The 53,527-nt window shown below is 69.5% G+C and carries 60 protein-coding genes and 1 pseudogene (2 of these 61 cut by a window edge); 23 read left to right on the top strand and 38 right to left on the bottom strand.

Annotated elements, in window-relative coordinates:
* The 4 genes from QZH52_RS05985 to QZH52_RS06000 all read right to left on the bottom strand — a co-directional run.
* Window positions 1–693, bottom strand: partial view of an ABC transporter ATP-binding protein gene (locus QZH52_RS05985; protein WP_301805385.1) — the 5' portion only. 108 nt of this gene lie to the left of the window's left edge; 693 of the gene's 801 nt are visible here — the first part of the coding sequence; the start codon lies at window positions 691–693; the stop codon falls past the left edge of the window.
* The gene (locus QZH52_RS05990) at window positions 690–1,553 is read right to left on the bottom strand and encodes a branched-chain amino acid ABC transporter permease (RefSeq protein WP_286526378.1); all 864 of its coding nucleotides are present in this window, start codon (window positions 1,551–1,553) and stop codon (window positions 690–692) included. The genes QZH52_RS05985 and QZH52_RS05990 overlap by 4 nt, the downstream gene beginning before the upstream one ends.
* A 2-nt stretch (window positions 1,554–1,555) precedes the next feature.
* Window positions 1,556–2,437: a branched-chain amino acid ABC transporter permease gene (locus QZH52_RS05995; protein WP_286508251.1), complete on the bottom strand. Its 882-nt coding sequence runs from the start codon at window positions 2,435–2,437 to the stop codon at window positions 1,556–1,558.
* A gap of 146 nt (window positions 2,438–2,583) precedes the next feature.
* A complete protein-coding gene (locus QZH52_RS06000) occupies window positions 2,584–3,735 on the bottom strand; it encodes an ABC transporter substrate-binding protein (protein WP_301805395.1) in 1,152 nt (383 codons plus the stop codon).
* A 127-nt stretch (window positions 3,736–3,862) separates the two neighbouring features.
* On the opposite strand from QZH52_RS06000, the gene QZH52_RS06005 reads away from it, so the two are divergent.
* Window positions 3,863–4,942, top strand: coding sequence for a TRAP transporter substrate-binding protein (locus tag QZH52_RS06005; RefSeq protein ID WP_301805396.1), 1,080 nt, complete (start codon window positions 3,863–3,865; stop codon window positions 4,940–4,942).
* 38 nt (window positions 4,943–4,980) lie between these two features.
* Entirely contained in the window at window positions 4,981–6,201 is a 1,221-nt protein-coding gene (locus QZH52_RS06010; protein ID WP_301805769.1) for an SUMF1/EgtB/PvdO family nonheme iron enzyme, read from the top strand.
* A gap of 6 nt (window positions 6,202–6,207) precedes the next feature.
* Here QZH52_RS06010 and QZH52_RS06015 read toward each other — a convergent pair whose 3' ends face one another.
* A complete protein-coding gene (locus QZH52_RS06015) occupies window positions 6,208–7,311 on the bottom strand; it encodes a substrate-binding domain-containing protein (RefSeq protein ID WP_301805398.1) in 1,104 nt (367 codons plus the stop codon).
* A 125-nt stretch (window positions 7,312–7,436) separates the two neighbouring features.
* On the opposite strand from QZH52_RS06015, the gene QZH52_RS06020 reads away from it, so the two are divergent.
* Genes QZH52_RS06020 through QZH52_RS06030 form a run of 3 tightly spaced genes read left to right on the top strand, consistent with a single transcriptional unit; the run spans window position 7,437 to window position 9,741 of the window.
* Window positions 7,437–8,186 carry an ABC transporter permease gene (locus tag QZH52_RS06020; RefSeq protein ID WP_301805400.1) on the top strand — a complete coding sequence of 250 codons (750 nt, stop codon included), beginning with the start codon at window positions 7,437–7,439 and terminating at the stop codon, window positions 8,184–8,186.
* Entirely contained in the window at window positions 8,183–8,899 is a 717-nt protein-coding gene (locus QZH52_RS06025) for an ATP-binding cassette domain-containing protein (protein WP_301805404.1), read from the top strand. The genes QZH52_RS06020 and QZH52_RS06025 overlap by 4 nt, the downstream gene beginning before the upstream one ends.
* A complete protein-coding gene (locus tag QZH52_RS06030; RefSeq protein ID WP_436411547.1) occupies window positions 8,896–9,741 on the top strand; it encodes an ABC transporter substrate-binding protein in 846 nt (281 codons plus the stop codon). Before QZH52_RS06025 ends, QZH52_RS06030 begins: the two co-directional genes overlap by 4 nt.
* Before the next feature lie 79 nt (window positions 9,742–9,820).
* Here the strand turns inward: QZH52_RS06030 and QZH52_RS06035 are convergent.
* From QZH52_RS06035 to QZH52_RS06080, 10 genes and pseudogenes are all read right to left on the bottom strand, one after another.
* Window positions 9,821–10,227, bottom strand: a pseudogene (locus QZH52_RS06035) (VOC family protein).
* The gene (locus QZH52_RS06040) at window positions 10,224–10,715 is read right to left on the bottom strand and encodes a helix-turn-helix transcriptional regulator (protein WP_301805405.1); all 492 of its coding nucleotides are present in this window, start codon (window positions 10,713–10,715) and stop codon (window positions 10,224–10,226) included. Before QZH52_RS06040 ends, QZH52_RS06035 begins: the two are co-directional and overlap by 4 nt.
* 55 nt (window positions 10,716–10,770) lie before the next feature.
* The gene (locus QZH52_RS06045; protein WP_301805406.1) at window positions 10,771–11,571 is read right to left on the bottom strand and encodes a ParB N-terminal domain-containing protein; all 801 of its coding nucleotides are present in this window, start codon (window positions 11,569–11,571) and stop codon (window positions 10,771–10,773) included.
* Window positions 11,572–11,632: 61 nt separating this feature from the next.
* Window positions 11,633–12,784 carry an acyl-CoA dehydrogenase family protein gene (locus QZH52_RS06050; RefSeq protein WP_301805408.1) on the bottom strand — a complete coding sequence of 384 codons (1,152 nt, stop codon included), beginning with the start codon at window positions 12,782–12,784 and terminating at the stop codon, window positions 11,633–11,635.
* 12 nt (window positions 12,785–12,796) lie between these two features.
* Entirely contained in the window at window positions 12,797–13,591 is a 795-nt protein-coding gene (locus tag QZH52_RS06055) for an enoyl-CoA hydratase/isomerase family protein (protein ID WP_301805411.1), read from the bottom strand.
* A gap of 2 nt (window positions 13,592–13,593) precedes the next feature.
* Window positions 13,594–14,424, bottom strand: coding sequence for an SDR family NAD(P)-dependent oxidoreductase (locus QZH52_RS06060; RefSeq protein ID WP_301805413.1), 831 nt, complete (start codon window positions 14,422–14,424; stop codon window positions 13,594–13,596).
* A 19-nt stretch (window positions 14,425–14,443) separates the two neighbouring features.
* The gene (locus QZH52_RS06065) at window positions 14,444–14,863 is read right to left on the bottom strand and encodes a MaoC family dehydratase (RefSeq protein WP_301805415.1); all 420 of its coding nucleotides are present in this window, start codon (window positions 14,861–14,863) and stop codon (window positions 14,444–14,446) included.
* 12 nt (window positions 14,864–14,875) lie between these two features.
* A complete protein-coding gene (locus tag QZH52_RS06070) occupies window positions 14,876–15,316 on the bottom strand; it encodes a MaoC family dehydratase N-terminal domain-containing protein (RefSeq protein WP_286535535.1) in 441 nt (146 codons plus the stop codon).
* A gap of 13 nt (window positions 15,317–15,329) precedes the next feature.
* A complete protein-coding gene (locus QZH52_RS06075) occupies window positions 15,330–16,514 on the bottom strand; it encodes a lipid-transfer protein (RefSeq protein WP_301805419.1) in 1,185 nt (394 codons plus the stop codon).
* A 27-nt stretch (window positions 16,515–16,541) separates the two neighbouring features.
* Window positions 16,542–18,101 carry a long-chain-fatty-acid--CoA ligase gene (locus QZH52_RS06080; protein ID WP_301805421.1) on the bottom strand — a complete coding sequence of 520 codons (1,560 nt, stop codon included), beginning with the start codon at window positions 18,099–18,101 and terminating at the stop codon, window positions 16,542–16,544.
* Window positions 18,102–18,246: 145 nt separating this feature from the next.
* Here QZH52_RS06080 and QZH52_RS06085 point away from each other — a divergent pair, with 145 nt between their 5' ends.
* A complete protein-coding gene (locus QZH52_RS06085; RefSeq protein WP_301805423.1) occupies window positions 18,247–19,251 on the top strand; it encodes an AraC family transcriptional regulator in 1,005 nt (334 codons plus the stop codon).
* A 7-nt stretch (window positions 19,252–19,258) separates the two neighbouring features.
* On the opposite strand, the gene QZH52_RS06090 is transcribed toward QZH52_RS06085, so the two are convergent.
* A complete protein-coding gene (locus QZH52_RS06090; protein WP_301805425.1) occupies window positions 19,259–19,726 on the bottom strand; it encodes an Lrp/AsnC ligand binding domain-containing protein in 468 nt (155 codons plus the stop codon).
* Between the two features lie 129 nt (window positions 19,727–19,855).
* Here QZH52_RS06090 and QZH52_RS06095 point away from each other — a divergent pair, with 129 nt between their 5' ends.
* From QZH52_RS06095 to QZH52_RS06105, 3 genes are all read left to right on the top strand, one after another.
* A complete protein-coding gene (locus QZH52_RS06095; protein ID WP_301805426.1) occupies window positions 19,856–21,166 on the top strand; it encodes a D-amino acid dehydrogenase in 1,311 nt (436 codons plus the stop codon).
* A gap of 112 nt (window positions 21,167–21,278) precedes the next feature.
* A complete protein-coding gene (locus QZH52_RS06100; protein WP_301805428.1) occupies window positions 21,279–21,656 on the top strand; it encodes a nuclear transport factor 2 family protein in 378 nt (125 codons plus the stop codon).
* Between the two features lie 41 nt (window positions 21,657–21,697).
* A complete protein-coding gene (locus tag QZH52_RS06105; protein WP_301805429.1) occupies window positions 21,698–22,483 on the top strand; it encodes a TOBE domain-containing protein in 786 nt (261 codons plus the stop codon).
* A 10-nt stretch (window positions 22,484–22,493) separates the two neighbouring features.
* Here the strand turns inward: QZH52_RS06105 and QZH52_RS06110 are convergent, their stop codons facing one another.
* The 3 genes from QZH52_RS06110 to QZH52_RS06120 all read right to left on the bottom strand — a co-directional run bounded on the left by QZH52_RS06110 (window position 22,494) and on the right by QZH52_RS06120 (window position 25,270).
* Complete coding sequence (locus tag QZH52_RS06110) at window positions 22,494–22,820, bottom strand: thioredoxin family protein (RefSeq protein WP_286535544.1); 327 nt, start codon at window positions 22,818–22,820, stop codon at window positions 22,494–22,496.
* A gap of 52 nt (window positions 22,821–22,872) precedes the next feature.
* Entirely contained in the window at window positions 22,873–24,042 is a 1,170-nt protein-coding gene (locus tag QZH52_RS06115; RefSeq protein ID WP_301805434.1) for an ABC transporter substrate-binding protein, read from the bottom strand.
* 109 nt (window positions 24,043–24,151) lie between these two features.
* A complete protein-coding gene (locus QZH52_RS06120; RefSeq protein ID WP_301805437.1) occupies window positions 24,152–25,270 on the bottom strand; it encodes a helix-turn-helix domain-containing protein in 1,119 nt (372 codons plus the stop codon).
* 181 nt (window positions 25,271–25,451) lie between these two features.
* On the opposite strand from QZH52_RS06120, the gene QZH52_RS06125 reads away from it, so the two are divergent.
* The 7 genes from QZH52_RS06125 to QZH52_RS06155 all read left to right on the top strand — a co-directional run bounded on the left by QZH52_RS06125 (window position 25,452) and on the right by QZH52_RS06155 (window position 33,057).
* A complete protein-coding gene (locus QZH52_RS06125; protein ID WP_286526348.1) occupies window positions 25,452–25,946 on the top strand; it encodes a (2Fe-2S)-binding protein in 495 nt (164 codons plus the stop codon).
* A 10-nt stretch (window positions 25,947–25,956) separates the two neighbouring features.
* Window positions 25,957–28,389, top strand: a complete 2,433-nt coding sequence (locus QZH52_RS06130) for a xanthine dehydrogenase family protein molybdopterin-binding subunit (RefSeq protein ID WP_301805444.1) — start codon at window positions 25,957–25,959, stop codon at window positions 28,387–28,389.
* A 20-nt stretch (window positions 28,390–28,409) separates the two neighbouring features.
* Window positions 28,410–29,201 carry an FAD binding domain-containing protein gene (locus tag QZH52_RS06135; protein WP_301805448.1) on the top strand — a complete coding sequence of 264 codons (792 nt, stop codon included), beginning with the start codon at window positions 28,410–28,412 and terminating at the stop codon, window positions 29,199–29,201.
* A 106-nt stretch (window positions 29,202–29,307) separates the two neighbouring features.
* The gene (locus QZH52_RS06140) at window positions 29,308–30,237 is read left to right on the top strand and encodes an AAA family ATPase (protein WP_286535550.1); all 930 of its coding nucleotides are present in this window, start codon (window positions 29,308–29,310) and stop codon (window positions 30,235–30,237) included.
* The gene (locus tag QZH52_RS06145; RefSeq protein ID WP_301805451.1) at window positions 30,234–31,439 is read left to right on the top strand and encodes a vWA domain-containing protein; all 1,206 of its coding nucleotides are present in this window, start codon (window positions 30,234–30,236) and stop codon (window positions 31,437–31,439) included. Before QZH52_RS06140 ends, QZH52_RS06145 begins: the two co-directional genes overlap by 4 nt.
* 37 nt (window positions 31,440–31,476) lie before the next feature.
* Window positions 31,477–32,049: an SRPBCC family protein gene (locus QZH52_RS06150; protein ID WP_286526342.1), complete on the top strand. Its 573-nt coding sequence runs from the start codon at window positions 31,477–31,479 to the stop codon at window positions 32,047–32,049.
* Window positions 32,050–32,052: 3 nt separating this feature from the next.
* The gene (locus QZH52_RS06155; RefSeq protein ID WP_301805456.1) at window positions 32,053–33,057 is read left to right on the top strand and encodes an XdhC family protein; all 1,005 of its coding nucleotides are present in this window, start codon (window positions 32,053–32,055) and stop codon (window positions 33,055–33,057) included.
* 5 nt (window positions 33,058–33,062) lie between these two features.
* On the opposite strand, the gene QZH52_RS06160 is transcribed toward QZH52_RS06155, so the two are convergent.
* Window positions 33,063–33,290 (bottom strand): hypothetical protein, encoded by a 228-nt coding sequence (locus QZH52_RS06160; protein ID WP_286535554.1) that lies wholly within the window; start codon window positions 33,288–33,290, stop codon window positions 33,063–33,065.
* 76 nt (window positions 33,291–33,366) lie between these two features.
* On the opposite strand from QZH52_RS06160, the gene QZH52_RS06165 reads away from it, so the two are divergent.
* From QZH52_RS06165 to QZH52_RS06180, 4 genes are read left to right on the top strand one after another with little or no spacing between them, the layout of a single operon-like run.
* A complete protein-coding gene (locus QZH52_RS06165) occupies window positions 33,367–34,365 on the top strand; it encodes a zinc-dependent alcohol dehydrogenase (protein WP_301805458.1) in 999 nt (332 codons plus the stop codon).
* 25 nt (window positions 34,366–34,390) lie between these two features.
* Window positions 34,391–34,804, top strand: a complete 414-nt coding sequence (locus tag QZH52_RS06170) for a 6-pyruvoyl trahydropterin synthase family protein (RefSeq protein ID WP_301805461.1) — start codon at window positions 34,391–34,393, stop codon at window positions 34,802–34,804.
* Window positions 34,801–35,874, top strand: coding sequence for a glycosyltransferase family 4 protein (locus QZH52_RS06175; protein WP_301805463.1), 1,074 nt, complete (start codon window positions 34,801–34,803; stop codon window positions 35,872–35,874). Before QZH52_RS06170 ends, QZH52_RS06175 begins: the two co-directional genes overlap by 4 nt.
* On the top strand, window positions 35,871–36,758 hold the full coding sequence (locus QZH52_RS06180) for a class I SAM-dependent methyltransferase (RefSeq protein WP_301805466.1): 888 nt from the start codon (window positions 35,871–35,873) through the stop codon (window positions 36,756–36,758). Before QZH52_RS06175 ends, QZH52_RS06180 begins: the two co-directional genes overlap by 4 nt.
* Here the strand turns inward: QZH52_RS06180 and QZH52_RS06185 are convergent.
* The 3 genes from QZH52_RS06185 to QZH52_RS06195 are packed head-to-tail and all read right to left on the bottom strand — an operon-like array spanning window position 36,755 to window position 39,248.
* Window positions 36,755–37,642 carry a RibD family protein gene (locus QZH52_RS06185; protein ID WP_301805470.1) on the bottom strand — a complete coding sequence of 296 codons (888 nt, stop codon included), beginning with the start codon at window positions 37,640–37,642 and terminating at the stop codon, window positions 36,755–36,757. The two genes, QZH52_RS06180 and QZH52_RS06185, sit on opposite strands and share 4 nt — an antisense overlap.
* A complete protein-coding gene (locus QZH52_RS06190; RefSeq protein WP_301805473.1) occupies window positions 37,639–38,502 on the bottom strand; it encodes a hypothetical protein in 864 nt (287 codons plus the stop codon). Before QZH52_RS06190 ends, QZH52_RS06185 begins: the two co-directional genes overlap by 4 nt.
* Before the next feature lie 56 nt (window positions 38,503–38,558).
* Window positions 38,559–39,248: a glutathione S-transferase family protein gene (locus QZH52_RS06195; protein ID WP_301805475.1), complete on the bottom strand. Its 690-nt coding sequence runs from the start codon at window positions 39,246–39,248 to the stop codon at window positions 38,559–38,561.
* Window positions 39,249–39,397: 149 nt separating this feature from the next.
* Between QZH52_RS06195 and QZH52_RS06200 the strand changes: the two genes are divergently transcribed.
* Window positions 39,398–40,621: an NAD(P)/FAD-dependent oxidoreductase gene (locus tag QZH52_RS06200; RefSeq protein ID WP_301805480.1), complete on the top strand. Its 1,224-nt coding sequence runs from the start codon at window positions 39,398–39,400 to the stop codon at window positions 40,619–40,621.
* 28 nt (window positions 40,622–40,649) lie between these two features.
* Here the strand turns inward: QZH52_RS06200 and QZH52_RS06205 are convergent, their stop codons facing one another.
* Window positions 40,650–40,865: a hypothetical protein gene (locus QZH52_RS06205; protein ID WP_301805484.1), complete on the bottom strand. Its 216-nt coding sequence runs from the start codon at window positions 40,863–40,865 to the stop codon at window positions 40,650–40,652.
* 289 nt (window positions 40,866–41,154) lie between these two features.
* Here QZH52_RS06205 and QZH52_RS06210 point away from each other — a divergent pair, with 289 nt between their 5' ends.
* The gene (locus QZH52_RS06210; protein ID WP_301805487.1) at window positions 41,155–41,349 is read left to right on the top strand and encodes a hypothetical protein; all 195 of its coding nucleotides are present in this window, start codon (window positions 41,155–41,157) and stop codon (window positions 41,347–41,349) included.
* A gap of 141 nt (window positions 41,350–41,490) precedes the next feature.
* On the opposite strand, the gene QZH52_RS06215 is transcribed toward QZH52_RS06210, so the two are convergent.
* From QZH52_RS06215 to cyoA, 7 genes are read right to left on the bottom strand one after another with little or no spacing between them, the layout of a single operon-like run.
* Window positions 41,491–42,027: a response regulator transcription factor gene (locus QZH52_RS06215; protein ID WP_286526325.1), complete on the bottom strand. Its 537-nt coding sequence runs from the start codon at window positions 42,025–42,027 to the stop codon at window positions 41,491–41,493.
* Window positions 42,017–43,321, bottom strand: a complete 1,305-nt coding sequence (locus QZH52_RS06220; protein WP_301805494.1) for an ATP-binding protein — start codon at window positions 43,319–43,321, stop codon at window positions 42,017–42,019. The genes QZH52_RS06215 and QZH52_RS06220 overlap by 11 nt, the downstream gene beginning before the upstream one ends.
* A complete protein-coding gene (locus QZH52_RS06225; protein ID WP_301805497.1) occupies window positions 43,305–44,063 on the bottom strand; it encodes an SURF1 family protein in 759 nt (252 codons plus the stop codon). The genes QZH52_RS06220 and QZH52_RS06225 overlap by 17 nt, the downstream gene beginning before the upstream one ends.
* A 23-nt stretch (window positions 44,064–44,086) precedes the next feature.
* Window positions 44,087–44,488, bottom strand: a complete 402-nt coding sequence (cyoD, locus tag QZH52_RS06230; RefSeq protein ID WP_301805500.1) for a cytochrome o ubiquinol oxidase subunit IV — start codon at window positions 44,486–44,488, stop codon at window positions 44,087–44,089.
* Complete coding sequence (gene cyoC / locus QZH52_RS06235) at window positions 44,485–45,126, bottom strand: cytochrome o ubiquinol oxidase subunit III (protein ID WP_301805503.1); 642 nt, start codon at window positions 45,124–45,126, stop codon at window positions 44,485–44,487. Before cyoC ends, cyoD begins: the two co-directional genes overlap by 4 nt.
* Complete coding sequence (gene cyoB, locus QZH52_RS06240) at window positions 45,119–47,122, bottom strand: cytochrome o ubiquinol oxidase subunit I (RefSeq protein ID WP_286508204.1); 2,004 nt, start codon at window positions 47,120–47,122, stop codon at window positions 45,119–45,121. Before cyoB ends, cyoC begins: the two co-directional genes overlap by 8 nt.
* A gap of 2 nt (window positions 47,123–47,124) precedes the next feature.
* Entirely contained in the window at window positions 47,125–48,186 is a 1,062-nt protein-coding gene (gene cyoA / locus QZH52_RS06245) for a ubiquinol oxidase subunit II (RefSeq protein ID WP_301805506.1), read from the bottom strand.
* Between the two features lie 146 nt (window positions 48,187–48,332).
* Here cyoA and QZH52_RS06250 point away from each other — a divergent pair, with 146 nt between their 5' ends.
* Window positions 48,333–49,673 (top strand): MFS transporter, encoded by a 1,341-nt coding sequence (locus QZH52_RS06250; RefSeq protein WP_286535575.1) that lies wholly within the window; start codon window positions 48,333–48,335, stop codon window positions 49,671–49,673.
* Window positions 49,674–49,692: 19 nt separating this feature from the next.
* Here QZH52_RS06250 and QZH52_RS06255 read toward each other — a convergent pair whose 3' ends face one another.
* The 7 genes from QZH52_RS06255 to QZH52_RS06285 form a co-directional block, all read right to left on the bottom strand.
* Entirely contained in the window at window positions 49,693–50,244 is a 552-nt protein-coding gene (locus tag QZH52_RS06255) for a DedA family protein (protein WP_301805509.1), read from the bottom strand.
* Window positions 50,245–50,256: 12 nt separating this feature from the next.
* Entirely contained in the window at window positions 50,257–50,592 is a 336-nt protein-coding gene (mnhG, locus tag QZH52_RS06260; RefSeq protein ID WP_286526313.1) for a monovalent cation/H(+) antiporter subunit G, read from the bottom strand.
* Between the two features lie 82 nt (window positions 50,593–50,674).
* Window positions 50,675–50,953 (bottom strand): K+/H+ antiporter subunit F, encoded by a 279-nt coding sequence (locus QZH52_RS06265; protein ID WP_286535577.1) that lies wholly within the window; start codon window positions 50,951–50,953, stop codon window positions 50,675–50,677.
* Complete coding sequence (locus QZH52_RS06270; RefSeq protein ID WP_436411548.1) at window positions 50,950–51,444, bottom strand: Na+/H+ antiporter subunit E; 495 nt, start codon at window positions 51,442–51,444, stop codon at window positions 50,950–50,952. Before QZH52_RS06270 ends, QZH52_RS06265 begins: the two co-directional genes overlap by 4 nt.
* The gene (locus QZH52_RS06275) at window positions 51,441–53,141 is read right to left on the bottom strand and encodes a monovalent cation/H+ antiporter subunit D (protein ID WP_301805512.1); all 1,701 of its coding nucleotides are present in this window, start codon (window positions 53,139–53,141) and stop codon (window positions 51,441–51,443) included. Before QZH52_RS06275 ends, QZH52_RS06270 begins: the two co-directional genes overlap by 4 nt.
* Entirely contained in the window at window positions 53,138–53,491 is a 354-nt protein-coding gene (locus QZH52_RS06280; RefSeq protein WP_301805514.1) for a Na+/H+ antiporter subunit C, read from the bottom strand. Before QZH52_RS06280 ends, QZH52_RS06275 begins: the two co-directional genes overlap by 4 nt.
* Window positions 53,491–53,527, bottom strand: partial view of a monovalent cation/H+ antiporter subunit A gene (locus QZH52_RS06285; RefSeq protein WP_301805517.1) — the final stretch only. Its footprint extends 2,903 nt past the window's final position; only the last 37 of its 2,940 coding nucleotides appear in the window; the start codon falls outside the window, past its right edge; it ends in the stop codon at window positions 53,491–53,493. Before QZH52_RS06285 ends, QZH52_RS06280 begins: the two co-directional genes overlap by 1 nt.

The following is a 53,527-nucleotide window of genomic DNA, read 5'->3' on the forward strand; positions in this document are numbered from 1 at the left end:
GCGGCCGAAGTTCAGCACGGCGATGTGCTCGCACAGGCCCATCACGAAACGCATGTCGTGTTCGATCATGAAAATGGTGTAGCCGCGACCGCTGATGTTGCGGATCTCGTGCATCAGGTCGGTCTTTTCGCTGCTGTTCATGCCGGCCACCGGCTCGTCGAGCAGCAGCAGCTTCGGCTCGGTCGCCAGCGCGCGCGCCAGTTCGAGCTTGCGCTGGTCGCCGTAGGACAGGTTGTCGGCCGCGTCATCGGCCTTGTGGTCGAGCTTGACCCACGAGAGCAGTTCGCGCGCACGGTCGCGCGCGCGCCGCTCCTCGCTGCGGAACAGGCCCGAGGAGGCCAGCAGGCCGAGCCCGCCGTAGCGCAGCTTGGCGTGCATGCCGACCATCACGTTCTCGAGCAGCGACATCTCCTTGAAGATGCGGATGTTCTGGAAGGTGCGCGCGATGCCGCCGCGCGTGATCTCGTGCGGCTTGACGCCGGCCAGGTCCCGGCCTTCGAAGCGGATCGTGCCGCCGGTGGTCGGCAGCAGGCCGGTGGTCAGGTTGAAGACGGTGGTCTTGCCGGCGCCGTTGGGTCCGATCAGCCCGAAGATGCCGCCCTGCGGCACTTCGAGGTTGACGTCCTGCAGCACCTTGAGGCCGCCGAAGTGGCGCGATACGCCGTCGAGCTGGAGAAGAGGAGTCGTGCTCATGCCGCAGCTCCCTTGCGTCCGAACCACTGGCGGAACCGCGCCGGGTCCCAGATGCCCTTGGGCAGGAACAGCACGATCAGCACCAGGATCACGCCGTTGACCACCAGCCGGAAGTCGCCGAAGGCGCGCAGCGCCTCGGGCAGGATGGTGAGGATCACGCCGCCGAGCACCGGGCCCGTGAGCCCGTTGATGCCGCCGAGCACGGTCATGGTGAGGATGTCGACGCCGCGGTCGAAGCCGAATTCGTTCGGGCCGATGAAGAAAGTCTGGTGCGCGTTGAGCACGCCGGCCAGGCCGGCAATGGCGCCGCCGAGCACGAAGGCCAGCATCTTGTGGGCCTGGACGTCGATGCCCATCAGGCCGGCGGCGGTTTCGTCCTCCTTGATGGCCTCGAAGGCGCGGCCGACCTTGGAGCGGCGCAGCCGCCAGAGGCCCAGCAGCACCAGCACCAGCGCCAGCGCCACGTGCCACCACTGGGTGATGGGCGGGATGCCGTTCAGGCCCAGCGCGCCGCCGGTCAGCGATTCGGCGTTGAGCACCACGATGCGGACCACCTCGCCGAAGGCCAGCGTGGCCATCGCCAGGTAGACGCCGGAGAGCCGGAGCGTCGGCTTGCCGATCACGAAGGCGGTCAGCGCCGGCGCCGCCATGCCGGCCGCGATGGCGACGGGGAACGGCACGCCGTAGGTCATCGTGAGGATCGCCGAGGTGTAGGCGCCGATGCCCATGAAGGCGGCGTTGGCCATCGCCAGCATGCCGCACGAGAGGGTGAGCCAGATCGACAGCGCCAGCAGGGCGTTGGTGCCCAGCGTGAGCACCAGGTTGCTGTAGACCGACCAGAAGTTGTTGAGGGCGTCCATGCTCAGACCTTGCGTTCCTGCATGGAGCCGAACAGGCCCTTGGGCCGCACCAGCAGCACCAGGAACAGCAGGCCGAAGGCGACCGCGTCGCGCATCGTCGAGCCGATGTAGGCCACCGACAGCACCTCGGCGAAGCCGAGGAACAGGCCGCCGAGCATCGCCCCGCGGATGTCGCCCATGCCGCCCAGGATGATCACCGCGATGCCCTTGTGCAGCATCGGCTGGCCCATCAGCGGGAACACGGCGTTGGAATAGAGGCCGATCAGCACCCCGGCCAGGCCGCCGAGCGCGGCGGCCGCGAACGAGGTCAGGAAGAACAGGCCTTCGACATTGATGCCGAGCAGGTAGGCGGCCTTGGGCGATTCGGCGATCGCGCGCAGGGCGCGGCCGAGCTGGGTGCGCTTGAGCGCGACCATCAGCACCCCCATCAGCACGAAGGACAGCAGGATGATGCCGAGTTCGAGCGCTGTCAGGTGGATGCCCGCGAGGTCCAGCGATTCGCCCGACACCACGCCGGCCGGGAAGCGGACGTTCTCGGCACCGAAGATGCCCTGGATGCCGTTGTTGAGGATGATCGCGACGCCGATGGTGGCGATCATCGGGATCAGGTGGGGGGCGTTGCGCGCGCGCAGCGGCCGCAGCACCAGGAAGTCGATCAGCAGGCCGAGCAGGCCGCAGAACACGAAAGCGAACAGCAGCCCGGCCCACAGCGGCAGATCGAAGCGCGCCATGGCCTGCACCGCGGCATAGGCGCCGACCATGAACACCGCGCCATGCGAGAGGTTGATGACGCCGAGCACGCCGAAGATGAGCGTGAAGCCGAGCGCGAAGAGCGCATAGACGCACCCCAGAGAGAGTGCGTTGACGAGTTGCTGTTCAAGCATGGAAGTTCCGTTCCGGAAAGAGCGGGCCGGCCAAAGCCGGTCCCGCTGTTCGTGAAACACCGAAGAACCGGCTTTGCCGGGCTTCAGGTGTTGCCCCCGGTAGGGGGTGGGCGGCTACACGAAGTGAGCCAACCTGGGGGCGAGCGTTATTTGGCGATTACGAATTCAGCGCCCTTGGTCACGCTGACGATGGGGGTCTGCTGGGCGTCGTAGCCGGCCGGCTTGCCGGCCTTGTCGGTGGCGCGGCGGAACTGGAAGGCGCCGGTGGCACCGGTCCACTTGGCGTTCGGCAGCGCGTCGCGCACGGCGGCACGGTCGGCGGTCAGGTTGCCGCTGATCTTGACGCCCTTGAGCGCCTGCGCCGCGATGTACATGGCGTCGTAGGCCTGGGCCGCGAACTGGTCGGGCGCGGTCTTGTACTTCTCGTTGTAGGCCTTGATGAACTTGGTGTTCTCGGGCGTCGCGTTGCTGGCCGACCAGGGGCTGCCGACATAGAGGTTGTCGGAGTTGCCCTTGGCGAGCTCGAACACCTTGACCGAGTTCATGCCGTTGCCGCCGATGATCGGCACGTTCAGGCCGAGCTGGCGGGCTTGCACCATGATCGGCGCACCTTCGGCCAGCAGGGCCGACAGCACGATCGCATCGGCGCCGCTGGCCTTGATCTTGGTCAGCTGGGCCTTGAAGTCGACGTCGCCCTTGGCGAAGGTCTCGGTCGTGGTGACCGGGATCTTCAGGTCGTCGAGCGCCTTCTTGAAGTTGTCGTAGCCGCTCTTGGTGAAGACGTCGTCGTTGCCGTAGAGCACGGCGACCTTCTTGATGCCGGCGTTCTTGACCGCCGTCTTGATGGTCTCGGGCAGCACGTCGGCTTCGGTCACCGAGTTGCGGAACACGTAGTCGCCGATCGAGGTGATGCCGTCGGCGGTGTTCGAGGTGCCGAAGGCCACGGTCTTGGCGGCCTGGGCGATCGGGTCGGCGGCCTGGGCCGAGTTCGACAGCGTCGGGCCGAAGACCATCAGCACCTGGTCCTGGAAGATCAGCTTCTTGAAGACGTTGATCGCTTCTTCCTTCTTGCCCTGCTCGTCGGCGACGACCAGCTCGATCTTGTTGCCGTTGATGCCACCGGCGGCGTTGATCTCGGAGGCTGCGAGCTCGAAGCCGTTGCGGATCGCCACGCCATACTGCGCGGCACCGCCCGACAGGGCTTCGGCCACGCCGATCTTCAGGTCGGCGGCCTGGGCGGCGAAGGCGGCGAAGGTCGCCAGTGCGAGCAGCGAGGTCTTGAACGGAAGTTGTCTCATTTGGGAAGATCTTTCGGGAAAGGGAAGAACGGGGGCGGCCATTTTATAAGCTGCTTACAGGCCCCGCGTTCAGTGATTCCTACAATCGCGCGTCCCCGCCTTGAGGGCTTTCCAGGAGTTCTGATCGATGCACCGTCGTTTTCTGATCCAGCGTGCCGGCCTGGCCGGGGTGCTCGCTGCCGGCGTGGCGCCGGCCGTGCATGCGCAGGCGCTGACGCGCTGGCGGCTGGCATCGAGCTTCGCCAAGTCCCAGGACCTGCTGTTCGGCGCCGCCGAGTCCTTCGCCAGGAAGGTCGGCGAGATGAGTGGCGGGCGCTTCCAGGTCGAGGTCCATGCCGCCGGTGAACTGATGTCGGCGCGGGACGTGCTCGACGGCGTGCAGCGCGGCGCGATCGAGGCCTGCCACACCTCGGGCGCCTTGTTCGTCGACCACAACGAGGCCTTCGCCTTCGGCGCCGCGATCCCCTTCGGCATGAACGCGCGCCAACTGAACGCCTGGATGACCGAAGGCAATGGCCTCAGGCTCAGCCGCGAGTTCCACGCCGGCTTCGGCGCGGTCGGTTTTCCGTGCGGCAGCGCGGGGGCCCAGCGGCTCGGCTGGTTCGCCCGCGAGCTGCGCGGCGCGAGCGACTTCAAGGGCCTGAAGGTCCGCTTCGATGGCCTGGCCGGGCGGGTGATCGCGCGCCTGGGCGGGGTGGTGCAGGGCCCGGCGTCGGGCAGCGACCTGCGCGATGCCTTCTCCAAGGGCCTGGGCGCGGCCGAGGGCCTGAGCCCCTACGACGACCAGAAGCTGGGGCTGCCCAAGGTGGCGCGCTTCTGCCATACCCCGGGCTGGTGGGCCGGCGCGATGCAGCTCGACCTGCTGGTCAACCAGAAAGCCTTCGATGCGCTCACGCCCGACTACAAGGCGATCCTGCAGTCCGCCTGCGCCACGGTGCACGCCGAGCTGATCGGCCGCTACGACGCCCGCAACCCGGCGGCGCTGCGGGAACTGGCCGGCGCGGGGGCGCAGATCAAGCCCTTCCCCCGGCCGCTGCTCGATGCCACCTTCAAGGCGTCGATGGACCTGTGCCACGCCCTGGATCGCAGCAACCCGGCCTGGAAGAAGCTCCACGGCGACTACCGTGCTTTCCAGCAGGGCCAGCTGTTCGCAGACCGTTTCACCGAGGCGCCGTTCGACGCCTACCTGCAGGGCGCCAAGCTGTGAGCCCGGCCGGCACCTCGCCGTCGATCGACTCCCCCGACATGCGCCGGGCCGGCCGGGAACTGCTCTCGCTGGCATTGATCGATGCCCGCAACCACACGCTGCACCTGCTGTCGCTCTACGAGCAGGCGCTGGGCGGCGAGACGCTCGCGGTGCCGCGCGTCGCGGGCATCGACCCGCCGGTCTGGCTGGCCGGCCACATCGGCTGGTTCGCCGAATGGTGGATCGGCCGCAACACGCAGCGCGCCTTCGGTGAAGAGTGCCCGGTGCGTCCCACGCGGCTGGCGGCGATCGAGCCCGATGCCGACGACTGGTGGAACCCTGCCCAGCGCGCGCCCGCGGATCGGGATGCACCCGGGCTGCCCGACCTCGCCCAGACCAAGGCCTATCTGCTCGACACGCTCGAAAGCACGCTCGAGCTGCTCGAGCATGCGGCCGAGACCGACGCCGGCCTCTACTTCTATCGGCTCGCGCTGTTCCATGAAGACCTGCGCGGCGAGCAACTGCTGGTCATGGCGCAGACCCTGGGCCTGCCGTTGAAGGTCGAGCTGCCTCCGGCCGCGGTGACGCGGCCGCCGCTCTCGCTGCCCGCCACGCCGTGGGAGCTTGGCCTGGCCGAGGGTGGCTTTGCCTTCGCACAGGATCGCGGCATCGAGCGCGTCGACGTCCCCGAGTTCGAGATCGATGCCCAGCCCGTGACCTGGAGCCAGTACGTCGAATTCGTCGACGACGGCGGCTACGACCGGCCCGAGCTGTGGCGCACCGAAGGCCTCGCATGGCTGGCGCGACAGACCGAAGGCCGGCGCGGGCCGCGCCATGTCGAGCAGATCGGTGCGGCCCGCCATGGCACCGGCGGCTCGGTGCTGCAGCAGCAGTTCGGCCGCACGGTGCGTGCCGCCGGCAACCGCAGCGCCGTCCATGTCGCCTGGTGGGAGGCCGATGCCTGGGCCCGCTGGGCCGGCCGGCGCATCGCGACCGAGGTCGAATGGGAAATCGCCGCCCACACGGCGGCCCGGCGCGGCTTCCGCTGGGCCGACGTGCACGAATGGACCGCCGGGACGCTGCACCCCTGGCCGGGCTTTCGCGCCGATCCCTGGAGCCGGGGCGGCGAGTTCGATCCCCAGCCCGTCTTCGGCCAGGCCCGCGTGCTGCGCGGCGCCTCGTTCGCCACCCGGGCGCGGCTGCGCTCGCCGAAGCGCCGCGGCTTCGCGCTGCCCGAGCGCGACGATGGCTTCTTCGGCTTCAGGACCTGTGCGCTGTGACCCCGTTCAGCCGCTCTTCCTCTTCGGCTTGAAGTTCCACCACGGCAGCAGCGAGCGCAGCGACTCGACTTCGCCGCTGCTGGCGCTCTCGTAGCCCGGCAGGGTGCCCAGCTGATGCCGCCAGGCAGCGCCGCGCAGCAGCAGCAGCAGCGCCTGGACGGCCGGCTGCTCGAGCGCCGCCTTGAGGCAGGCGAGGTGGTAGCGCTCGTGCACCAGCGGCACGAAGCCCAGCCCGGCGCCGAGTGCGGCCGATTCGATGCCGAGAGCGGCATCGGCCTCGCCCGATGCCACGGCGTGCGCCGCGGCCGCGTGCGAGGGTTCGCAGTGCCCATGGCCGTCGATGGCGTCGGCCGCCAGGCCATCTCGCGCCAGCAGTTCTTCGAACAGCACCCGCGTGCCGGTGCCGATCGGCCGGTTCACGTAGCGGGCGCCGCGGGCCGCGACGTCGGCCAGGTTCATCAAGCCGAGCGGATTGCCGGGCGCGACGATCAGGCCCTGGGTGCGCCGCGCGAACCCGATGATCTTGTGTAGTCCCGGCTTCAGCAGGGGCTTGTAGGTGCGCTGGGCGAGCGAGCCGGACGGCGGCCGTTCCAGCGTGTGGAAGCCCGCCATCACGCAGCGGCCCTGGTTCAGCGCGCTGATCGCGTCCACGCTGCCGGTGAAGCGGATGTCCAGCTGCAGCCGGGCCGTGGCGGCGGCGCGCGCGCGCAGCAGCACCAGCGCATCGTCGTGGCTCGCGTGCAGGCTCAGCAGGTGGGTGCTGTCGTCGAACGCGAGCGCGAAGGCGCGTTCGAGGTCGGCATGGAGCGCCTCGATCTGCGGGGCCAGCCGGGCCTGGGCCTGGCGTTCGGCCCACAGCAGCTTGTCGCCGAACTCCGAGAGCTGGGCCGCGCGCCCCGGGTCGCCGGTCACCAGCGGATGACCGAGCACCTGCTCCCAGCGCTTGAGTTCGCCCCACACGTGACGGTAGGAATAGCCGACCGCCCGCGCGGCGGCGGAGATCGATCCGTGCTCGCGCACCGCGTGCAGCAACTCCATCAGCGGATTGCGGATCAGGGCCCGGCCGCGGCGGCGCGGCGAGATGGCGTAGGAGAGTTCGATCTGTTGCACGGGAGGACGGAAGGGGAGCAGGCGCCGGGGATTATGCAGAGCCTGCCCGCGGCCTATGCAAATGATTTCATAAGTCGGCCGCATCGGTCTGTCCATACTCCAGCGCTTCCCGCTCCACGCCCCGCATGAACACTTTTGCCGACAGCGCCGCTGCCGCCTGGCACCTCGTCGTCTCCGCCGATCCCGTGCTGCTCGCCATCGTCGGGCGCTCGCTGGCGGTCAGCGCGACGGCTTGCCTGCTGGCCTGCGGCTTCGGCCTGCTGCTCGGCGCCTGGCTGGCGGTGGCGCGCTTCCCCGGGCGCGGCCTGCTGCTGACACTGCTGAACACGCTGCTGGCGCTGCCTTCGGTGGTGGTGGGCCTGGTGATCTACCTGCTGCTCTCGCGCTCCGGCCCGCTCGGCTTCCTGGGCTGGCTGTTCTCGTTCAAGGCCATGGTGCTGGCGCAGACCATCCTGGTGCTGCCGGTGGTCACGGCACTGACGCGGCAGGCGATCGAGGACGCCGACCGCGCCCATGGCGAGCAGCTGCGCTCGCTCGGCGCCCGCAGCCTCGCGCGCGGCCTGCTGCTGGCGGCCGACGAGCGCTATGCGCTGGTCACGGTGGTGATCACCGCCTTCGGCCGCGCTGTGTCGGAGGTCGGCGCCGTGATGATCGTCGGCGGCAACATCGACGGCTTCACGCGCGTGATGACCACCGCCATCGCGCTCGAGACCAGCAAGGGCGACCTGCCGCTTGCGCTGGCCCTCGGGCTGGTGCTGCTGGCGGTGGTGCTGGCGCTGAACCTGGCGATCGCGGCGCTGCGCGCCTGGCGCGAGCGGGTCGACGGCGGGGCGGCTGATGCGATGCGCGCGCGGGCGCTTGAGGTCGGGCCATGACGCTCCAGCCCGCAGCCACGGCCGGGCCGCCGCTGTTCAGCCTGCGCGGGATCGTGCTGCGCTTCGGCAAGGTGCAGGCCCTGACCGGCGTCGACCTGGAGATCCGGGCGGGCGAACGGGTGGCGCTGATCGGTGCCAACGGCAGCGGCAAGAGCAGCCTGCTGAGGCTGCTGCACGGCTTGCTGCCGCACGCGGGCGGCGCCTTCGAGAGCCATGTGCCGCCGATGTCGCAGGCCATGCTGTTCCAGCGGCCGCACATGCTGCGCGCCAGCGTCCGCAACAACGTCGCGCTGGCACTCTGGCTGAAGGGTTCGCGCTGGCGCGATGCGCAGCGCGAGGCCATCGTCGCGCTCGACAGGGTCGGGCTGGCCGAGCTCGCGGGGCGCAATGCGCGCACGCTGTCGGGCGGCCAGCAGCAGCGCATGGCGCTGGCTCGCGCCTGGGCGCTGCATCCCGAGGTGCTGCTGCTCGACGAGCCGACCGCCAGCCTCGATCCCACCGCCAAGCGCGATGTCGAGGCGCTGATCGCGGATGCGGCGCAAGGCCGCACGCTGGTCTTTGCCAGCCACAACCTCGGACAGGTCAAGCGGCTCGCGAGCCGCGTCGTCTATCTCGAGCACGGCCGGAAGGTGGCCGACCTGCCGGTCCATGATTTCTTCCACGGGCCGCTGCCCGAGGAAGCCCGTCTGTTTGTCAAAGGAGAACTGGTGTGAAGCTGTTCAATATGTCCAGGGTCCTGGTTCGCGCCTTCGGGGCCGCCGCGCTGGCGGCGGGTGCGCTGGCGGCGCAGGCCGAGGCCCTCACGATGGCGTCGACCACGTCGACCGAGCAGTCGGGCCTGTTCTCGCACCTGCTGCCGGCCTTCAAGCAGTCCAGCGGGATCGACATCAAGGTGGTTGCGGTCGGTACCGGCCAGGCGATCGACATGGCCAGGCGCGGCGATGCCGACGTGCTGTTCGTGCACGACACCGCCGCCGAGGAGAAGTTCGTCGCCGAAGGTTTCGCGGCCAAGCGCTTTCCGGTCATGTACAACGACTTCGTGCTGGTCGGACCGAAGGCCGATCCGGCCGGCGTCAAGGGCCAGGACATCGTGGCCGCGCTGAAGAAGATCGCCGCGACCCACGCGCCCTTCGTCTCGCGCGGCGACAAGAGCGGCACCGACGCCGCCGAACGCCGCCTGTGGACGCAGACCGGCATCGGCGAGGCCGGCCAGCCGCTGCCGAACGACAAGAAGGGCACGGGCTACAAGGAGTGCGGCTGCGGCATGGGGCCGGCGCTCAACATCGCAGCCTCGAGCGGCGCCTATGTGCTGGCCGATCGCGGCACCTGGCTCAGCTTCAAGAACCGCGCCGACCTGGCGGTGCTGGTGGAAGGCGACAAGCGGCTGTTCAACCAGTACGGCGTGATGGTGGTGAGCCCGGCCAAGTTCCCGAATCTCAACAGCGCGGGGGCCCAGAAGTTCGTCGACTGGGTGATCTCGCCGGCCGGGCAGTCGACCATCGCGGCCTACAAGATCGGCGGCGAGCAACTCTTCTTTCCCAACGCCACGCGATAGGATGAAACACCCTGGAAGCGCCCTACGGCCGTTTCATGTGTCGTGGGTCACGTGATCGCTTGGAGCAAGCGCGCGCGCCTCAATCGCGCCGCTGGATGAGCTTCCACCCGTTGCCCGACGGGTCGCGAAACCCGGCGTCCACCGTGCCATAGCGATCCACCGGCTCCTGCGTGAACTCGACCCCCTGGGCGAGCATCCGGCCGTAGGCGGCGCGGCAGTCGTCGACGGTCAGCACGAGCGGCGGCATGGCGCCCTTGGCAACGATCTCGCGCACCGTCTGCGCCGTGGCCGCATCGAGCACCGGCGGCCCGGGAATGAACAGGCCGAGCTGGAACGACGGCTGGTCCGGGTGCTGCACCGTGAGCCAGCGATAGTTGCCGTTTCCCACGTCCGTGTGGAGGCGGAATCCGAGCTTCTCCGTATAGAAGGCGAGCTTTCGTCTTGATCGCGCACGTACAAACCGACCACTTCGATGCCTTGATTCATGGAATCTCCTGTTGTTCGGGCCCGTTTGTACCGTCCATGGCCTGACGCCGCTTCTCCGAAACTGCGGTCTTGAGGTCGGGCCGGCGCGCGGCGCTGACGACGCAAGCCGGCACGCGTCCGAGTTCCTGCGCCGTCGCCTTCCCGCGCGCGCGGATCGCACCCGGGCTGTCGCCGGTGATGTCGCGGAAGGTGCGCCCGAACGTACCCAGGCTGGTCCAGCCAGTGGCAAAGGCGATGTCGGTGATGGACTGATCGGTTTCACGCAGCAGCGTCATCGCCCGCTCGATGCGCCGCGTGAGCAGGTAGCGGTGCGGCGGGATGCCGAAGGCCTGCTTGAACGATCGCGCGAAGTGGGCCATGGAGACGCCGCTCACCTGCGCCAGCCGCGCCACGGACCATGCCTCGTGCGACGCGGCGTCCAGCCGGTCCTTCGCTCGCAGCAATCGCCGCAGCAGGGCGGGGTCCTGGGTGGCCGAGGGGATGCTCATGGGACCGTGGGAGACAGCGACGCCATCGTTCTCGCGGGCGAGGACGCTGCGCGCGTCAGGCTTCGGCCGCCAGCAGCGCGTGCAGCGAGGCCACCTGGCGGCGCAGGTCCGCGTTCTCGGCCGTCAGTTCGGCGACCCGCTGCGTGAGGCGCTGAACCTCGTCGGGTTCATCCGAGGCTTCGGCCTTTGCGGGCTCCGGGCGTGCCGGGCGCTTCGCCTCGCGCACCCGCTTGGCGGCCTGCTTGAGCTCGTCCTTGCCGCCGTTGGCCGCGGCGATCTGCTCTTCGGCCGGCAGGGACGCCACGGCCGCCGCCGCATTGATCGAGATCGTGCCGGACTTGACCGCGGCCACCAGCTCGGGCGCCGCCTGCTTCTGGATCTTCTCGATCATCACGACCTGGCTGCTGCTCAGGCGCGCGGCCTTGGCGATGGCCTCGCGGCTGTTGAGCGGCGCCGCCGGCGGCAGCGCTGGATCGGCATCGAAGGGCGGGTCGTCGGCGTCATCCGCGGGCGCCGCGGCGGCCCGGGCCTTCTGGCCGGCCACGATGTCCTTCTTGCGCAGCGCGAGCACGCCGCGCAGGAAGTCCGATACGCTGCGCCGGCCCAGGTGCTGGTCGATCATCCACAGGTGCACGTCCTCGAGCGACTTGAAGCGCGTGTTCTGCACCGTCTGGAACGGCAGCCCGTGCTTCTGGCAGATGCCGTAGCGGTTGTGGCCGTCGACCAGCACGTCGCCCCACAGCACCAGCGCATCGCGGCAGCCCTCGGTGAGGATGCTGCGCTCCAGGGATTCGTATTCGTCCGGGGTCAACGGGTCGATATAGGATTTCAGTTCTTCGTTGACGACGATGTTCATGGAGCGCGATGCGGACGGGGGGACAAGGGGCGGGATTCTAGCGAGCCCCTGCCCGCACCCTTCAGGCGCCGAGTTTCCGCGCGATCAGGTCCTTCATGATTTCGCTGGTGCCGCCGTAGATGCGCTGGATGCGGGCGTCGGCGTACATGCGGGCGATCGGGTACTCGGCCATATAGCCGTAGCCGCCGAACAGCTGCAGGCATTCGTCGGTGACCTTGCCCTGCTGCTCGGTGCACCACAACTTGGCCATGTACGCCGCCTCGGGCTCGAGCTGGCCGTCGAGCAGGCGCTGGATGCAGTCGTTGACGAAGCTGCGCACCACGTGCGCGAGGGTCGCGCACTCGGCCAGCTTGAAGCGCGTGTTCTGGAAATCGAACACGCTCTGGCCGAAGGCCTTGCGCTGCTGCGTGTAGGCCAGCGTGAGCTCGACCGCGCGTTCGATCACCGCGGCCGCCGGCACGCACAGCAGCAGGCGTTCGTAGGGCAGCTGGCTCATCAGCTGCACGAAGCCTTCGCCTTCTTTTTCGCCCAGCAAGTGGTCGGCCGGCACGCGCACGCCGTCGAAGAACAGCTCGGCCGTGTCGGATGCGTGCTGGCCCAGCTTCTCCAGCCTTCGGCCGACCCTGAATCCCGGCAGGTCGTCGGTCTCGAGCACCACCAGCGAGACGCCGCGGCTGCCGGCGTCGCCGGTGCGCACGGCCACCACCAGCAGGCTGGCGGTGAAGCCGTTGGTGATGAAGGTCTTGGCGCCGTCGATCAGGTAGGCATCGCCGTCGCGCCGGGCGCGCGTGCGCAAGGCCTTCAGGTCGGAGCCGCAGCCGGGCTCGGTCAGCGCGATGCCGGCCAGCAGCTCGCCACTGGCGAGCCGCGGCAGCCAGCGCTGCTTCTGGGCCTCGGTGCCGTAGTCGAGGATGTAGTGCGCCGCGAGGTTGTGGACCGCGGTGTTGGCCGGCACCTCGGCCTTGGCGAGTTCGTCCTGCACCACCAGCTGATAGGCCAGCGAAACGCCAGCGCCGCCGTGGGCTTCGTCCAGTTCGGGCAGCAGGAATCCCAGCTCGCCGAACGGGCGCCAGACCTCGCGCGGGATGTAGCCCTGGCGGCGCCAGCCGTCCAGATGGGGCGCCAGTTCGGCCGCGATGTAGCGGCGCACCTGGGCGCGGAAGGCTTCGATGTCGTCGTCCATCCAGCGATGGCGCAGCAGTGAGGGGAGCATGGGTCGGGTTCGTCAGTGGCGTGAGCCCGCGCGGGCCAGGAAGCGCGCGCAGGCATCGTTGAAGAAGGGGCCGGCGACGTGCCGGCGCTGCGCCGTGCGCTCGCAGGCGAGCTGCTGTTCGAGGCTGTGGGCGGGCGCCGCATCGATCAGCCGGCGCGTGTCGCGCAGCGCGGCCGCCGACGCGCGGCCCAGTCGCCGCGCCAGGGCCTGGGCTTCGGCCTGCAGTTCGGCATCGGCGATGCAGCGCCAGACCAGGCCCCATTGCTCGGCCTGCGCGGCGTCGATCCGCTCCCCGAGCAGCGCGATGCCGAGGGCGCGGCTGCGCCCGAGCAGGCGCGACAGCAGCCAGGTGGCGCCGAGGTCCGGCACGGCGCCGAGCTGCGGCACCTGCGGCACCAGGAAGTACGCCGAACGCGCAGCCAGCACGACGTCGGCCGCCAGCGCGATGCCGACCGCACCGCCGACGCAGGGTCCGTTGACCGCCGCGACCACCGGCACCGGGCATTCGGCGATGGCTTGCGTGAGCGGGTTGCCGACGTCTTCCATGTAGCGGCCGATCTCGGCCTGCGCGTGCAGTCCGCCGCCGGCCAGAACATCGCCGAACCAGCCGATGTCGCCGCCGGCCGAGAAGGCGCGGCCGGCGCCGGTCAGCACGATCGCGCGCGTGCGCTCGTCGGCGACGGCGGCACGCAGCGCCTGCGCGAGTTCGACCATCAATGGCGGCGAGAGCGCGTTGAGCGCCTCGGCGCGGTCGAGCGTGAGAGTGGTCACGCCGTCGTGGAGGGCACTGCGTACGAGGGCGGTCATCCCTAGATCCCGGTCAGCCCGCCGCTGCACATCAGCGTCTGGCCGCTCACGTAGTCCGACTCTGGAATGCACAGCAGGTACACCGCGCCGGCCGCCTCGTCGGGCGTGCCGCCGCGGCCGAGCGGGATGCTGCGCTCCATCGCGGCCATGAGGTCGGGGTTGACGCCGACCTTGATGTCGCGGCCGTCGATGCGGGCGGTGCCGCCATCGGCGGCGCTGCCTGTGAGCCGGGTCTTGATGAAACCGTAGGCCACGCAGTTGACCGTGACGTTCATGCGGCCCCATTCCTTGGCCAGCGTCTGTGTCAGGCCGACGATGCCGGCCTTGGCGGTCGAATAGTTGGCCTGGCCCGCATTGCCGAACAGGCCGGCCACCGACGAGATGTTGACCACCTTGCGCATCACGCGCTGGCCGGCTTCGCCTTCGGCCTTGGCGAGCGCCCGGATCACCGGCTGCGCCGCGCGCAGGATGCGGAACGGCGCCGTCAGGTGGCAGTCGAGCATCGCGTACCACTGCTCGTCCGTCATCTTCTGGATCACGTTGTCCCAGGTGTAGCCGGCGTTGTTGACGATGATGTCCAGGCCCTTGTATTCGTTCACCGCGGTGGCGACGAAGCGCTCGGCGAAATCCGGCGCCGTGACGTTGCCGATGCAGGCGACCGCCTGGCCGCCGGCCTCGCGGATGGCCTGCACGGCTTCCTGGGCCGGCTCCGCGTCGAGGTCGTTGACGACGATGCGCGCGCCTTCGCTGGCCAGCTTCAGCGCGATCGAGCGCCCGATGCCGCGGCCCGAGCCGGTGATGAGGGCGACCTTGCCTTCGAGTTTGCTTGTCATGCTTTTCCTTCTTTGGGTTTCAGGGCAGCGCGACCAGCGCCTCGCCGACGATCTTGGTCTGGCCGAACTGGTTGGCGCTCAGCAGCTCGATGCGCACGCAGCGCTCGCCGGCCTGCTCGAGCTTCTCGACCACGGTGCCGCTGCAGCGCATCGCGTTGCCCAGGTGGGTGATGCCCTGGAAGCGGGCGTCGAAGCGGCGCAGCCGGCTCTGCGGCGCCCAGGCGGTGAGCAGGCGGCCGAGCCAGGCCATGCCCAGCATGCCTTGCGCGAAGACGTCGGGCATGCCGGCGCGGCGCGCCACGTCGATGTCGATGTGGATCGGGTTGTGATCGCCCGAGGCGCCGGCGAACAGGGCCAGCGTGGTGCGGTCGACCGGGGGCGGCTGCAGCGGCGGCAAGGCGTCGCCGACCTGCACGCTGTCGAAGGTGGGAGGGTTCATTCGGACATGCTCCTAGTGGCGGCAGACGATGACGGTGCGCAGTTCGGCGACCAGCTCGCCGTGCTGGTTGGTGGCGCGCGCGGTCTTGACGACGAACTCGAGCGCGCCGTTCTTCTTGTCGTAGATGTCGCTGATCGTGCTGCGCACGGTCACGGTGTCGCCGGCGCAGGCCGCCACATGAAAGCTGAAGCCCTGCTCGCCGTGCAGCAGCTTGGCGATCGGGATCTGCAGGTCGGCGAGCAACTGCTCGGAGGCGCCCGAGTCGAGCTCGGCCGCGAACAGGAAGGTCGGCGGTGCCGGCAGGTCGGGGTAGCCGGCATCGCGCGCCGCGGCGACGTCGGTGTAGACCGGATCGGTCTCGCCGATCGCCTTGGCGAAGAACTGCAGCCGGCTGCGCTCGATCGGCAACACCGATGCGGGCAGTTCGTGGCCGATCCATTTCTTGTCGATCATGGGCGCTCCTTTTTCATACGCGTTCGTAGAGGGTCACGACACAGGCGCCGCCGAGCCCGAGGTTGTGCTGCAGCGCCAGCCGGGCGCCTTCGACCTGGCGCTGTTCGGCCGTGCCGCGCAGCTGGTGCGTGAGCTCGTAGCACTGGGCCAGGCCGGTGGCGCCCAGCGGATGCCCCTTGCTCAGCAATCCGCCCGAGGGGTTGGTGACCACCTTGCCGCCGTAGCTGTTGTCGCCGTCGCAGATGAACTGCTCGGCGCCGCCGGGCCCGCACAGGCCGAGCGCCTCGTAGCTGATCAGTTCGTTCTGCGCGAAGCAGTCGTGCAACTCGACGACGTCGAGCTCGTCCGGCCCGATGCCCGCGGCCTCGTAGACCTGCCGTGCCGCCGCCTGCGCCATGCCGAAGCCGACCACCTCGCGCATGTCGCGGGCATCGAAGGTGGCGGGGCGGTCGGTGGCCATGGCCTGCGCCCTGATGCGCACGCTGCGCTGGATGCCGTGCCGCTCGGCGAAGGCGCCCGAGCAGATGACGGCCGCGGCCGCGCCGCAGGTCGGCGGGCAGGCCATCAGGCGGGTCATCACGCCGGGCCACATCACGGGCGCATTCATGACCTCTTCCTCGGTCACCACCTTGCGAAGCATGGCCAGCGGGTTGTTCGCCGCATGCCGGCTGGCCTTGGCGCGCACCTTCGCGAAGGTCGACAGCTGCGTGCCGTACTGCTGCATGTGGGCGAGGCCGGCGCCGCCGAAGTAGCGCAGCGCCAGCGGGATCTCGTCTTGCCCGACCAGCTCCGCGGTGGCCTGGTCGAAGCGCTCGAAGGGGCTCGGCCGATCATTGAAGACCGCGCCGAGCGCGCCCGGGCGCATCTGCTCGAAGCCGAGCGCCAGCACGCAATCGGCAGCGCCGCTGGCCACCGCCTGGCGCGCCAGGAACAGCGCGGTCGAGCCGGTCGAGCAGTTGTTGTTGACGTTGACGATCGGAATGCCGCTCAGCCCGACCTCGTACAGCGCGTGCTGTCCGGCGGTGGAGTCGCCGTAGACATAGCCGACGTAGGCCTGCTGCACCTGCTCGTAGCCGATGCCGGCGTCGGCGAGCGCCTGCCGGGTGGCCTGGGCCGCCATCTGCGGATAGGCCTCGCCGGCCCCGGGCTTGGTGAAGGGGATCATGCCGACCCCGGCGACGTAGACGTCCTGGTTCATGAAAGGCTCCTTGGTGTGGGAATGGCTTCAGGCCACGGCGCTTTCGCGGCCCTGCCAGAAGGGTTCGCGCAGCCGGGTCTTGAGCACCTTGCCGGCGCCCGACAGCGGCAGCGCATCGACGAAGTCGACGCTGCGCGGGCACTTGTAGCCCGCGATCAGGGACTTGCAGTGGGCGATCAGCGCGGCCGGCGCGACCTCTTGATCGGGCCGCCGCACCACCACCGCATGCACGCTCTCGCCCCACTCGTCGCTCGGGATCGCGATCACCGCGCAGGCCAGCACCGCGGGATGCTGCGCCAGGGCGTTCTCGACCTCGGCCGAATAGACGTTCTCGCCGCCCGTGATGATCATGTCCTTGAGCCGGTCGGCGATGAAGATGAAGCCGTCGTCGTCCATCCAGGCGCCGTCGCCGGTGTGCATCCAGCCGTCGCGCAGCGCCGCCGCGGTGAGCCCCGGCTGGTTCCAGTAGCCCTGCATCACGTTGGGCCCGCGCACGATGACTTCGCCGACCGTGCCGCGCGGCACCTCGACGCCCTGCGGGTCGACGATGCGGACCTCGGTGCAATGGCTGGCCCGGCCCGCCGAGCGCAGCTTGCCGAGGTGGCGGGCCTCGCGGGTGTGGTACCAGGGTGGATTGAGGGTCGCTAGCGGCGACAGTTCGGTCATGCCGTAGGCCTGCGCGAACTCGACGCCGGGCAGGGCGTTCATGGCGCGTTCGAGCACCGCCTCGGCGATCGTCGAGGCACCGTACGCGATGGCGCGCAGCGAACTCAGGTCGCGCGGCTTCTTCATCGCCGGGTGGTCGACCAGCATCTGGATCATGGTGGGCACCAGCAGCGCGTGCGTGACCCGGTCGCGCTCGATGACGTCGAGCACCTGCTCCGGGTTGAAGACCGGGATGATCGAATGCGTGTTGCCCTCGATCCAGTGCGGCATCGCCAGGCCCATGTCGGCCAGGTGGAACATCGGCGCGCAATGCAGGTAGGTGCCGTCGGGCCCGGCCAGGCCCTCGGCGCGCAGCGCCATGCCCGAGCTGCACATGTTGGTGTGGCTCAGCATCACGCCCTTGGGAAAGCCGGTGGTGCCGCCGGTATAGAAGATGCCGGCCAGGTCTTCGCCGCGGCGCAGCGCGTCGGGCACCGGCACGGCCTCGGCCAGCAGGGCCTCGTAGCCGTGCATGCCGGCGGGCGCCTCGCCGTCGCCGCAGAACACGACTTCGCGCAAGCTGGTGGCGTCGCGCCTGAACGGCTCGACCAGCGCGGCGAAGCTCGCATCGACCAGCAGGATGGTCGAGCCCGAGTCGTTCAGCGAATAGAGAATCTCGGCCGGCGACCAGCGGATGTTGCAGGGATTGAGCACGCCGCCGCCCCAGGGCACGGCCATCTGGTATTCGAGGTAGCGGTCGGAATTGAGCGACAGCATCGCGACCCGGTCGCCGCGTTGCATGCCGAGCGTCTGAAGGGCCGCTGCCAGGCGCGCCACGCGGTCGATCAGTTCGGCAAAGCTGCGTTGGCGGTCGCCGAAGCGCAGTGCCACGCGATCCGGATGCTGCTGCGCCGCGCGGTGCAGTGCTTGGGTGAGGTACATGCTTTTCGTCTCCTTCCGGCCCCGGGATTCCGTGGCCTTGTTCTGGGTGGGCTCATGGTAGAAACCGCCGGCCGTCCGGACGATTGCGCTTCGCATCGATCCGATGGCAAAAGACCTCAACCCGCCCTCATGGAGCCTTCGATCGATGCTGCGTCCTCCGGTCACGATCTCGATCGCGTTCGTCAAGGGCATGGTGTCCGGCATCCGGGCGCGCGGCTGCTGCTGCGACGACCTGCTGGCCGAGGCCGGCATTCCGCCCGGGCTGCTGCAGGAACCCGGTGCGCGCGTCACGGCCGACCAGTACGTGGCGCTGTTCGGGCTCCTGATCGAGCGCTTCGACGACGAATGCCTGGGCTTCCTGTCGCGGCCGGTCAGGCGCGGCAGCCTGGCCCTCATGACCCGCGCGGCGATCGACGCGCCGACGCTCGAGGCCGCGACCCGCCGCGTTGCCCACGTGTTTCGCCTGCTGCAGGACGACCTGCTGCTGGAACCGGTGCGCGACGGCGCGCTGGCGGGCGTGGCGCTGTACGTGGTGGATCCGGCGCAGGCGCGCCCGGCCTTTCTCCACGAACTGATGCTGCGCGTCGTCTGGCGTCTGCTGGCCTGGCTCGCGGGCGGGCTGCCGGCCGTGCGCTTCGATTTCGCGTTCCAGAGTCCGGCCTACGCCAGCAGCTACGGCAAGGTGTTTCCGGCGCCGCTGCACTTCGGCTGCGCGCAGTCGGCGTTCTGGTTCGACGCGGCGCAGCTGAAGAAGCCGGTGCGCCGCGACGAGGCCGCGATGCGCGCCTTCCTGGCCGACGCGCGGGCCCAGGTGATCGTGCCGCGGCGCGGCGACGACCTGTGCAGCGCGCGCGTGCGCGGCCACCTGCAGCACACCCAGCCGGCATGGCCCGACCTCGCGGCCACCGCCGAGGCGCTGCACATGTCGACCTCGACCCTGCAGCGGCGGCTGGCCAGCGAAGGCACCTCGTTCCAGTCGCTCAAGAACGAACTGCGCCGCGACACCGCGATCGTGCGCCTGATCTCGGGCACGGTGCCGCTCGCGACGCTGGCCTTCGAGCTGGGCTTCGCCGACAGCGCGGCGTTCCAGCGCGCCTTCAAGGTGTGGACCGGCAGCGCGCCCGGCGCCTACCGCCGCGGCCGCCCTTGATTTCGGATCAGCGGTCCATCGGCAGGTAGAGGCTTTCCTTGATCTCCTCCATCACCACGTAGCTGTTCGACTCGGCCGGCACCGGCAGCTTCTTCAGCAGGTCGCCGAGCAGGTTGCGGTAGTCGCTCATGGCGCGCAGGCGGGCCTTGACGAGGTAGTCGAAGCCGCCCGACACCAGGTGGCATTCCATCACCTCGGGCACGTGCAGGAGCTCCTGGCGGACCTTGTCGAAGACATCGGCCGACTTCGACGACAGCGTGATCTCGACGAACACCAGCAAGGTCTTGCCGAGTGCCTGCGGGTCGATGCGCGCGTGGTAGCCGCTGATGACGCCATCGCGCTCCATGCGTCGCACCCGCTCGGAACAGGGCGAGGTCGACAGGCCGATCTGCTCGGCCAGGTCGGTCATCGAGATGCGTCCCTGGCGCTGCAGGATGTCGAGGATTTTCCGGTCGGTGCGGTCGAGGTCGGTCATTTCACTCCTTGGGGCCTTCAGGCGGGCCGGAATCAGCTGAAAACAATGCAAAGTGGCCTAATTTCAGTGGAGTTTACCGACGATCAATTAATAACATTGACTCCTTTCCTGCTTTCTTGGAGTTCTGCGATGAAAGTGATCGTTCTGGGCGGTGGCGTGATCGGTGTCACCACCGCGTACTACCTGGCGCGCAATGGCGCCGAGGTGACCCTGATCGATCGCCAGGGCGGCCCGGCGCAGGAAACCAGCTTCGCCAATGCCGGCCAGGTGTCGCCCGGCTACTCGACGCCCTGGGCGGCGCCGGGGATCCCGCTGAAGGCCCTCAAGTGGATGTTCCAGAAGCACGCGCCGCTGTCGATCCGCCCCGACGGCTCGCTGTTCCAGCTGCGCTGGATGGCGCAGATGCTCAGGAACTGCTCGCCCGATCGCTATGCGCTCAACAAGGAACGCATGATGCGCGTCGCCGAGTACAGCCGCGACTGCCTGCGCGCGCTGCGCGCCGAGACCGGCATCCGCTACGAGCAGCGCACCCAGGGCACGCTCCAGCTGTTTCGCACCCAGGCGCAGCTCGACGCGGTGCAGCGCGACCTGGCCGTGCTCGAAGAATGCGGCGTGCCCTACACGCTGCTCGACCGCAGCCGCCTGGCGAGCGTCGAACCGGCCCTGGCGCGCACCGGCGACCTGCTCTCCGGCGGCCTGCACCTGCCGAACGACGAGACCGGCGACTGCAACCTGTTCACCCAGGGCCTGGCGGCGATCGCCCGCGGGCTGGGCGTCGACTTCCGCTTCGACCAGCCGGTCGACGGCCTGGTCACGGAGGGCGGCCGGATCACCGGCGTGCGCCTGGGCGGCGCGGCGAGCGAAGTGCTCACCGCCGATCGCTACGTGCTGGCCTTCGGCAGCTATTCGCGCGACTTCATCGGGCCACTGGGGCTCGACATCCCGGTCTATCCTGTCAAGGGCTATTCGCTGACGGTGCCGCTGGTCGAGCCCTCGCTGGCGCCGCAGTCCACGGTGCTCGACGAGACCTACAAGGTGGCGGTCACGCGCTTCGACGACCGCATCCGGGTCGGCGGCATGGCCGAACTCGGCGGCTTCGACCTGCGCCTGAACCCGCGCCGGCGCGAGACCCTGGAGCGCGTCATCACCGACCTGTTCCCCTGCGGCGACCTGCCGCGCGCCAGCTTCTGGACCGGCCTGAGGCCGATGACGCCCGACAGCACGCCGATCGTCGGCCCGACCCGCTACGGCAACCTGTTCCTCAACACCGGGCACGGCACGCTGGGCTGGACCATGGCCTGCGGTTCCGGCAAGCTGGTGGCCGACCAGGTGACGGGGCGGCGTCCGGAGATTCGCACCGACGGGCTGTCGGTCGACCGCTACCTGCCGGTCGCGCCGGGACGTGGCAGCGCGGGCCGACCGCAAGGCGTGCCGGCCTGAGAACCTGCTCGCAATGGGTCCATGACCTCCGGGGTCATCGACCCGCGGAGGCCGCACGGCGACCATTCGTTCACCCCGCGCTGTTGCGGGTCGTGAATCGAAAGGAAACGCCATGAACACCGCCACCATCGATGCCACCCGCGTGGCCGAGCACTACATCGCCGTCTGGAACGAGACCGATGCCGAGCGCCGCCTGAGGCTGCTCGAAACCCACTGGACCGAGGACGCGCGCTATGTCGATCCGCTGGCGCAGGCCAGCGGCCGCACGCAGATCAGCGCGCTCGTCGGCGGCGTGCAGCAGCGCTTTCCCGGCTTTCGCTTCGCCCTCAAGGGCCAGCCCGACGCGCACGGCGACCGGCTGCGCTTCTCGTGGACCCTGGGCCCCAGCGGCGCCGAGGACCTGATCGAGGGGACCGACTTCGCGCAGCTCGAAGCCGGCCGGCTGCAGTCGGTCACGGGTTTCCTGGACAAGGTGCCGGTCGGGGCCTGATCCGGGGAAGGGCGCGTGCGCGCCATCGGCACAATGCCGGCATGGCGAAAGCACAAGCAACCGCATCCCCCCGCTTCGGCGACGCGCTCGGCCACGGCATGAGCGACAAGCGCATCGAGATCCTTCGCGGCATCGGCCGCACCGGCAGCATCTCGCAAGCCGCGCGCGACGTTGGCGTCAGCTACAAGGCCGCCTGGCAGGCGGTCGCGACCCTGACCAACCTGGCCGGCGTGCCCCTGATTGCGAGCGCGGTCGGTGGTGCCGGCGGTGGCGGCGCCACGCTGACTTCGCACGGCACGCAACTGCTCGAACTCGCACAGACGCTGGAGGTGGCGCGGCGCGCGGTGCAGACGCACGCCGAAGCGGCGGGGGGCTCGGTCGCCGGCGCCGGCACCGCGGTGGCGCGGCTCGCGATCCGCACCAGCATGCGCAACCAGCTGCCGGCCACCGTCGAGGCGATCGAGTCGACCGGCCGTCTGGTGCGGGTGCGCCTGGCGCTGGGCGGCAGCCACCGGATTGCCGCCCGCATCACGCAGGAGAGCGCGGAACTGCTCGGACTGGCCGAGGGCATGCAGGCGATCGCGCTGTGCAAGGCGACCGCCGTCCGGGTCGAGCGAGCCTCGGCCGAGCGCCGTGTCGGGGGCAACCAACTGATCGGCGTGGTCGCCGGCGTGGCGCGTGGCGACGACGGCGACGAGATCTCGGTGGCGCTCGAAGGCGGCCTGCAGCTGGTGGGCTTCGCGCCCAGCGGCACGGCGCTGCGTGGGCGCCAGCGCGTGCTGGCGATGGTCGACGAGTCGGCGGTGGTGGTGGCGCTGCCCGGCTGATTTTCGGGACTCAGGCCACCGTGCCGAGCCGGCCGAGTTCCTGTCGGATCAGCTCCGCGCTGGCAGGGCGCACCAGCCGGCCGACCTCCCGGCCGTCGCGCATGAAGACCAGCGTCGGCCACAGCTTGACCTTGAACGATCGGCCCAGCGCGCGGCCGCTGCCGTCTTCGATCTTGAGGTGGCGCAGCGCGGGCGCCGCGGCCAGCGCTTCGGCCAGCAGCGGCTGCGCCGCCTTGCAGAAGCCGCACCAGTCGGTGCCGAACTCGACCAGGGTGGGGCCGGGCAGTGCGTCGACCTCTTCGCGCGAAGGCGCGACCGTTGAATAGCTCGAAATCATCCGGCGATTCTGCGCGAGCCGCGCGAAACCCGCTCGCGGCCGGCGCCCCCGTTCAGCTGATCAAACGGCCGTTCGAGCTGATCACCGCGACATCCACGAACTGGTTGCCTTCGCGGTTGCCGCGGCCGTAGTTGATCTTCACGCCGCCCAGGTCGTAGCCCTCGATGTGGTCCAGCGCGGCGATCACGCCGGCGCGCGTCGGCGACGGACCGGCGCGGCGCAGGCCCTCGGCCAGCACGCAGGCGTCCATGTAGCCCTCCAGGCTCGGCAGCGAGAACTCCTTGACGCCGTTGGCCAGCATGTCGGCCTGGTAGCGCCGCACGATCTCGAACTTGGTCGCGAAGGGCGAGGGCACGACGATCGCGAAGCCCAGGCCATGGGCCAGGTCGCCCATCGCGCCGAGCGCGCTGGCCGTGATCGACAGACCGTAGGCACTGCTCTTGCCGCCGGCCTTGCGCAGTGCGCGAACGAAGGCCGGCGCGGTGCCGGCCAGGCCGATGATGACGATCTGCGGTTCGGCCGCTGCGATCTTGGCGGCGGCTGCGTCGACCTCCATGCTGGTGGTGCTCGGCGTGCTGGCGATCACCGCCGGCTCGAGCTTGGCCTTGGCGAGCGCGGCCTTGAAACCCGCCAGCAGCGACTGGCCGAGCGGGTCTTCCGAATAGACGATGCCGATGCGCGACTGGCCCAGCACCGCGGCGGTGGCGATCAGCCGGTCGAGTTCCTGGTCGTAGTTGGCGCGCACCCAGAAGGTGTTGGGTGCTGCCTTCTTGCGCAGCGAGACGGTGCCGGTGTTCGGGCCGACCACGGCCATGCCGGGCACGGCATCGCTGATCTCGGCGGTCTGCCGCGTCCCCAGCGGGTGCACCATGGCCAGCACCGAGCTGTCGGCGGCGAAGGCCAGTGCGTTGGCCTTGGCGATGTCCGGCTTGAACTGGTCGTCGGCCATCACCAGCTCGACCTTGGACCCATTGATGCCGCCGGCGCGGTTCACGGCGTTGAAGTAGGCCGACGATCCCACGAAGAGGGCGATGCCGTTGGCCTTCTCGACGCTGCTGTTGTCGAAGGAAGCGCCGATGCGGATGGTCCGGGCCTGGGCGAACGCGGGCAGTCCGAAGCCGGCTGCGGCAGCAAGTCCGGCGGCGCCGGCGATGCGGGTGATGACTTGGCGCCGGTTGGGTTTCGACGGCAGGGAAAAGCTATTGGCCTCGGGCTCACGCATGGTCAACGTCCAATCAGGCCGCCGGGTTCGGCGCGCAGGTTTTAACAGGTGCTGACAATAGCAACAATTTGTAAAATTGTCACTAGGGCGATGTCGGGCGTGAGGTCCGTCAGCGCCCCCGGCCGAGCTTTCTGTAGACGGTGGCGCGGCTGATGCCGAGTGCGCGCGCGGCCTCCGCCACATTGCCGCGGGCATCGTCGACGGCCTTGCGGATCAGGGCCGACTCGACGTCGCGCAGCCGCGGCGCGCTGGCGCCAGCGACCGCGCCCGTCCTGGGCTGCCGCGCCAGCCGCGGCCGGGCCTGGACCCGCAAGCCCGACCACAGCGGCACCTCGAGCACGGCGTCGCCGCGCCGGGCGGCATCGAACAGCATCTGCGGCGGCAGCGCGAAGAGGTCGTTGCAATGGAGCGACGGTCGCCCGCCGAGCGGCTGGTGCAGCATCTGGCGCGCCGCGGCATTGGCGCCGCTGATGCCGCCGTCGGCGTCGATGCACAGCAGGCCTTCGGTGTCGGTGCCGGCGACGCTGCCCGGCCAGCCGATCTGCAGCAGCAGCTCGCAGGGGTGGCCTTGCACCAGTGCGTTCTCGATGCTGCGGGCCGAGGACGCCGCGAGGTGGCGCAGCTCGGGCCGCTCGACCACCTGGACACCGGTCAGGTCGAGCATCCCGATGCATTCGCCCCGCGGGCCGAACAGCGGCGCGCCGGCGCAGCTGTAGATGCTGGTGTCGTCGAAGAAATGTTCGCCGCGATGCAGCCAGACCGAGGCGTGCTCGGCCAGCGCCGCACCGATCGCCGTGGTGCCGACGGCGCGCTCCGACAGGTCGACGCCGACGCGCGCGATGTCGCGCGCATGCCGCGCGGCCGGGTCGCTGCCGGACGGCAGGGCGCCGACGTCGACCACGATGCCGTCGGCGTCGGTCAGGATGGCGAAATAGCGGGTGTCGGCGATCGCCCGCGACAGGCGGTCGAGCACCGGTCGCGCTGCTGTGACCAGCGCGCGGTTGCGCTCGGCCACTCGCTGCGCCTGCTCGGCCGAGACCGGATCGAAGCTCACGTGCTGCCGCGGGCGGTGGCCGGCGGCCAGGCAGCGCTGCCACGAGCGAACCAGCCACGGCTCGACCGGCGCCGCCAGTGGATCGGCCGGGCGCTCGCCGTCGATCCACGCGCGGCGCGCCTGGGCAATGGACAGGGTGCGCTCGGGCGGGGGAGAAGCGAAAGAGGGCGTCATCGTGTGGACATCGGGCCTCGGCGGCGCCTGTTCGGGACTCGCCGGAGGGCGAGCTGTTTCATTTTGAGAATTTCAAGGACAACGCGCAAGCGCCTAGGGTTTTGCCTAGGATCGTGCCTTTGCCGCCCGTCCAAGATCATGCGGCCGAAGTTCAGCCATCACCTACAACGGAGACAGCCACATGCAGGTTCCATTCACGGTCAACGGCCGCGAGGTCACGGTCGACGCCCCCCCGAACACCTTCCTCGTGCAAGCGATTCGCGAGCATCTCCACCTGACCGGGACGCATGTCGGCTGCGACACCGCGCAATGCGGCGCCTGCACCGTCCACGTCAACGGCCGGGCGGTCAAGTCGTGCAACGTGCTGGTCGCGCAGGTGGCCGGCGCCCAGATCACCACCATCGAGGGCATCGCTCAGCCCGACGGCACCATGCACCCGATGCAGGCGGCCTTCAAGGAGTGCCACGGCCTGCAATGCGGCTTCTGCACGCCGGGCATGGTGATGAGCGCCATCGACCTGTGCACCCACCATCCGAAGTCCAGCGAGACCGAGATCCGCGAACTGCTCGACGGCAACCTCTGCCGCTGCACCGGCTACCAGAACATCGTCAAGGCGGTGCAGATGGGTGGCGAGGCGATGTCCGCCGCGCCCGCCAAGACCACGGCCACCGCTTGAGGAGCACGACATGGGCGCACCCGACTTCGCAGGCCTGCCGCACATCGGCGAGGCCCTCAAGCGCAAGGAAGACTATCGCTTCCTGACTGGCGCCGGCCAGTACACCGACGACATCGACCTGGCCAACCAGGCCCACTGCATCTTCGTGCGCTCGCCGCACGCGCATGCCACGATCAAGTCCGTCGACATTGCCGCGGCATCGAAGATGCCCGGCGTGGTCGGCATCTTCAGCGGCAAGGACATCGAGGGAAAGATGGGCGGGCTGCCCTGCGGCTGGCTCATCAACAACCCCGACGGCACGCCGATGAAGGAGCCGATGCACCCGATCCTCGCGATCAAGAAGGTGCGCTATGTCGGCGACCATGTCGCGATGGTGGTGGCCGAGACCGTCGAGCAGGCCAAGAACGCGGCCGAGGCGGTGGTGGTCGACTACGACGTGCACCCGGCGCTGGTCAGCGTGGCCGATGCCGCGAAGAAGCAGAGCGGCGTCACGATCCACGACGAGGCGCCCGACAACCAATGCTACAAGTGGGCGATCGGCGACAAGGCGGCGGTCGATGCCGCGTTTGCCAATGCGGCGCACGTCACCAAGCTCGACCTGGTCAACAACCGGCTGATCCCGAACCCGATGGAGCCGCGCGTGGCCATCGGCAGCTACAGCCGGGCCAACGAAGAGTACGTGCTCTACGTGTCGAACCAGAATCCGCACGTCGAACGGCTCCTGATGACCGCCTTCGTGCTCGGCCTGCCCGAGCACAAGGTGCGCGTGATCGCGCCCGACGTCGGCGGCGGATTCGGCTCCAAGATCTATCTCTATGCCGAGGACGTCTGCCTGACCTGGGCCTCGAAGCAGCTCAACCGCAGCATCAAGTGGACCGGCGAGCGCTCCGAGTGCTTCCTGTCCGACGCCCACGGCCGCGACCACGTGAGCCATGCCGAGATGGCGATGGACGCCCAGGGCAAGTTCCTGGCGCTGCGGGTGCACACCAACGCCAACCTGGGTGCCTACCTGTCGACCTTCGCGACCGCGGTGCCGACCATCCTCTACGCCACCTTGCTGGCCGGCCAATACACGACGCCGCAGATCTACGTCGAGGTCGATGCCTGGTTCACCAACACCGCGCCGGTCGATGCCTACCGCGGCGCCGGCCGACCCGAGGCCACCTACCTGCTCGAACGGCTGGTGTCGCGCTGCGCCTGGGAAATGAACCTGGGCCAGGACGAGATCCGCAAGCGCAACTTCATCACCACCTTCCCCTACCAGACGCCGGTGGCGCTGCAGTACGACACGGGCGACTTCCACGCCTGCATGGACAAGTCGAGGCAGTTGGCCGACGTCGCCGGGTTTGCTGCGCGCAAGTCGGCCAGCGAGGCGAAGGGCAAGCTGCGCGGCATGGGCTACTCGAGCTACATCGAGGCCTGTGGCATCGCGCCGTCGAACATCGCGGGTGCGCTCGGCGCGCGCGCGGGCCTGTTCGAATGCGGCGAGATCCGGGTCCATCCGACCGGCAGCGTGACCGTGTTCACGGGCTCCCACAGCCATGGCCAGGGCCACGAGACGACCTTTGCACAGGTGGTGGCGGCGCGACTGGGCATCGCGGTCGAGGCGGTCGACGTGGTGCACGGCGATACAGGCCGCGTGCCCTTCGGCATGGGCACCTACGGCTCGCGCTCGATCTCGGTGGGCGGCGCGGCAATCATGAAGGCGCTCGACAAGATCGAGGCCAAGGCCAAGAAGATCGCGGCCCACCTCATGGAAGCCAGCGACGCCGACATCGAGTTCGCCAACGGCGAGTTCACGGTCAAGGGCACCGACAAGAAGATCCCGTTCGGCCAGGTGGCGCTGACGGCCTACGTGCCGCACAACTACCCGCTCGACAAGCTCGAGCCCGGCCTCAACGAAACCGCCTTCTACGACCCGACCAACTTCACCTTCCCGGGCGGCACCTACATCTGCGAGGTCGAGATCGACAAGCAGACCGGCGAGGTCAAGGTCGACCGCTTCACGGCGGTCGACGACTTCGGCACCATCATCAATCCGATGATCGTCGAGGGCCAGGTGCATGGCGGCCTGGTGCAGGGCATCGGCCAGGCGCTGATGGAAAACTGCGTCTACGACAGCGAAGGCCAACTGCTCACCGGCAGCTTCATGGACTACGCGATGCCGCGCGCCGAAGACTTCCCGATGTTCAAGCTCGACACCGTCTGCACGCCCTGCACCCACAACCCGCTGGGCACCAAGGGCTGCGGCGAGGCCGGCGCCATCGGCTCGCCGCCGGCCGTGATCAACGCGGTGCTCGATGCGCTGGCGCCGCTGGGCGTCAAGGACTTCGACATGCCGGCGTCGCCGCACCGCGTCTGGGAGGCCATGCAGAAGGGCAGCGCGAGCACGACCCCGCAACCCTCGCTCGCCGCCAGCACCCAAGGCCGTCCGGCTCCCTGAACACCGAAGGAAAAAACACCATGTACGCCTTCACCCTCGAACGTCCCACCACCCTGGCCGACGCGGTCAAGCTGGCCGCTGCCGGCGCCAAGCCGCTGGCCGGCGGCCAGACCCTGCTGGCTTCCATGAAGCTGCGCCTCTCGGCCCCGGAGCAACTGGCCGACCTGAGCGGCGTCAAGGAGCTCACCGGGATCACCCGCGATGGCAACAGCTTCGTCATCGGCGCCATGTCCCGGCACCTGGACGTTGCCAACCACGCCGACATCCAGGCCGCCTTTCCGGCGCTCGCCTACCTGGCGGCACACATCGGCGACCGCCAGGTGCGCGCCATGGGCACCCTCGGCGGCTCGGTCGCCAACAACGATCCGGCCGCCTGCTATCCCAGCGCGGTGCTGGCGACCGGCGCGACGGTCGTGACGAACAAGCGCGAGATCGCGGCCGACGACTTCTTCCAGGGACTGTTCACCACCGCACTTGAAGACGGCGAACTGATCAAGGCCATCCGGTTCCCGATCCCGAAGCGGGCGGCCTACGAGAAGCTGCGCCAGAAGGCCTCGAACTTCCCGCTGGTCGGCATCTTCGTCGCCCAGTCCGACAGCGGCGTGCGGGTGGCGGTCACGGGCGCTGGCAACGGCGTGTTCCGGCACAAGGGCCTCGAGGACGCGCTCGCCAAGGCGTTCACGCCCGAGTCCGCGGCCGGCGTCAAGATCGACGCCTCCGACCTCAACAGCGACTTGCATGCCTCGGCCGACTACCGGGCCAACCTGATCAGCGTGCTGACCCAGCGCGCGGTCGCCAAGGCCCTCGGCTGAATGTGGCCCCCACGCTCGGCACTGCGTGTCCTCGCTGCCCCCCGAGGGGGCCGCAGGCCGCCTTGGGGCGGCCCGGCGCCGGCCTGGCCGCCGGTATCCTCCCGTCATGACTGACACCACGCCTGCCGCGACCTCGCCTTTCTCCTCCATCGATGCGGTCGTGCAGGCGCTGCAAGGCGTCGGCTACTTCGCCGATCGACGGCTGGCGACGGCGGTGTTCCTGGCTCTCAAGCTGCAGCGTCCGCTGCTGCTCGAGGGCGAGCCCGGGGTCGGCAAGACCGAGCTCGCCAAGGCCCTGTCGGCCGCCCTCGGGCGCGAACTGCTGCGCCTGCAGTGCTACGACGGGCTCGAGCAGCGCGAGGCGCTCTACGAATGGAACTACGCGGCCCAACTGCTCCACATGCGGGCCGCCGAGGCGCAGGGCGCATCGAGCGACATCGAGTCCGAGGTCTACCAGCCGCGCTACCTGATCCGTCGGCCGCTGCTGCAGGCGCTGCAGGCCGCGCCGCCCGGCGCGGTGCTCCTCATCGACGAGGTCGACCGCGCCGACGAGCCCTTCGAGGCCTTCCTGCTCGAATACCTGGGCGAGTATCAGGTCAGCATCCCCGAACTCGGCACGGTGCGGGCGCTGGTGCCGCCGGTCACGCTGCTCACCAGCAACCGCACGCGCGAACTCAACGACGCGGTCAAGCGGCGCTGCCTCTATCACTGGCTCGACTACCCGGAGCGCGAACGCGAGCTGGCGATCGTGCGGGCCCAGGTGCCGGAGGCCGGCCGGGTGCTGTCGGAGCAGGTCGCGGCCTTCGTCGGCCGGCTGCGCACGGCCCCGTTCGCCAGCGCCTTCCAGCGGGCGCCGGGCATCGCCGAGAGCGTCGAATGGGCCAAGGCCCTGATCGCGCTCGACACGGTCGAGCTCGATCCCGAGGTGGTGGCCGACACCGCCGGCATCCTGTTCAAGCAGCGCGACGATGTCGCCGCGCTGACGCGCGAGCTGGCCTCCGACCTGCTCAAGCCCGAGGAGGAGGCCCCGTCTTGACCGAGCGCGTGCAGCAGCTCGGCGATGCCCGCCGCGGCAAGCTCGCAGGCAACCTGGCGGGCTTCGGCCGTGCACTGCGGCGCGCCGGCGTGCGCACCGACGCCATGCGCATCGGGCTGGCGGCCGAGGCCGCAATGCTGGTCGGCGTCGACAGCCGCGGCGACCTGGCGTCCGCGATGGAGGCCGTGATGATCAGCCGCGAGGAAGACCGGGGGGTGTTCCGCGAGCTCTTCGACGCCTGGTTCCGCGATCCCGAGCTGGCCAACAAGCTGCTGGCCCAGATGCTGCCGAGCGCCGAAGGCAAGGCCGAGCCGTCGAAGCGCCGGCCGCGGGTGCGCGAGGCGCTGGCGGCCCCGCGCGATGCGGTCAAGCCAGCGCAGACCGAGCGCGAGATCGACTTCGATGCCGCGATGACCGCCAGCGACCGGCAGCGGGTCCACCATGCCGATTTCAACGCGCTCGGTGCCGCCGAATACCGGCTGGTCGAGCGGCTGGCGCGCGACATCGCGCTGCCGGTGCCGACCCTGCCCTCGCGCCGGCTGCGGGTGGCCGGCGACGGCGGCGTGCATTCGCGCATGCACTGGCCCGGCGTGCTGCACGAGGCGGCGCGCACCGGCGGCGAAATGCTGCGGCTGCCGAAGCTCTCGCGCCGCCGCCAGCCGCTGCCGCTGCTGGTGCTGATCGACGTCTCGGGATCGATGGAACGCTACGCCCGCCTGCTGCTGGCCTTCCTGCATGCGTCGACCCGGCGCGCGGGCCGGCGCGACGTGTTCGCCTTCGGCACCCACTTGACCGACCTGACACCGGCCTTCCGGATCGCCGACACCGATGCGATGCTGGCCGCTGCCGGCGCCGCCATCGACGATTTCGCCGGCGGCACCCGGCTGGGCGATTCGCTGGCCCAGCTGCGCCACAGGCACGCGCGGCGCCTCACCGGACGCCGCACGCTGGTGCTGGTGATCAGCGACGGCCTCGACACCGGCGAGCCCGAGGCGCTGGAGCACGAACTGCTGTGGCTCAAGCGGCATTCGCGGCGCGTGCTGTGGCTCAACCCGTTGCTGCGCTACGAGGGCTACGCTCCCCTTGCGCGCGGTGCGGCCATGTTGCACCGCCATGCAGACGCGATGCTCGCGGTCCACAATCTGAGCGCCCTCGAACAGCTGGCTTCGAGCCTCGCGGCGCTGATGCGCGCAGGTCGATAGCGGCCCGTTCACCCACCAAGACAACAAGGAATCCACCATGGAAATGCTCGGCAACCGCCGTCTCGGCGTCACGCAGCAACAGGCCTGGGATGCGCTCAACGATCCCGAGACCTTGAAGAAGTGCATCCCGGGCTGCGACCGGTTCGAGCTCACCGGCGAGAACGAGTACTCGGTCGGGCTGGCGCTGAAGATCGGGCCGGTGTCGGCCAAGTTCAGCGGCAAGGTCACGCTGGCCGACATCCTGGCGCCCGACAGCTACAAGCTGTCCTTCGAGGGCCAGGGCGGTGTCGCCGGATTCGCCAAGGGCGCGTCGAGCGTGTCGCTCAAGCCGGTGGCCGACGGCGCCGAGGGCTGCGAGCTCGACTACACCGTGCAGGCCCAGGTCGGCGGCAAGATCGCGCAGATGGGCCAGCGGCTGATCGACGGCGCCGCCAAGTCCACGGCCGACGATTTCTTCAAGCGCTTCGATGCCGAGATGCAGAGCCGCTACGGCCCGCCGCCCGAGGCGGCGGCCGAAGCGCCGGCCGAGAAGGTCGGTGCCGTGGCCGGCTTCATGCAGAAGCTAGGCATTGGCAAGAAGGCCGACACCGACAACAAGGACCCCGACTGAGCCATGGAAAACCTGGACGTCATGGTGCTGCGCACCCTGCGCGACTGGCGGCTGGCGGGCCGCCGTGCGCTGCTGTCGACCGTGGTCCGCACCTGGGGTTCGTCGCCGCGCCCGGTCGGCTCGATCATGGCGCTGGCCGAGGACGGCGCGGTGGTCGGCTCGGTCTCGGGCGGCTGCATCGAGGACGACCTGATCGCCCGCTACAGCCGCGCCCACGGCGACGGCGTCATGCCCACGGGCGCGCCGGCGCTGGTCAAGTACGGCATCACGGCCGACGAGGCGCATCGCTTCGGGCTGCCCTGCGGCGGCACGCTGGAGCTGCTGCTCGAATACGACCCCGACGCCGAATCCCTGAAGACGCTGGTGGCGGCGCTCGAGCAGGGGCAGCTGATGCAGCGCACGGTGCAGCTGGCGGATGGCGCGGTGGCGCTGGCCGAGGCGACCTCACCGGCCGAGCTGCTGGTCGACGACACCGAACTGGTGAACACCTTCGGCCCCGAATACCGCATGCTGCTGATCGGTGCCGGCCAGCTGGCCGAATATTTGGCGACGATGGCCAAGTTCAGCGGCTTCGCGGTGACGCTGTGCGACCCGCGCACCGAATACCACACGGCCTGGACCTTGCCCGGCGTCGCCATCACCACCGAGATGCCCGACGATGCGGTGGTCGCGTTCAAGCCTGATCGCCGGACCTGCGTGGTGGCGCTCACGCACGACCCCAAGCTCGACGACCTGGCGCTGCTGGAGGCGCTGCAGAGCGAGGCCTTCTATGTCGGCGCGATCGGATCGCGGCGCAATGCCGAGGCCCGGCGCGAACGGATGATCGAGCACTTCGAGCAGACCGAGCAATCGCTGGCGCGCCTGCGAGGCCCGATCGGCATCTACATCGGCAGCAAGACGCCGCCCGAGATCGCGGTCAGCGTGATGGCGGAGATCCTGGCGGTGAAGAACGCGGTGGCCTTGCCACGCGAAGCGGCGGTGGCGGTGGCCAAGGCGGCCGTGGGCTGAATCCGTCAGCGCTTTCGCGGGCCCAGCAGTTCCGCCAGGAAGCTCGTGTTGCGGCCCATCGCGCGCTGCATCTGGCGCGACTCGCGGGCTTCGGTGCGGGCCATCGAGAAGGCGAAGAAGCCGGCCACGAGCACGAAGCAGAGGCCGGCCGCAATCAGGACGCCGGTCAGCGAGGCCGCCCACCAGGCGATCGCGAGCAGGGCGACATTGAGGATCAGGATGAGGGCGCGCATGGCGGTCAGGCTAACAGAGCCGATCAGTCTGCAGCGTGAACTAATGCACGGGCATCGCCTTAAGATGGAAAGCAGCATGCCAGCCCACCCATCCCCAGTCACTGCCGCCGAACCGCGCGCCTGCTGGATCGAAGCGCCGGGCCGCGCCGCGATCCGGATCGAGCCGATGTCCGCGCCCGGCGCCGGCGAGGTCGAGGTCCGGACGCTGCACAGTGCGGTCAGCCGCGGAACCGAATCGCTGGTGTTCCGCGGCGAGGTGCCGGCCAGCGAATTCGAGCGCATGCGCGCACCGTTTCAAGCGGGCGCGTTCCCCGCACCGGTCAAGTACGGCTACGCCAGCGTCGGCATCGTCGAGCATGGCCCCGAAGGATGGCAGGGCCGTCCCGTGTTCTGCCTGCATCCGCACCAGACCCGCTACGTCGTGCCGGTCGATGCGGTGCACCCGCTGCCCGACGGCCTGCCGCCCGGGCGCGCGGTGCTGGCCGCCAACATGGAGACCGCGGTCAATGCGCTCTGGGATGCGGCGCCGCGGGTCGGCGACCGCATCACGGTGGTCGGCGGCGGGGTCGTCGGCCTGCTGGTCGCCTGGCTGGCGGCACAGGTGCCGGGCTGCGAGGTCGAACTGGTCGACGTGCAGGCGTCGCGCCGTGCCGTGGCCGAACGGCTCGGAGTCGCCTTCTCGCTGCCGGAGCACGCGCGGCCCGAGGCCGACCTGGTGCTGCATGCCAGCGGCCAGCCCCAGGGCCTGGCCACGGCGCTGGCGCTGGCGGCCTTCGAGGCCACCGTGATCGAGCTCAGCTGGTACGGGGAGCGGCCGGTGTCGCTGGCGCTCGGCGAGGCCTTTCATTCGCGCCGGCTGGTGCTCAAGAGCTCCCAGGTCGGCCACGTGGCGCCGGCCCAGCGCAGCCGCTGGCCGCACCGGCGGCGGCTGGCGCTGGCCTTGTCGCTGCTGCGCGATCCGGTGCTCGACCTGCTGGTGACCGACACCGCGCCCTTCGACCAGCTGCCCGAGGTGCTGACGCGCCTTGCCGCCGGTGCGCCGGACACGCTGTGCCAGCGCATCGACTACGCCTGAGACCCAACCTGCCAGGAGCCCCCGCATGTACAGCGTCAACGTCCGCGACCACTTCATGATCGCCCACAGCTTCCGCGGCGAGGCCTTCGGCCCGGCCCAGCGCCTGCACGGCGCGACCTACGTGGTCGATCTCGAGTTTCGCCGCGCCGAACTCGATGCCGACGGCATGGTGGTCGACATCGCGCGGGCCACCGAGGTGCTGCGCAGCGTGCTGGGCGAGTTCAACCTGCGCAACCTCGACGACGACCCGGCCTTCGAGGGACGCAACACGACCACCGAGTTCATGGCCCGCGTGATCTTCGATCGGGTCGCCGCGCGGATCGCGGCCGGCGGCCTCGGGCCGCACGCCAGCGGGCTGTCGGGCCTGAGGGTGCGGCTCAACGAATCGCACGTGGCCTGGGCCGCCTACGAGGGCGCACTGCCGGCCGAGGCGGGTTGAATCCATTGAACGCGCGCTGCAGCTTCCTCGTGCCGGGCGATCTCGGCACCCGCACCGGCGGCTATGGCTACGACCGCCGGATCATCGACGGCCTGCGCGCGGCCGGCTGGCAGGTCGACGTGCAGTCACTGGGACCCGGCTTTCCCGATCCCGATGCATCGGCCCTGGCGTTGGCTCGCCGCCTGATCGAGGCGCTGCCCGATGGCACGCTGGTGGTGGTCGACGGGCTGGGCTTCGGGGTGCTGCCCGACCTCGCTGCCGCTCATGCGCAGAGGCTGCGCTGGGTCGCGCTGGTGCACCATCCGCTGTCGCTCGAGACCGGGCTGGCGCCCGATCGGCAGCGGGCGCTGTTCGAGAGCGAGCGGCGCGCGCTGGCGTCCGCACGCGGCGTCGTCGTCACCGGCCCGGCCACGGCGCGGGCGCTGGCGGCCTTCGACGTCGAGGACGCCCGCATCACGGTGGTCGAGCCGGGCACCGATCCTGCGCCGCTGGCAAAGGGGTCGGGCGTGGCCGCACTGGCGCTGTTGTGCGTTGCCAGCGTGACGCCGCGCAAGGGCCATGCCTTGCTGGTCGATGCGCTGGCCGGCCTGCGCGATCGGCCGTGGACGCTGGATTGCGCCGGTAGCCTCACGATGGACCCGGCCTGCGCGGCGGCCCTGGCGGCCGCGATCGAAGCCCGGGGCCTGCAAGATCGCGTGCGGCTCCACGGCGAATGCGACGAGGCCGGCCTGCGCGCGCTCTACCAGGCTGCCGATGTCTTCGTGCTGCCGTCCTTCCACGAAGGCTACGGCATGGCGCTGGCCGAGGCCCTGGCGCACGGCCTGCCGGTGATCAGCACGCTGGCCGGCGCCATTCCAGACACCGTGCCGAGCACGGCGGGCCTGCTGGTTCCGCCGGGCGAAGTCGACGCGTTGCGGGCGGCGTTGCGGCGCCTGCTGGACGAAGACGGCCTGCGGGCCCGGCTGGCCGAGGGCGCCCGCGAAGCCCGGCGCGGCTTGCCGGACTGGAGGTCGAGCGCGGCGCGATTCGCCGCCGCCCTCGAAGCCGCTGCGCGCGCACCGTTGCCATGACCGGATTCAGCGCCGACTGGCTCGCGCTGCGCGAGCCCTTCGACCGGGCCGCACGCGCGGCATCGGCCGCTGCCTTCGACCTGGCCGGCTTGGCCCGCCGCTTGCGCGGCGATGGCGCCACGCTCGGCGTGCTCGATCTGGCCTGCGGCACCGGGGCCAACCTGCGCGAACTGGCGCCCCGCCTGGGCGGCGCGCAGCACTGGCGGCTGGTCGATCACGATCCGCAGCTGCTGGCTGCATTGCCCGGCGCGCTGGCGGCCTGGGCCGCGGCGCAAGGCTTCGCGGTGCGCACGCGGGGGGATGGGCTGCGCATCGAAGGACCGGGCTGGCAGGCCGATGTGGAAGTCGTGCAAATCGATCTCGCCCGCGCGCTGGCCGCGCTGCCGCTGGCCGGGGTCGGGTTGATCACCGCGTCGGCGCTGCTCGACCTGGTGTCGGGCGCGTGGCTCGACCAACTGCTGACCCGCGCCTGTGCGGTGAAGGCGGCGCTGCTGTTCGCGTTGATTGTCGACGGTCGCGTCGACTGGACCCCGAAGCGGGCGGCCGATGAGGCGGTTCTGCGTCTGTTCGAGGCGCACCAGCGGGGCGACAAGGGCTTCGGCCCGGCGCTGGGCGGCAGGGCGGTGGAGGTGGCGGCCGATCGGCTGCGCGCGCTGGGCTGCGAGCTTCAGCGCATCGCCAGCGACTGGAATATCGACGCTCGCGACGGCGCCCAGGCACAGGCGTTGCTGGCCGCGCTGATCGAAGGCAGCGAGGCCGCCGCGCGCGAGCAGGACGCTGGCGCCGCCGCGTCGGTGGCCGCATGGTCGGCCGAGCGGATGCAACTGCTCGCGCGCACCGGGCTTCGCATCGGCCACGCGGACCTGCTTGCCGTCTGGCCCTAGTCCGCAGACCGCGCGGCGCGCAAATCAAGATCCCAGAGCACGTCGGCGCCCATGCGGAACAGGCGCCCCGGCGGTCGCAGGCAATCACGCATCGCGGCGCTGCGCGGCAATTGAAGTCCCGGCCGGCCGGCCCCGATGATCACCGGCGCGATGCTGAGATGCAGCCGGTCGAGGCAACCCTGCGCGATGAAGCGCGACACCGTGACGCCGCCGCCTTCGACGAACAGCACGCCCAGGCCGCGCTGCTGCAAGGCAGCCTGAAGTGCGTGCAGGTCGGCGCTGCCATCGGGCCGCAGCAGGCCGGGCACGCCGAGCACCTGGTCGGCACCCACGCGCCGCGCCGCTTCGGGCGTGCGTGCGGCGTCGCAGGCCAGCAGCGTGGGTGCCTGGCGGTCGCAGAAGACGCGCAGCGTCGCCGGCAGGCGCAGCGCCGGGTCGAGCAGCACCCGCACCGGGTGCGGGCCCGGCACCCGTCGCGTCGTCAGTTGCGGATTGTCGATGGCCGCGGTGCCGGCGCCGACGATGACTGCGTCGCACAGCGCGCGCAGGCGGTGCAGGTGCACCAGCATCTCCGGCCCGTTGACGTAGTTGGAGTCACCGCCATGTGTGGCCACGCAGCCATCCAGACTCTGGCCGAGCTGGCCGATCGCCCAGGGCGTGCCCGCGCGCGGCTGGTCGAGCAGGGGCTTGAGCAACTCGAACAGCTCGAGCGCCTGGTCGTCCCACAGCCCCTGCAACGCGAAGCCCCGCGCCGCGTTCCAGGCGATCGGCGCGCCCGCGTCCGCCGCCGGCGGCGCCTGGCGGCTGCGCCGGCGCGACGCGATCTCCAGGCACAGCGGCCACAGCACATCGATGCCGGGGAGGGTGGGGGCGGAGTGCATCATGGCTTGTCAGCAAGGCGTGGGGGCGTGGAATGGGGGGTGTCCTGCGTCTGGCGAGCTGCCTGGGCTTGGCCATGAAGCGCCAGCGCAACCGCGCCAACAACCCACAGCGCCGCCAGGCCCGCGACGATCACCGCATCGAGCGCAGGGCGTCGTCCGCGTCGCAGCCACTGCACCGTCGGCCCCGACGTCAGGGCACAGGCGAGCAGCAACAGTACCTCGGGCTGCACTGGCGTCAGCAGGGCGAGGCCCTGCGCCAGCGTCAGCCAGGCGATGACGCACACCACCGCGCCACTGGCGCCGAAGCCGATGCGGACCTTGGGCCAAAGCCACAAGGCGCAGCCGGCTATGGCGGCGGCGATCGCCAGGCCGAGCTCGAACAGCAGCGGCGATCCTGAAATGAAAGCCACCGCCGACAGTCCGATGCCCGCGATCAGCAGGCTGGCGGGCGCGTCGGCCTGCTCGAGCGGCGCACCCAGCACCGCCGCGATCGCCGCGGCGCCGACCGCCCAGGTGGCGACCTGCAGCACCGCGGGCTGGTCGCTGAGGCCTACCAGCACCAGCGCCCACAGCACGCAGCATGCGAGCCAAGTGGTGCGCTTCATCGCACGCATGCCTTCCAGGCCGACCCCGAGCAAGGCGGCCGAGGCGTAGATCCATGGCAACTCTTCGGTCAGCTCGCCGGGCCACATCTGCCAGCCGAGCACCCAGGCCGAGGCGACCAGGATGGCCGGCGCGACGCCCGCCGAGGCCCAGCGCCGGCCATGTACCGCGCCGAGGACGGCGCGCAGCAGGCCGGTGGCCGCGAACGACAGCACCAGCGGCAGCGCCAGGCTCTCGAACAGCGGGTGGTGGAAGTCCATGCCCGTTTATGCAGGCCGGCCGGGGCTGCCGTCAATGCGACAGGTCGGCGGCGGCATCAAGCGGACTCCACCGGCGGCGGACGCGTCGAGGTCCAGGGCGAGACGCCCTGCGCCACGGCCGCGTCGTGCTGGGCGGCCAGCGCGCGCCGGAAGCCGTCACGTTGCTGCAGCCGTTCCCAGTACGCGGCCACCGCGGGCGGGAAGCGCGGCACCAGGTCGAGTTCGTTGGCCAACAGCAGCGCGTAGCCGACCGAGATGTCGGCCACCGTGAAGCGGTCGGCGGCCAGGAAGGCATGCTGCTGCAGCACCGCGTCGATGCCGCGCAGGCGGGCGATGAACCACTTGGCATAGTCGTCCGCCGCCTGCGGCAGCTTGCGCTCCTCGGGCTCGAAGCGGTCGTAGCGCAGCACGATGGTCTGCGGGAAGGTCAGCGTGGCCTCGCCGTGGTGCAGCCAGTTGAGCCAGGCGCCGAAGCCGGGCTCGTCCGGGCGCACCGCGAGCCCGTGCCGGTTTCCGGGGTCGCAGCGCTGCACCAGGTACTGGCAAATGGCCGACGATTCGGTCATGCGCGTGCCGCCGTCGAGCAGCAGCGGCACTGTGCCGAGCGGATTGAGCGCGAGGTAGCTGCGCTGGAGCGCGCGCGGCGGAAAGGGCAGCACGCGCAACTGGTAGGGCGCGCCCATTTCCTCGAGCGCCCAGAGCGGGCGGAACGAGCGTGCGCTGACACAGTGATAGAGCTCGATCATGCGGGTCCTTGATTCCTGGCGGCGAACTCGCCGTCGTGCGGCGTCCGCCATCCTAAGCCCAAGTCCAGCCCGGGGCGCAGTAGCATTCGGTGCGCTGCAGCGACCCCGGGGACCCGGGCCGATCGGCTGCCACACGACAGAAAGCATTCATGAGCACCAACATCGTCATCGTCGGAGGCGGCCATGCCGCCGCCCAGCTGTGCGCCGGCCTGGCCGAGGCCGGGCAGGGCGGGCGCGTCCACCTGGTCTGCGAGGAAGCAACCATTCCCTATCACCGGCCGCCGCTGTCCAAGACCTTCCTGAAGAGCCCGGACGAGCAGCCGCAGCAGCATCGGGCCGAAGCCTGGTATGCCGAATCGGGCATCACGATGCACCTGGGCGATGCGGCGCTGGCGATCGACCGCGCCGCCCGCACCGTCACGCTGCAATCGGGGACCGTGCTCGGCTGGGAACGCCTGGTGCTCGCGACCGGCACCCGTGCCCGCCGCCTGTCGGCGCTGGCAGGACTGTCCAACGTGGCCCTGCTGCGTGCCGCCGACGAAGCGGCGCAGCTGCGCAGCCTGCTGGCCGCGGCGCAGCACGTGACCGTGCTCGGCGGCGGCTTCATCGGCCTCGAGGTGGCCGCCACCGCGCTGGCGCTCGGCAAGCAGGTGCTGGTGCTCGAAAGTGCGCCGCGGCTCTTGAGCCGCGCCGTGTCGCCCGAGTTGTCGGCGCACGTGCTGGCGACCCACCGTGCCGCCGGCATGGACCTGCGCGTGGGCGTCCAGAGCGGCGCGCTGCAGATCGATGGACCGCGGCTGATGGCGATCGAGGTCGACGGCGCGCCGCAGCCGATCGACCTGCTGCTGCTCGGCATCGGTGCGGTGCCCGAGACCGCGCTGGCCGAGGCCGCCGGCCTGGAGTGCGCCGACGGCATCGTGGTCGACGCCTACATGCAGACCAGCGACGAGCGCGTGCTGGCGGTGGGCGATTGCACGCGCTTTCCGGACCGGCGCGCCGGCCAGGCGCTGCGCCTGGAGTCGGTGCAGAACGCCAACGACCAAGCCCGCACCGCCGTGGCGACCTTGACCGGTGCGCCGCGGCCGCATGACGCGGTGCCGTGGTTCTGGTCCGACCAGGGCAGCCTGCGCCTGCAGATGGCCGGCCTGGTGCCGGCACCCGGCACGCCCGGCCACGTGACGGTGCGGCGACCGGGGGCCAGCGCGGCCTCGTTCTCGCTGCTCCACTACGTGGACGGCCAGCTGCGTTGCGTCGAATCCGTCAATGCGCCGGTCGACCACATGATGAGCCGCAAGCTGCTGGAAGCGGGGCGCAGCCCCGACCCGGCGGTCGCGGCCGATCCGGCCGTGCCGCTCAAGACGCACCTGGCTTGAGGCCTTCAGGCGGCGGGTTCAGGCAATTTCAGGCCGTGCCCGCCGGGTGCGGCGCCAGATTCTTGCGAATCTCGGCGTCCATCATGCGGGTGCCGGCCGCCAGCGCGGCCTCGTAGGTGTCGGCGCCGTATTCGGCGGCGCGCACCACCTTGTGAGGGACGCCACCGGCGTCGCATTCGAGCAGCGTCCAGAGAAAAGACCCGGGCGCCGGCTCGTCGATAACGAGTTTGATCGGATTTTTCATGCCTTGATGGTGGGCGTTTCGCTTGGGCTTTTCTGTAGGAGAAGGCCTACGTTACGTGCGAAATCGTCGCCGTCCTTCGGGGCGAGTGCCTCCGCTCATGTCCGCCGGCTTCGCCTCCTCCTTTACTTCGCTGCGGGGGCCACCCGGTGCCCTCGGCACGGGTGACGCCGTGTGGCGCTGGCCGCGGATGAACCACCGGCGTGAGCCCGCCCCAAACCGAGGAACAAATGGACTGCACCTGAACATAGCCCTTGTCAAAAATCATGTAATGTTAGTTAAAATGTATTACATGAACACCAACCGAGACAACTTCCACGACTGGGCCCGGGACAAGCCTGATTCGACGTCGTTTTCGGGCCTCCACCGCTCCGAGCTGCACGATCTGAACAGCCACCCCCGCGTCCGATGGGGACGGCTGTTCTTCCTGGTCGTGCTGGCGGTGGCATTGGGCGCCGGTTTCAAATACCTGGCGGCGGCGGCCTAGTTTTCCACGCCCGGCCAGCCTGCCCGTTTTGCAGGCAATGCGGTGGGAACCCGCATGGGGACTGGGCCCGCGCGCTCGCTTCCACGCCCTTCGCACAGCGTTATCCACAGAAGCCCGGTACAAGTCCGGCGAGCGGCCGTCTTATTTGACCTGCTGTTTGACCAGCTTGCGCGCCAGCGTCCGCCGATGCATGCCGAGCCGCCGCGCGGTCTCGGAAATATTGAAGCCGGTTTCGGCCAGCGTCTCGTGGATCCGCTCCCATTCGAGCGTCTTGATCGAGGTCGAGCGGTTGGTCAGCTCGATGTCGGTGTCGCCCTCGGCGCGTCCGAAGGCGGCCTCGATGTCGTCGGTGTTGGAGGGCTTGGCCAGGTAGTGGCAGGCGCCCAGCTTGATCGCCTCGACCGCGGTCGCGATGCTCGCGAAGCCGGTCAGGACCACGATCAGCATCGCCGGGTCGTGCCGGTTCAGGAGTTGGACGCAAGCCAGCCCCGAGGCCTCGCCACTGAGCTTGAGGTCGACCACCGCGTAGCGCGGCGAATGGGCCTGGAGCAGGGAAGCGACCTCGTCGACGTTGGCCGCCAGCAGCACCGTGTAGCCGCGCCGCTCGAACGAGCGCCCGAGTGTGCGGGCGAAGGCCGCGTCGTCCTCGACGATCAGCAGCAGGCGTTCAGCTTCCATTTCCTTCGTCTTCCTCCTCTTCGAGAATGATCGATGCCAGCGGCAGGGTCAGCGTCACTTCGGCGCCGCCTTCGGGGCGGTTGCGGGCGCTCACCTTGCCGCCCAGCGTGCGCGCCACGTTGACCACCAGGAACAGCCCGAGCCCGCCTTCCGGCCGGCCCTTGGTCGACAGGTAGGGCTTGCCGAAATCGGCCAGCATCCCTGGCGCGAAGCCGGGCCCGGCATCGGTGACCGTGAGCCGCAGGGTGTCGCCGTCGTGGGTCGCTTCGAGGCGCACCCAGTCGGGCGACGCCTGCAGCGCATTGTCGAGCACGTTGCAAAGGGTCTGCTTCAGGGCCGAGTCGGAGACCATCGGCAGGTCGTGGCCGAAGCGGTTCTCGTACTCGAAGGCCAGCACCGGCCGGGTCGAGCGCCACTCCTCGGCCGTGTCGTCGAGGAAAGTGCTGACCGTGGTTTCGAGCGACGACTCGCCGCGCGCCTCGCCGGCCGACAGCAGGATGCCGCTCAGGGTCGCCTTGCAGCGCTGCACCTGGGCCTGCATCTCGTCGATCTCTGCGAGCAGTTCGGGGTCGGAGGTGAAATGCGGCAGGTGCCGCCAGTCGCCGAGGATCACCGACAGCGTGGCCAGCGGCGTGCCCAGGTCGTGCGCGGCGCCGGAGGCCAGCAGGCCCATGCGCACGATGTGCTCTTCCTCGGCGGCGCGTTCGCGCAGCGCGGCCAGCCGGGCGTCGCGGGCCCGCAGGTTGCGGCTGATGCGGCTGATGAAGACCACCAGCAGCGCGGCGTTGAGGCCGAAGCAGATCAGCATGCCCAGGATGTACGGGCTCAGCAGGCCCTGCCCGTGCTCGATCGGCAGCTGCAGCGGACCGCTGAAGATCGCCAGCCCGGCGAAGCAGGCGCTGGTGATGCCGACGATGGTCCAGGTCGACCAGGCCTCCAGCAGCACCGCGCCCAGGATCACCTGCAGCAGGTACAGGAAGACGAAGGGGTTGGCGGCACCGCCGCTCAGGTAGAGCTGCGCGGTCAGCATCGCGACGTCGACCAGCAGGGCGACGAAGAGCTCGCCGTTGCTGACGTCGCGGTGGATGCGCCAGCGCAGCTGGCTGGCGGCATTGAAGGCGGCCAGGAAGGCCAGCACCGCCAGCATCTGGTCAAGCGGCAGGCGGATGCCGAAGCCGTAGTGCACCACCGCGATGGTCGCCACCTGGCCGACCACCGCCATCCAGCGCAGCTGGATCAGCTGCTGCATGTTCTCGAGGCCGGTGGCGTCGCCGTAGTCAGTCGTGCGTGCCATCGGGGCTTCCTTCCTCGGCCCGGTGCCGCTCCTGGCGGACCACGATCCAGGTCGCGCCCGCGACCATCAGGGCCAGGGCATACCAGGTCAGGGCGTAGACCAGGTGGTTGTTGGGAAAGGCGATCACGGTCAGGCCGCCGACCGGGCCGCCCGGCGCCGCCGCGACTGCATCGGCATCGACGAAGTAGGGTGCGACGTCGCTCAGGCCGCGCGCCTGCGCGATCGCCATGACGTCGCGCGAATACCAGCGATCGGCGCCCGGGTCGTTGTCGCGGAGCAGGGCGCCGCGCGGCTCGGTCATCCGCAGCAGGCCGGTGACGGTGACCGCTTCAGCCGGTTCAGCCGGTCCGCTTTCGCGGCGCGCCGCACGCTGCTTCTGCTGCGCCGGCGACACGAAGCCGCGGTTGACCAGCAGCGAGCGGCCGTCCGCCATGCGCAGGGGCGTCAGCACCCAGTAGCCGCTGCCCAGTTCGGTGGTGGCCTGGACCAGGGTCTCGCGGTCGTGGAGGAAGCGGCCGGTGGCACGCACATGCCGGTATTCGTCGTCGGCCCGGTTGACGCGCGGCCATTGGCCGGGTCCCGGTGCGTCGACGGCGGGCGCGTGGACCCGCTGGTCGACGCGCTCGATCAGGTCCAGCTTCCAGGCCCGGCGCTCGAGCTGCCAGGTGCCGAGCGCGAAGAAGCCGGCGAAGGCCGAGAGCGCGCACAAGGCCAGCGCCAGCCGCGGAAGAAGTCTCCTCACCGAAGCGCCGTGCCTTGGGCCGGTCAAGGCATCTTGTGCGTCTCGTTCATCAGGCCCGGCATCATGTTGTGGTTCATGTGATACATCACCCACAGCGAGCCGCTCAGCGTGATCACGACCACCACCACCGTGAAGATCAGGGCCAGCATGGTCCAGCCATGCTCGGACTTCGCGTTCATGTGCAGGAAGTAGATCATGTGGACGACCATCTGCACGGCCGCGAAGGCGAGGATCACGAAGGCGGTCGTGCTGCTCTTCTCGAATACGTTGCCCATCACGATCCAGAACGGGATCGCGGTCAGGATCACCGACAGGATGAAGCCGGTCAGGTAGCCCTTGACGGTGGCGTGCGGTGCGCCGTCGTCATGGTCGTCGTGGTGGTCGCCATGGCCGCCGTGGGCGGCGTGTTCGTTGTGCGCGCTCATGGCAACACTCCCATCAGGTACACGAAGGTGAAGACGCCGATCCAGACCACGTCCAGAAAGTGCCAGAACATCGACAGGCACATCAGCCGGCGGCGGTTCTCGGGGATGAAGCCGCGCTTGGTCACCTGCACCATAAGCACCACCAGCCAGACCAGGCCGAAGGTGACGTGCAGGCCGTGGGTGCCGACCAGTGCGAAGAACGACGACAGGAAGGCACTGCGCTGCGGCACGGCGCCTTCGCGGATCAGGTGCGCGAACTCGTACAGCTCGACGCCGATGAACGCGGCGCCGAACAGGGCCGTGATGGCCAGCCAGGCCATCGTGGCGCCCATGCGCTTGCGCTGCATCTCGATCATCGCGAAGCCGTAGGTGATCGACGAGAACAGCAGAAAGGCGGTGTTGAGCGCCACCAGCCGGAGGTCGAACAGGTCGGCACCCGAGGGGCCGGCCGCGAAGCTGCGGCCCAGCACCGCGTAGACCGCGAACAGGCAGGCGAACACCAGGCAGTCGCTCATCAGGTAGAGCCAGAACCCGAGCAGGGTTCCGTTCTCCGGGTGATGCTCGCCCGGCAGGTGGAAGGGCGGGTGCTGGCCGGCGCTCACGGCGCCGTGGGAGGAGAGGACGGTGGTATCAGACATGGCCGGCGAGCAGGCGGGTACGGGCGCCTTCGGTGCGGACGACTTCCTCGGTGGGGATGTGGTAGTCGCGCTTGTAGTTGAAGGTATGGATGATCACGGCGAGCAGCATGGCGACGAAGGACACGCCGGCCAGCAGCCACATCTGCCAGATCAGTGTGAAGCCGCAGGCCGCGGCCAGGGCCGCGATGATGAAGCCGGCGCCGGTGTTCTTCGGCATGTGGATCGGGATGAAGCCTTCGAGCGGCCGCACGTAGCCGTGCTTCTTCATGTAGGTCCAGGCGTCGTTGTCGTACACGCGGGGCGTGAAGGCGAAGTTGTAGGCCGGCGGCGGCGAGGAGGTCGACCACTCGAGGGTGCGGCCGTCCCACGGGTCTCCGGTCAGGTCGCGCAGCGAATCGCGGCGCACGTAGCTCACCACCAGTTGGATCAGGAAGCAGGCGATGCCCAGGGCGATCAGCACGGCGCCGAAGGCCGCGATCTGGAACCAGATCTGGTAGGACGGGTCCTCGAAGTGGCTCAGGCGGCGGGTCACGCCCATCAGGCCCAGCACGTACAGCGGCATGAAGGCGAAGTAGAAGCCGATGACCCAGAACCAGAACGAGCACTTGCCCCAGAACTCGTCGAGCTTGTAGCCGAAGGCCTTCGGATACCAGTAGGTGATGCCGGCCAGCAGGCCGAACAGCACGCCGCCGATGATCACGTTGTGGAAGTGGGCGATCAGGAACAGGCTGTTGTGCAGCACGAAGTCGGCCGGCGGAACCGCCAGCAGCACGCCGGTCATGCCGCCGATCACGAAGGTGATCATGAAGGCGATGGTCCACATCATGGGCAGCTCGAAGCGGATGCGGCCCTTGTACATCGTGAACAGCCAGTTGAAGATCTTCGCCCCGGTCGGGATCGAGATGATCATCGTCGTGATGCCGAAGAACGAGTTGACGCTGGCGCCCGAGCCCATCGTGAAGAAGTGGTGCAGCCACACGAGGTACGACAGGATCGTGATCACCAGCGTGGCATAGACCATCGACGCATAGCCGAACAGGCGCTTGCCGCAGAAGGTGGCGACGACTTCGGAGAACACGCCGAAGGCCGGCAGGATCAGGATGTAGACCTCGGGGTGGCCCCAGATCCAGATCAGGTTCACGTACATCATCGCGTTGCCGCCGAAGTCGTTCGTGAAGAAGTTGGTGCCGACGTAGCGGTCGAGCGACAACAGGGCCAGCACGGCGGTCAGCACCGGGAAGGCGGCGACGATCAGGATGTTGGTGCAGAGCGCGGTCCAGGTGAACACCGGCATCTTCATCAGCGACATGCCCGGCGCGCGCATCTTGACGATGGTCGCGATCAGGTTGATGCCCGACAGCAATGTGCCGACCCCCGCGATCTGCAAGGACCATATGTAGTAGTCGACCCCGACATCCGGACTGAACTCCAGCCCCGACAGCGGCGGGTAGGCCAACCAGCCGGTGCGCGCGAACTCGCCCACGAACAGCGAGGCCATCACCAGGCCGGCGCCGAAGGTGGTCATCCAGAAGCTGAAGTTGTTCAGGAACGGGAAGGCGACGTCGCGGGCGCCGATCTGCAGCGGCACGACGAAGTTCATCAGGCCCGTCACCAGCGGCATCGCGACGAAGAAGATCATGATCACGCCGTGGGCGGTGAAGATCTGGTCGTAGTGGTGCGGTGGCAGGAAGCCTGCGTTGTCGCCGAAGGCGAAGGCCTGCTGGGCCCGCATCATGATGGCGTCGGAGAAGCCGCGCAGCAGCATCACCAGGCCGAGGATGATGTACATGATGCCGATCTTCTTGTGGTCGATGCTGGTGATCCAGTCGCGCCACAACGTGCCCCAGACACGGAAATAGGTGATCGCGCCGAGGACCGCCACGCCGCCGAGAACGACGGCGATGAAGGTGAACAGCAGGATCGGTTCGTGGAAGGGGATGGCCTCCCAGGAGAGGCGGCCGAAGACGAGCTTCGTCAGGTCGAGATGGTCGAGCATCTTTATTCTTCTCGGATGCGGGCGGTGGAAAGCGGAAGCGAAAGTCCGGCGGGGTCGTTGACGCTGCACATGGCCGTCACGTAGGTGCGGGGCGGGATGCTGGCGTCGGGCTGCCAGGGGCGCGGCGAGACGTTGTAGGCGCCGACCTTGCCGAGGCCGCCATCGGCGTCGATGGCCATCATCTGCTCCATGCACATCTTGTTGCGGTCGACGCAACGGTTGACGATCGCATGGTAGAGGTCGGGCTCGACGCTGGCGAAGCGGCGCACGGGGTCGCGCTCGCTGGGGCGCTCGAGTTCGAGGTAGGCCGCGCGGGTCAGCGCGCCGCCGGCGGTCTTCGACTTCTGGACCCAGGCCTCGAAGTCGGGCTCGCTCACGCCATGGAAGCGGAAGCGCATGCCGGAGAAGCCGGCGCCGCTGTAGTTGGCCGAGAAGCCTTCGAAGTCACCGGGCTTGTTGATGACCGCGTTGAGCTTGGTCTCCATGCCCGGCATGGCGTAGATCTGGCCGGCCAGCGCCGGGATGAAGAAGGAGTTCATCACCGAGGAGGCGGTGATCTTGAAGACGATCGGACGGTCGATCGGCGCCGCCAGCTCGTTCACCGTGGCGATGCCCTGCTCCGGGTAGATGAACAGCCACTTCCAGTCGAGGGCCACCACCTCGACGGTCAGCGGCTTGACCTCGGACGGCACCGGGCGCCCGGGCTCGATGCGGCGCAGCGGGCGGTAGGGGTCGAGGGTGTGGGTGCTGATCCAGGTGATCGCGCCGAGGGCGATGATGATCAGCAGCGGCGCGCCCCAGATCGCCAGTTCGAGCTCGGTGGAGTGGTCCCAGTCGGGCGAATAGTTCGCCTCCTTGTTCGTCTGCCGGTAGCGCCAGGCGAAATAGATGGTGAGACCGATCACCGGCACGATGATCAGCAGCATCAGGACCGTGGAGACCACGATCAGCTGGCCTTGCTGGCGCGCGATGTCGCCGGACGCATTGAACAGCACCATGTCGCAGCCCGCCAACAGGGCGAGCGGGAGCAGGAGCAGTCCGCGGAGTTTCTTGAGGGGAGGCATGCCGGAGGATGAGCGTTTGGTGCGCAAAGGGACCACAATCTACTTCGTTTGGCGACTGCGGGATATTGGACGTTTTGTCCTATGGCGGCAATCTCGATTCAGTGAGACCCTCGGGGAATCCAGTTGAACACGACCCAAAAGCAGAAATGACGACGTCCAGCATCAGTCCCGGCGGCTCCTCGCCGCTGCACGACACTCAGCACGACAGCCCCGACGCCGCCTCGGACCATTCGCCGATCGCCCCGGGCGAGATCGCGGTCGGCGTGATCATCGGCCGTGCCTCCGAGTATTTCGACTTCTTCGTCTACGGCATCGCCTCGGTGCTGGTGTTCCCGGCGGTCTTCTTCCCGATGGAAAACCGCCTCGAGGGCACGCTCTACGCCTTCGTGATCTTCTCCTTCGCCTTCATCGCCCGGCCGTTCGGCACCGTGGCCTCGATGGCGATCCAGCGCCGCTTCGGGCGCGAGGCCAAGCTGACGGCGGCGCTGTTCATGCTCGGCATCTCGACCGCAGGCATCGCCTTCCTGCCGGGCTACGCGAGCATGGGCTTCGCCTCGATCATCGCGCTGTCGATCCTGCGCGTCGGCCAGGGCATCGCGCTCGGCGGCTCCTGGGACGGCCTGCCCTCGCTGCTGGCGCTCAATGCGCCGCCGAACCGCCGCGGCTGGTACGCCATGCTGGGCCAATTGGGTGCGCCGGTTGGCTTTTTCGTCGCCAGCGCCCTGTTCGCATTCCTGTATTCCAGCCTGTCGACCGAGGACTTCCTCGATTGGGGTTGGCGTTACACCTTTTACGTCGCGTTTGCGATCAATGTCGTGGCGCTGTTCGCCCGGCTGCGTCTGGTGGCCACCAACGAATACGACCGCCTGCTCGAAGAGCGCGAGCTGGAGCCGGCCAGCGTGGTCGAGATCACCCGTTCGCAGGGCTCCAACCTGGTCATCGGCGCCTTCGCCGCCCTGGCCAGCTATGCGCTGTTCCACCTGATCACGGTGTTTCCGCTGTCGTGGATCACCCTCTACTCCACCCAGTCGGTGAGCGAATTCCTGGTCATCCAGATGGTCGGCGCGGTGCTCGGTGCCATCGGTATCGTGATCTCCGGCGTGATCGCCGACCGCATCGGCCGCCGCAACACCCTGGGCAGCCTGGCGGTGGCGATCGCCGTGTTCAGCGGATTCGCCCCGACCTTGCTCGACGGCGGCAAGCTCGGCCAGGACGTCTTCATCCTGGTCGGCTTCGTGATCCTGGGCCTGTCCTATGGCCAGGCGGCCGGGGCGGTGACAGCCAATTTCGAGTCGCGCTACCGCTACACCGGCGCCGCGCTCACGGCCGACCTCGCCTGGCTGATCGGTGCCGCTTTCGCGCCGCTGGTGGCGCTGGGCCTGTCGGCCAACTTCGGCTTGGGCTATGTCAGCGTCTACCTGCTGTCGGGGGCGCTGTGCACCCTGGCCGCGCTGCGGGTCAACAAGGCGCTCGAAATCCGGGACTAGCCCGGCGCCACTATCGCCACTACCGACGCGCGTGCCACTGGCGCCACAGCGCCACGGCCAGCGTGATCACCAGCGCGCCGAGGATCAGTTGATGCTCGTACGGTTTCAGGTGGCCGATCGCCGCGTGCAGCCAGCCCGTCAGCTTGAGGCCGAACAGGCTCACGATGGCCGCCCAGAGCAGCGCGGCCACGGCGTCGAGCACTGCAAAGAGAGGGGCCCGCATCGGGCCCATGCCCAGCGTGGCCGGCAGCGCGATGCGCAGGCCCCAGGCGAAGCGCATCAGGAAGATCGTCGCCACCGGATGTCGGTCGACGAAGCCATTGACCCGTTCGATGTGGGCCCGCAGCTTGGGCCGGCTTGCCAGCAGTGCGGCGCCCTTGCGGCGGCCCAGGTGGAAGTAGAACTGGTCGGTCAGGAACGCCGCCGCCGCACCGCAGGCGATCAGCGGTCCCAGCGAGAGGTAGCCCTGGTGCACCGCGAAGGCGCCCAGCATCAGGATCGTCTCACCCTCGAAGATGCCGGCCACGAAGACCACGATGTAGCCGTATTGCTGGAGCAGCTCGGACAGCATCGGAAGGTGGCCTCAGCCCGGCGGCGGGACGTCGCTTTTCTTCTGCCGCTCGCGGAACAGCGCCGCACGCATCAGGAAGATGGTGGTGACCGGCGCGGTGAGGGCGACGAAGAGGGCGATCAGCACCGCGTGCAGGAACAGGCTGCGCCCCTGCACCGAGAAGTAGATGATGGTGGCCAGCGTCATGCACCAGACGCCGAGCGTCGCGCCCAGCGTGGGCGCGTGGATGCGGCGGAAGAAGGTCGGGATGCGCACCAGGCCGAAGGAGCCGATGGCGGCGAACGCGGCGCCGACCACCGCGAAGACTGCAGTCAGCACCTCGGCCCACAGTGGCAATGCCTCATTCATTGCAGCCCCCACGCTCGGCACTTCGTGTCCTCGCTGCCCCCCGAGGGGGCGCGAGCTTGCTTGGGGCGGCCCGGCGCGGCGCTCATTCGATCACCTCCCCGCGCAGCAGGAACTTGGCGATCGCCGTCGACCCGACGAAGCCGAACAGCGCGATCAGCATCGCGGCCTCGAAGTAGACGTTGCTCGCGTAGACGATGCCCAGCACCAGCATCATGAGCATGCCGTTGATGTAGAGGCAGTCGAGCGCCATCACCCGGTCTTGCGCGGTCGGCCCGACGAGCAGGCGGAACAGCGCGCACAGCATCGCCACCGCCAGCAGCATCAGCGCCAGCTTGAGGGCCCAGAAGAGCACGGGCGTCATGATTCGAAGATCTCCATCAGCGGGGCTTCATAGCGGGTCTTGACCATGGCGATGAAGGCCGGCACGTCGTCGAGGTCGAACACGTGGATCAGCAGGGTCGAGCGGTCGAGTGCGATCTCGGCCCAGGCGGTGCCGGGCGTCAGGCAGATGATCATGGCCAGCACCGCGAGCGCGTTGGGGTCGCGCATCTCGAGAGGCACGCGCACGAAGCAAGGCGACATCTGTGCGCTGCGGCGGGTCAGCAGCAGGCGCGCGACGCTCAGCGCCGACTCGACCAGGTCATGGGCCACCACGCCCGAGAGCCGCAGCGCCACCGCCGGGCGGCGCATGTGCGCGCGGGCCGGCCGCAGCGACTGGGTCAGCAGCGGCACCGCGATCGCGAGGATCGCCGCCAGCAGCAGGGTGGCGGCATCGAGCGACTGATTCAGCAGCAGCCACACCACGAACAGCGCGATCGACAGCGAGGGCGCCGGCAGCCAGCGCGCGATCATTTCGCAGCTCCCGGCTTGGCAGGCGGATTGGGCACCTGCGCCGCACTGAGCACGGCCCGGCGGTAGGCGGTGGGCGAGAACAGGCCCTCGGCGGTTGCGGCCGCATGGTGCATCACCGGGCCGGCTTCGATCGTCAACGCCAGGCAGGCGGCCAGCAGTGCCGCGACCGGAAGCACCTCGAGGGCTGGCAAGGCCGGCAAGGTGGCGTGGGCCTGGGTCCAGAAATGCCGGATGCCGGTACGGCCCAGCGCCAGCAGCGAGAAAAGGCCCGAGAACATCAGCAGCCCGAGAAAGACCCAGCCCGCCGGCGTGACGTGCTCGGCGCCGAGCAGGCCCGACAGCATCGCGAACTTGCCGACGAAGCCCGACAGCGGCGGCATGCCCGCCAGCAGCAGCGTGCAGCAGACGAAGCTGAGCCCGAGGAAGGCGACGCCGGCCGGGATGGCGCGGCCGTAGAGCGCCTGTGCATCGTCGTCGAGGTTGACGTCGTCGAGCCGGCGCAGGTCCTTGGACAGGAAGGGCGCGTCGCCCGCCGCCTCGTGCGGCGCGATGCTCCGGCCCTCGTTGCGCCAGCGCTCGATCATGTCGATGAGCATGAAGAAGGCGGCCACCGCCAGGGTCGAGGTCAGCAGGTAGTACAGCGCGCCGGCCCATATCGCGGGCTGGCCGAAGCCGATCGCCGCCAGCAGCGTGCCGGCCGAGACCAGCACGCTGAAGCCGGCCAGGTTCGACAACCGCTGGGTCCCCACGATACCGAAGGCGCCAACGAACAGCGTCGCCATGCCGATCGTGGTCAGCACGCCCTGGCCGACTTGCGCCGAGGCGCCGGTGTCGGGTGCGAACAGCACGGTCCAGAGCCGCAGGATGGTGTAGATGCCCAGCTTGGTCAGCAGCGAGAACACCGCCCCCACCGGGGCCACCGCCGCGCTGTAGGCCGGCACCAGCCAGAAATTGAGCGGCCAGGCCCCGGCCTTGGCGAAGAAGGCCGTCCCGAGGATGGCCGCGGCCGCGTGCACCAGCCCGCGGTCGGCGGGATCCAGCTGCGCGATGCGCACGCCCAGGTCGGCCATGTTGAGCGTGCCGGTCACGCCGTAGAGCAGCGCGGCGCCGACCAGGAACAGCGACGAGGCGGCCAGGTTGATGGCGACGTAGTGCAGCCCCGCCTGCACCCGCAGCCGCCCCGAGCCGTGCAGCAGCAGCCCGTACGACGCGGCCAGCATGACCTCGAAGAAGACGAACAGGTTGAACAGGTCGCCGGTGAGGAAGGCGCCGTTGAGCCCCATCAGCTGCAGCTGCAGCAGCGGATGGAAATGGACGCCCGCGCGGTCCCAGCGCGAGGTCGAGTAGATCGAGGCGGCAAAGGCGACCACGCCGGTCAGCGCGACCATCATGGTCGACAGCCGGTCGGCCACCAGCACGATGCCGAAGGGCGCGCGCCAGTTGCCCGGCAGGTAGACGCCGATCGAGCCGGGGCCGCCGCCGGTGTCTGGCGCGTTGACCCAGCGCAGCAAAGCCAGCGCGGTCAAGAGGCCGATCAGGCCCGAGGCCACGCTGAGCGCCGACTTGCTTCGGCGATGTTCCTCGCCGAGCAGCAGCATCAGGGCGGCGGTCAGCATCGGCACCAGGATCGGCACCGCGATCAGGTGCGGCATGCTGAACTCGAGCAGCCGGTCGAGGAAGGCGAAAGGCTCGCTCATTCCTGCGCCTCCGTGCGTTCCCTGCCGTCGACGTGGTCGGTGCCGGTCAGGCCGCGCGAGGCCAGCAGCACGACCAGGAACAGCGCCGTCATCGCGAAGCCGATCACGATCGCGGTCAGGACCAGCGCCTGCGGCATCGGATCGGCGGTGTTGGCGAGCGTCGCGACCAGGCCCGGTTCGAGCACCGGCTCGCTGTCGACCTTGAGCCGCCCCATGCTGAAGATGAACAGGTTGACGGCGTAGGAGATCAGGGTGAGGCCCATGATCACCTGGAAGGTGCGCGGACGCAGCAGCAGGTACACGCCCGACCCGGTGACGATGCCGATGGCGATGGCGAGCACGACTTCCATCAGGCGGTCGCTCCGGCTTCGGCCGCGACGCGCGCG

This window comes from Variovorax ginsengisoli (assembly GCF_030486595.1).
Taxonomy (GTDB): Bacteria; Pseudomonadota; Gammaproteobacteria; order Burkholderiales; family Burkholderiaceae_C; genus Variovorax; species Variovorax ginsengisoli_B.

Coding starts and splice junctions, on each gene's coding strand:
- QZH52_RS05990 (WP_286526378.1), bottom strand. CDS start 1,553: ATGGACGCCCTCAACAACTTCTGGTCGGTCTACAGCAACCTGGTGCTC.
- QZH52_RS05995 (WP_286508251.1), bottom strand. CDS start 2,437: ATGCTTGAACAGCAACTCGTCAACGCACTCTCTCTGGGGTGCGTCTAT.
- QZH52_RS06000 (WP_301805395.1), bottom strand. CDS start 3,735: ATGAGACAACTTCCGTTCAAGACCTCGCTGCTCGCACTGGCGACCTTC.
- QZH52_RS06005 (WP_301805396.1), top strand. CDS start 3,863: ATGCACCGTCGTTTTCTGATCCAGCGTGCCGGCCTGGCCGGGGTGCTC.
- QZH52_RS06010 (WP_301805769.1), top strand. CDS start 4,981: ATGCGCCGGGCCGGCCGGGAACTGCTCTCGCTGGCATTGATCGATGCC.
- QZH52_RS06020 (WP_301805400.1), top strand. CDS start 7,437: ATGAACACTTTTGCCGACAGCGCCGCTGCCGCCTGGCACCTCGTCGTC.
- QZH52_RS06025 (WP_301805404.1), top strand. CDS start 8,183: ATGACGCTCCAGCCCGCAGCCACGGCCGGGCCGCCGCTGTTCAGCCTG.
- QZH52_RS06040 (WP_301805405.1), bottom strand. CDS start 10,715: ATGAGCATCCCCTCGGCCACCCAGGACCCCGCCCTGCTGCGGCGATTG.
- QZH52_RS06045 (WP_301805406.1), bottom strand. CDS start 11,571: ATGAACATCGTCGTCAACGAAGAACTGAAATCCTATATCGACCCGTTG.
- QZH52_RS06050 (WP_301805408.1), bottom strand. CDS start 12,784: ATGCTCCCCTCACTGCTGCGCCATCGCTGGATGGACGACGACATCGAA.
- QZH52_RS06055 (WP_301805411.1), bottom strand. CDS start 13,591: ATGACCGCCCTCGTACGCAGTGCCCTCCACGACGGCGTGACCACTCTC.
- QZH52_RS06060 (WP_301805413.1), bottom strand. CDS start 14,424: ATGACAAGCAAACTCGAAGGCAAGGTCGCCCTCATCACCGGCTCGGGC.
- QZH52_RS06065 (WP_301805415.1), bottom strand. CDS start 14,863: ATGAACCCTCCCACCTTCGACAGCGTGCAGGTCGGCGACGCCTTGCCG.
- QZH52_RS06070 (WP_286535535.1), bottom strand. CDS start 15,316: ATGATCGACAAGAAATGGATCGGCCACGAACTGCCCGCATCGGTGTTG.
- QZH52_RS06075 (WP_301805419.1), bottom strand. CDS start 16,514: ATGAACCAGGACGTCTACGTCGCCGGGGTCGGCATGATCCCCTTCACC.
- QZH52_RS06080 (WP_301805421.1), bottom strand. CDS start 18,101: ATGTACCTCACCCAAGCACTGCACCGCGCGGCGCAGCAGCATCCGGAT.
- QZH52_RS06085 (WP_301805423.1), top strand. CDS start 18,247: ATGCTGCGTCCTCCGGTCACGATCTCGATCGCGTTCGTCAAGGGCATG.
- QZH52_RS06090 (WP_301805425.1), bottom strand. CDS start 19,726: ATGACCGACCTCGACCGCACCGACCGGAAAATCCTCGACATCCTGCAG.
- QZH52_RS06095 (WP_301805426.1), top strand. CDS start 19,856: ATGAAAGTGATCGTTCTGGGCGGTGGCGTGATCGGTGTCACCACCGCG.
- QZH52_RS06100 (WP_301805428.1), top strand. CDS start 21,279: ATGAACACCGCCACCATCGATGCCACCCGCGTGGCCGAGCACTACATC.
- QZH52_RS06105 (WP_301805429.1), top strand. CDS start 21,698: ATGGCGAAAGCACAAGCAACCGCATCCCCCCGCTTCGGCGACGCGCTC.
- QZH52_RS06110 (WP_286535544.1), bottom strand. CDS start 22,820: ATGATTTCGAGCTATTCAACGGTCGCGCCTTCGCGCGAAGAGGTCGAC.
- QZH52_RS06115 (WP_301805434.1), bottom strand. CDS start 24,042: ATGCGTGAGCCCGAGGCCAATAGCTTTTCCCTGCCGTCGAAACCCAAC.
- QZH52_RS06120 (WP_301805437.1), bottom strand. CDS start 25,270: ATGACGCCCTCTTTCGCTTCTCCCCCGCCCGAGCGCACCCTGTCCATT.
- QZH52_RS06125 (WP_286526348.1), top strand. CDS start 25,452: ATGCAGGTTCCATTCACGGTCAACGGCCGCGAGGTCACGGTCGACGCC.
- QZH52_RS06130 (WP_301805444.1), top strand. CDS start 25,957: ATGGGCGCACCCGACTTCGCAGGCCTGCCGCACATCGGCGAGGCCCTC.
- QZH52_RS06135 (WP_301805448.1), top strand. CDS start 28,410: ATGTACGCCTTCACCCTCGAACGTCCCACCACCCTGGCCGACGCGGTC.
- QZH52_RS06140 (WP_286535550.1), top strand. CDS start 29,308: ATGACTGACACCACGCCTGCCGCGACCTCGCCTTTCTCCTCCATCGAT.
- QZH52_RS06150 (WP_286526342.1), top strand. CDS start 31,477: ATGGAAATGCTCGGCAACCGCCGTCTCGGCGTCACGCAGCAACAGGCC.
- QZH52_RS06155 (WP_301805456.1), top strand. CDS start 32,053: ATGGAAAACCTGGACGTCATGGTGCTGCGCACCCTGCGCGACTGGCGG.
- QZH52_RS06160 (WP_286535554.1), bottom strand. CDS start 33,290: ATGCGCGCCCTCATCCTGATCCTCAATGTCGCCCTGCTCGCGATCGCC.
- QZH52_RS06165 (WP_301805458.1), top strand. CDS start 33,367: ATGCCAGCCCACCCATCCCCAGTCACTGCCGCCGAACCGCGCGCCTGC.
- QZH52_RS06170 (WP_301805461.1), top strand. CDS start 34,391: ATGTACAGCGTCAACGTCCGCGACCACTTCATGATCGCCCACAGCTTC.
- QZH52_RS06180 (WP_301805466.1), top strand. CDS start 35,871: ATGACCGGATTCAGCGCCGACTGGCTCGCGCTGCGCGAGCCCTTCGAC.
- QZH52_RS06185 (WP_301805470.1), bottom strand. CDS start 37,642: ATGATGCACTCCGCCCCCACCCTCCCCGGCATCGATGTGCTGTGGCCG.
- QZH52_RS06190 (WP_301805473.1), bottom strand. CDS start 38,502: ATGGACTTCCACCACCCGCTGTTCGAGAGCCTGGCGCTGCCGCTGGTG.
- QZH52_RS06195 (WP_301805475.1), bottom strand. CDS start 39,248: ATGATCGAGCTCTATCACTGTGTCAGCGCACGCTCGTTCCGCCCGCTC.
- QZH52_RS06200 (WP_301805480.1), top strand. CDS start 39,398: ATGAGCACCAACATCGTCATCGTCGGAGGCGGCCATGCCGCCGCCCAG.
- QZH52_RS06205 (WP_301805484.1), bottom strand. CDS start 40,865: ATGAAAAATCCGATCAAACTCGTTATCGACGAGCCGGCGCCCGGGTCT.
- QZH52_RS06210 (WP_301805487.1), top strand. CDS start 41,155: ATGAACACCAACCGAGACAACTTCCACGACTGGGCCCGGGACAAGCCT.
- QZH52_RS06215 (WP_286526325.1), bottom strand. CDS start 42,027: ATGGAAGCTGAACGCCTGCTGCTGATCGTCGAGGACGACGCGGCCTTC.
- QZH52_RS06220 (WP_301805494.1), bottom strand. CDS start 43,321: ATGGCACGCACGACTGACTACGGCGACGCCACCGGCCTCGAGAACATG.
- cyoD (WP_301805500.1), bottom strand. CDS start 44,488: ATGAGCGCGCACAACGAACACGCCGCCCACGGCGGCCATGGCGACCAC.
- cyoC (WP_301805503.1), bottom strand. CDS start 45,126: ATGTCTGATACCACCGTCCTCTCCTCCCACGGCGCCGTGAGCGCCGGC.
- cyoB (WP_286508204.1), bottom strand. CDS start 47,122: ATGCTCGACCATCTCGACCTGACGAAGCTCGTCTTCGGCCGCCTCTCC.
- cyoA (WP_301805506.1), bottom strand. CDS start 48,186: ATGCCTCCCCTCAAGAAACTCCGCGGACTGCTCCTGCTCCCGCTCGCC.
- QZH52_RS06250 (WP_286535575.1), top strand. CDS start 48,333: ATGACGACGTCCAGCATCAGTCCCGGCGGCTCCTCGCCGCTGCACGAC.
- QZH52_RS06255 (WP_301805509.1), bottom strand. CDS start 50,244: ATGCTGTCCGAGCTGCTCCAGCAATACGGCTACATCGTGGTCTTCGTG.
- mnhG (WP_286526313.1), bottom strand. CDS start 50,592: ATGAATGAGGCATTGCCACTGTGGGCCGAGGTGCTGACTGCAGTCTTC.
- QZH52_RS06265 (WP_286535577.1), bottom strand. CDS start 50,953: ATGACGCCCGTGCTCTTCTGGGCCCTCAAGCTGGCGCTGATGCTGCTG.
- QZH52_RS06270 (WP_436411548.1), bottom strand. CDS start 51,444: ATGATCGCGCGCTGGCTGCCGGCGCCCTCGCTGTCGATCGCGCTGTTC.
- QZH52_RS06275 (WP_301805512.1), bottom strand. CDS start 53,141: ATGAGCGAGCCTTTCGCCTTCCTCGACCGGCTGCTCGAGTTCAGCATG.
- QZH52_RS06280 (WP_301805514.1), bottom strand. CDS start 53,491: ATGGAAGTCGTGCTCGCCATCGCCATCGGCATCGTCACCGGGTCGGGC.